41 protein-coding genes and 1 pseudogene are annotated in these 46485 nt (G+C 61.7%); 16 read left to right on the plus strand and 26 right to left on the minus strand.

Features of this window, described 5'->3' with window-relative positions:
- Positions 1–103 (plus strand): annotated as a pseudogene (locus ACM5SV_RS35485) (IS110 family transposase); the annotation flags it as partial.
- Positions 104–451: 348 nt separating this feature from the next.
- Here ACM5SV_RS35485 and ACM5SV_RS35490 read toward each other — a convergent pair.
- From ACM5SV_RS35490 to ACM5SV_RS35505, 4 genes are all read right to left on the minus strand, one after another.
- Positions 452–1999 (minus strand): putative bifunctional diguanylate cyclase/phosphodiesterase, encoded by a 1548-nt coding sequence (locus ACM5SV_RS35490; protein ID WP_012755857.1) that lies wholly within the window; start codon positions 1997–1999, stop codon positions 452–454.
- A gap of 431 nt (positions 2000–2430) precedes the next feature.
- A complete protein-coding gene (locus ACM5SV_RS35495) occupies positions 2431–3105 on the minus strand; it encodes a hypothetical protein (protein ID WP_222018112.1) in 675 nt (224 codons plus the stop codon).
- Positions 3106–3357: 252 nt separating this feature from the next.
- Positions 3358–3834, minus strand: coding sequence for an RbsD/FucU family protein (locus ACM5SV_RS35500; protein WP_012755859.1), 477 nt, complete (start codon positions 3832–3834; stop codon positions 3358–3360).
- Positions 3818–5065, minus strand: coding sequence for an ROK family transcriptional regulator (locus tag ACM5SV_RS35505; RefSeq protein ID WP_221968215.1), 1248 nt, complete (start codon positions 5063–5065; stop codon positions 3818–3820). Before ACM5SV_RS35505 ends, ACM5SV_RS35500 begins: the two co-directional genes overlap by 17 nt.
- Before the next feature lie 228 nt (positions 5066–5293).
- Here ACM5SV_RS35505 and ACM5SV_RS35510 point away from each other — a divergent pair, with 228 nt between their 5' ends.
- The 7 genes from ACM5SV_RS35510 to ACM5SV_RS35540 all read left to right on the plus strand — a co-directional run bounded on the left by ACM5SV_RS35510 (position 5294) and on the right by ACM5SV_RS35540 (position 12184).
- Positions 5294–6313 carry a sugar ABC transporter substrate-binding protein gene (locus ACM5SV_RS35510; protein ID WP_003556143.1) on the plus strand — a complete coding sequence of 340 codons (1020 nt, stop codon included), beginning with the start codon at positions 5294–5296 and terminating at the stop codon, positions 6311–6313.
- A gap of 155 nt (positions 6314–6468) precedes the next feature.
- The gene (locus tag ACM5SV_RS35515) at positions 6469–7533 is read left to right on the plus strand and encodes an ABC transporter permease (protein WP_020487064.1); all 1065 of its coding nucleotides are present in this window, start codon (positions 6469–6471) and stop codon (positions 7531–7533) included.
- A gap of 2 nt (positions 7534–7535) precedes the next feature.
- The gene (locus tag ACM5SV_RS35520) at positions 7536–8318 is read left to right on the plus strand and encodes an ATP-binding cassette domain-containing protein (RefSeq protein WP_003556145.1); all 783 of its coding nucleotides are present in this window, start codon (positions 7536–7538) and stop codon (positions 8316–8318) included.
- Positions 8315–8947 (plus strand): nucleoside triphosphate hydrolase, encoded by a 633-nt coding sequence (locus tag ACM5SV_RS35525; protein WP_003556147.1) that lies wholly within the window; start codon positions 8315–8317, stop codon positions 8945–8947. The genes ACM5SV_RS35520 and ACM5SV_RS35525 overlap by 4 nt, the downstream gene beginning before the upstream one ends.
- Positions 8948–9058: 111 nt before the next feature.
- A complete protein-coding gene (gene pyrC, locus ACM5SV_RS35530) occupies positions 9059–10105 on the plus strand; it encodes a dihydroorotase (RefSeq protein ID WP_012755863.1) in 1047 nt (348 codons plus the stop codon).
- 173 nt (positions 10106–10278) lie between these two features.
- Complete coding sequence (locus ACM5SV_RS35535; RefSeq protein ID WP_222018110.1) at positions 10279–11457, plus strand: sensor domain-containing diguanylate cyclase; 1179 nt, start codon at positions 10279–10281, stop codon at positions 11455–11457.
- A 190-nt stretch (positions 11458–11647) separates the two neighbouring features.
- The gene (locus ACM5SV_RS35540; RefSeq protein ID WP_113547145.1) at positions 11648–12184 is read left to right on the plus strand and encodes a glyoxalase superfamily protein; all 537 of its coding nucleotides are present in this window, start codon (positions 11648–11650) and stop codon (positions 12182–12184) included.
- Positions 12185–12396: 212 nt separating this feature from the next.
- Here the strand turns inward: ACM5SV_RS35540 and ACM5SV_RS35545 are convergent, their stop codons facing one another.
- The 4 genes from ACM5SV_RS35545 to ACM5SV_RS35560 form a co-directional block, all read right to left on the minus strand.
- Entirely contained in the window at positions 12397–12957 is a 561-nt protein-coding gene (locus ACM5SV_RS35545) for a hypothetical protein (RefSeq protein ID WP_222018114.1), read from the minus strand.
- 527 nt (positions 12958–13484) lie between these two features.
- Positions 13485–14114 (minus strand): glutathione S-transferase family protein, encoded by a 630-nt coding sequence (locus ACM5SV_RS35550; protein ID WP_164568365.1) that lies wholly within the window; start codon positions 14112–14114, stop codon positions 13485–13487.
- A 97-nt stretch (positions 14115–14211) separates the two neighbouring features.
- The gene (locus ACM5SV_RS35555; protein ID WP_164568366.1) at positions 14212–14694 is read right to left on the minus strand and encodes a DUF1772 domain-containing protein; all 483 of its coding nucleotides are present in this window, start codon (positions 14692–14694) and stop codon (positions 14212–14214) included.
- Positions 14695–14696: 2 nt separating this feature from the next.
- A complete protein-coding gene (locus ACM5SV_RS35560) occupies positions 14697–15521 on the minus strand; it encodes an NmrA family NAD(P)-binding protein (RefSeq protein WP_222018108.1) in 825 nt (274 codons plus the stop codon).
- A 101-nt stretch (positions 15522–15622) separates the two neighbouring features.
- Here ACM5SV_RS35560 and ACM5SV_RS35565 point away from each other — a divergent pair, with 101 nt between their 5' ends.
- The 3 genes from ACM5SV_RS35565 (at position 15623) to ACM5SV_RS35575 (ending at position 18026) form a co-directional block, all read left to right on the plus strand.
- Positions 15623–16276, plus strand: a complete 654-nt coding sequence (locus tag ACM5SV_RS35565; RefSeq protein ID WP_222018106.1) for a TetR/AcrR family transcriptional regulator — start codon at positions 15623–15625, stop codon at positions 16274–16276.
- Positions 16277–16348: 72 nt separating this feature from the next.
- Entirely contained in the window at positions 16349–17038 is a 690-nt protein-coding gene (locus tag ACM5SV_RS35570) for an orotate phosphoribosyltransferase (RefSeq protein WP_222018104.1), read from the plus strand.
- Between the two features lie 61 nt (positions 17039–17099).
- Positions 17100–18026, plus strand: a complete 927-nt coding sequence (locus ACM5SV_RS35575; protein WP_222018102.1) for a carbohydrate kinase family protein — start codon at positions 17100–17102, stop codon at positions 18024–18026.
- Positions 18027–18197: 171 nt separating this feature from the next.
- On the opposite strand, the gene ACM5SV_RS35580 is transcribed toward ACM5SV_RS35575, so the two are convergent.
- A complete protein-coding gene (locus ACM5SV_RS35580; protein WP_041935453.1) occupies positions 18198–18578 on the minus strand; it encodes a metalloregulator ArsR/SmtB family transcription factor in 381 nt (126 codons plus the stop codon).
- A gap of 169 nt (positions 18579–18747) precedes the next feature.
- On the opposite strand from ACM5SV_RS35580, the gene ACM5SV_RS35585 reads away from it, so the two are divergent.
- Positions 18748–19710 carry an acyl-CoA desaturase gene (locus ACM5SV_RS35585; protein WP_221968207.1) on the plus strand — a complete coding sequence of 321 codons (963 nt, stop codon included), beginning with the start codon at positions 18748–18750 and terminating at the stop codon, positions 19708–19710.
- Positions 19711–19785: 75 nt separating this feature from the next.
- Here the strand turns inward: ACM5SV_RS35585 and otsA are convergent, their stop codons facing one another.
- From otsA to ACM5SV_RS35600, 3 genes are all read right to left on the minus strand, one after another.
- A complete protein-coding gene (otsA, locus tag ACM5SV_RS35590) occupies positions 19786–21201 on the minus strand; it encodes an alpha,alpha-trehalose-phosphate synthase (UDP-forming) (RefSeq protein ID WP_012755875.1) in 1416 nt (471 codons plus the stop codon).
- Positions 21202–21778: 577 nt separating this feature from the next.
- Positions 21779–23404: a glucose-6-phosphate isomerase gene (gene pgi / locus ACM5SV_RS35595; protein WP_113547151.1), complete on the minus strand. Its 1626-nt coding sequence runs from the start codon at positions 23402–23404 to the stop codon at positions 21779–21781.
- Between the two features lie 151 nt (positions 23405–23555).
- Positions 23556–25256, minus strand: a complete 1701-nt coding sequence (locus ACM5SV_RS35600; RefSeq protein WP_113547152.1) for a long-chain fatty acid--CoA ligase — start codon at positions 25254–25256, stop codon at positions 23556–23558.
- 247 nt (positions 25257–25503) lie between these two features.
- On the opposite strand from ACM5SV_RS35600, the gene ACM5SV_RS35605 reads away from it, so the two are divergent.
- Entirely contained in the window at positions 25504–25896 is a 393-nt protein-coding gene (locus ACM5SV_RS35605) for a PRC-barrel domain-containing protein (protein ID WP_222018098.1), read from the plus strand.
- A 226-nt stretch (positions 25897–26122) separates the two neighbouring features.
- Here the strand turns inward: ACM5SV_RS35605 and ACM5SV_RS35610 are convergent, their stop codons facing one another.
- From ACM5SV_RS35610 to ACM5SV_RS35640, 7 genes are all read right to left on the minus strand, one after another.
- On the minus strand, positions 26123–27094 hold the full coding sequence (locus ACM5SV_RS35610) for an IS110 family transposase (RefSeq protein ID WP_222018096.1): 972 nt from the start codon (positions 27092–27094) through the stop codon (positions 26123–26125).
- A gap of 181 nt (positions 27095–27275) precedes the next feature.
- Entirely contained in the window at positions 27276–29729 is a 2454-nt protein-coding gene (locus tag ACM5SV_RS35615) for a glycoside hydrolase family 2 protein (RefSeq protein WP_222018094.1), read from the minus strand.
- Positions 29730–29810: 81 nt separating this feature from the next.
- Positions 29811–30206: a VOC family protein gene (locus tag ACM5SV_RS35620; protein WP_011650298.1), complete on the minus strand. Its 396-nt coding sequence runs from the start codon at positions 30204–30206 to the stop codon at positions 29811–29813.
- Between the two features lie 48 nt (positions 30207–30254).
- Positions 30255–31004 carry an ABC transporter permease gene (locus tag ACM5SV_RS35625; RefSeq protein ID WP_222018092.1) on the minus strand — a complete coding sequence of 250 codons (750 nt, stop codon included), beginning with the start codon at positions 31002–31004 and terminating at the stop codon, positions 30255–30257.
- The gene (locus ACM5SV_RS35630) at positions 31001–31945 is read right to left on the minus strand and encodes an ABC transporter ATP-binding protein (protein ID WP_222018090.1); all 945 of its coding nucleotides are present in this window, start codon (positions 31943–31945) and stop codon (positions 31001–31003) included. Before ACM5SV_RS35630 ends, ACM5SV_RS35625 begins: the two co-directional genes overlap by 4 nt.
- Positions 31942–33108, minus strand: a complete 1167-nt coding sequence (locus ACM5SV_RS35635; RefSeq protein ID WP_113547155.1) for an ABC transporter permease — start codon at positions 33106–33108, stop codon at positions 31942–31944. The genes ACM5SV_RS35630 and ACM5SV_RS35635 overlap by 4 nt, the downstream gene beginning before the upstream one ends.
- A 59-nt stretch (positions 33109–33167) precedes the next feature.
- Positions 33168–34076, minus strand: a complete 909-nt coding sequence (locus tag ACM5SV_RS35640; RefSeq protein ID WP_222018088.1) for an ABC transporter substrate-binding protein — start codon at positions 34074–34076, stop codon at positions 33168–33170.
- A 521-nt stretch (positions 34077–34597) separates the two neighbouring features.
- Between ACM5SV_RS35640 and ACM5SV_RS35645 the strand changes: the two genes are divergently transcribed.
- Complete coding sequence (locus tag ACM5SV_RS35645) at positions 34598–35815, plus strand: LysR family transcriptional regulator (protein WP_222018086.1); 1218 nt, start codon at positions 34598–34600, stop codon at positions 35813–35815.
- Between the two features lie 28 nt (positions 35816–35843).
- Positions 35844–36569, plus strand: coding sequence for a copper homeostasis protein CutC (locus tag ACM5SV_RS35650; protein ID WP_222018084.1), 726 nt, complete (start codon positions 35844–35846; stop codon positions 36567–36569).
- A 240-nt stretch (positions 36570–36809) separates the two neighbouring features.
- Here ACM5SV_RS35650 and ACM5SV_RS35655 read toward each other — a convergent pair whose 3' ends face one another.
- The 7 genes from ACM5SV_RS35655 to ACM5SV_RS35685 form a co-directional block, all read right to left on the minus strand.
- The gene (locus tag ACM5SV_RS35655; protein ID WP_017995931.1) at positions 36810–37829 is read right to left on the minus strand and encodes a zinc-binding alcohol dehydrogenase family protein; all 1020 of its coding nucleotides are present in this window, start codon (positions 37827–37829) and stop codon (positions 36810–36812) included.
- A gap of 232 nt (positions 37830–38061) precedes the next feature.
- Entirely contained in the window at positions 38062–39036 is a 975-nt protein-coding gene (locus ACM5SV_RS35660) for an ABC transporter permease (RefSeq protein ID WP_003545129.1), read from the minus strand.
- 27 nt (positions 39037–39063) lie between these two features.
- On the minus strand, positions 39064–40617 hold the full coding sequence (locus ACM5SV_RS35665) for a sugar ABC transporter ATP-binding protein (protein ID WP_012755887.1): 1554 nt from the start codon (positions 40615–40617) through the stop codon (positions 39064–39066).
- Between the two features lie 108 nt (positions 40618–40725).
- Positions 40726–41715 carry an ABC transporter substrate-binding protein gene (locus ACM5SV_RS35670; RefSeq protein ID WP_012755888.1) on the minus strand — a complete coding sequence of 330 codons (990 nt, stop codon included), beginning with the start codon at positions 41713–41715 and terminating at the stop codon, positions 40726–40728.
- Positions 41716–41923: 208 nt separating this feature from the next.
- Entirely contained in the window at positions 41924–42370 is a 447-nt protein-coding gene (locus ACM5SV_RS35675) for an RbsD/FucU family protein (protein ID WP_012755889.1), read from the minus strand.
- A gap of 9 nt (positions 42371–42379) precedes the next feature.
- Positions 42380–43399: an aldo/keto reductase gene (locus ACM5SV_RS35680; protein ID WP_012755890.1), complete on the minus strand. Its 1020-nt coding sequence runs from the start codon at positions 43397–43399 to the stop codon at positions 42380–42382.
- Positions 43400–43544: 145 nt separating this feature from the next.
- On the minus strand, positions 43545–45047 hold the full coding sequence (locus tag ACM5SV_RS35685) for a UxaA family hydrolase (protein ID WP_012755891.1): 1503 nt from the start codon (positions 45045–45047) through the stop codon (positions 43545–43547).
- A gap of 224 nt (positions 45048–45271) precedes the next feature.
- Between ACM5SV_RS35685 and ACM5SV_RS35690 the strand changes: the two genes are divergently transcribed.
- A complete protein-coding gene (locus ACM5SV_RS35690) occupies positions 45272–46171 on the plus strand; it encodes a GntR family transcriptional regulator (RefSeq protein ID WP_012755892.1) in 900 nt (299 codons plus the stop codon).
- Positions 46172–46485 lie beyond the last annotated feature (314 nt).

Consider the following 46485-nt stretch of genomic DNA (forward strand, 5'->3'; position numbering starts at 1 on the left):
CAAGGTCGCCATCGTCGCCGCCATGCGAAAGCTCATCATCATGATCAACACTATTCTTAAAAGACGAACCCCATGGAACCAGCCCCAACAACACGGTTGCTGAGGTGCCCCGCAGGGGCCTCGAAGGACACGCCGCAACGCCGCTCCTTGCATGATCCGGCGCCGCAATACCCGCCTCGTCCTTCGAGGCCCCTGCGGGGCACCTCAGGATGAGGCTCTCTTAAACGCCGCCGCTCCGGGCGCTGGCGAGGTGTCAGCGTCCGCACGATGCTTCGTTGGATGCGCCGCTTGACCCGAGGATGTCACGGAGGCGACGACGGCCGGCGTGCTTCTCTCTTAAGCTTTAAGATGATGTTTCGGAGAGCATGGACGGCCGGTCGGCCAGGTGGACAGCGCTTGTTCGACGACAGCCTCGAGCATCTCGCGGCTGAATCCGACACGCCGCGGCCCATCAACCGCGTTGCAAAATTCTGGTGCTGACGTGATCTGTGGCAAGCTCCGCTGCCGGCGCTGGCCTACCAAGCAGATATCCTTGGCCGATGTCGCAACCCAGATCCTGAAGCCGCTGAAGCTGGCTCTCTTCTTCGATACCCTCGGCGGTTATCGTCACGCCAAGTCCCGCACCGAGAGCGATGATGGCCTTGATCACCTTGTCCTGCTTATCGTTGGTTTCGAATGAAGAGACGAAACTCCTGTCGATCTTTATCTTATCGAACCGGTAGTTGGATAGTTGTGAGAGGCTGGAATAACCTGTTCCAAAGTCGTCGAGAGCAATCCTGACCCCCGCGTTCACCAGATCGTCGAGGACGATTCGCGCAGTGACGGCGTCTTGGATGATGGCGCTCTCCGTCACCTCAAGCTCGACCCTGTGCGCCGGCAGACCGACATCGCCCAATATCTTGAGAATTCTAAGCCCCAGCAGTCGGTCGCTCAGTTGAATCGGAGAAAGGTTGAATGACAGGACGAGCTCATTTGGCCAGGAAAGCGCATCGGCGCAGGCGTGGCGAAGCAACTGGTCTGTCAATTCGACGATCAGACCGGCTTCCTCTGCCACCGGAATGAATTCGTTCGGTGGGATGAATTCGCCGGAGGCCGTCTTCCAGCGTGCCAAGGCCTCGAAGCCGATAATCCTATTCGTTTTCAGGTCCACGAGCGGCTGATAGTAGGGAACGATCTCTGCCTTCTTGATGGCTGCTCTCAGATCAGCTTCCAGCCGGACCCGCTTCGCCAACTCGTCCTGCATCGAAGGCACGAAGGGCTTCACCAGATTGCGCCCCTGCTTTTTGGCGACATACATCGCACAGTCGGAATGTCGAATGACCTGACCGAGGTCATCGCCGTTCTCCGGAAAAAGCGCGAAGCCGACACTGGCGCCGAGGTCGACGGCGACACCATTGAATGTGAACGGCTTGCCGATCACGGTCACGATGCGGTTCCCCAACGCAACAAGATCGGGATTTCCAGTGCGCCGCGCCAGAACAACGAACTCGTCTCCCCCAAGGCGGAAAACGCGCTCACGGGGAAAGAGGGAAGAGAGCCGCTGAGCAACAGTCTTCAGCACCGCATCACCGTGATCATGCCCCAGGAGATCATTGACCTTCTTGAAGCCGTCGAGATCGATGCTGAACACGGCATAGGTCTCTTGTGCCCTCTGATCGCTCATCGCCTGCGCGCATATAGAATCCAGAAATCTGCGGTTAGGCAGTTCGGTCAGCGTGTCGTGACAGGCAATCCAGTCTACGTTCTTTTCGGCCTGCAGCCTGCGATGAACCTCCCTCGAAAGATCCCGGATCCTCAGCGCGGAATAGATGAGCCCGAGAAACCCGGAGATATTCAGGGCGAGGAGCGCGTGGTCCAGCGGATAGTCATGATGCTTCTCGATAAACTCATCCAGCCCTTCATGCCATTGGAAGAGCCAAGATAGGCAGAAGAGAAGCAGGAAGATCGCGAGCCAGGCAACGATCTCGATCTGCGGTCTGGTTGGTTGGCTGCGAGGCATATGAACAGGCTCCTGTTGTGTGAAGAGCCGTCATGGCCAGTTTGGTACGCTCGTATCACCGAATGCCGATGACGGATGGCGCAACTTCACGGCATCGGCGGTCCTACGCCGTGATCGAAGACCGCCTCAATTCATTCGGGCGGAATTAAGAGGGCCGGTATCGCAGTGGCTGATGAAGCCGCGCAGCACCGACAAATCCCAAAGATCGTCTATGCGCCTGGTAGGTTAATGGTGGATTGCCTTTGCGAAGGCACGGGAGTTTCGCTGCGCACAATGGATATCTTTGCCGCAAATTGGATGAGGATTCGGTTCCGGTCCATCGGTCGCCGCACACAGCCATTCTTTCGATCGGCTGAAGAATCCGCCGGAGGATCGGCATCGAACCGACCGCCGTCAGACCCCGGATGGGTGCCGGGCGCATCCCGGAGCGATCAATCTGCCAGCATGGTATCCGCCAGGCTGTAGCAGTGGCTCGCCTGATAGGCGTTCCGACCTCGGTTCATGTGCGTCACATTGAAAGTCCGAATGGCGCGCAAGATGCGGCGCTCCGCGAGGAATTTGCGGATCGAGGCCGAGCCCCGCACAGTGATGCCGAAAATGTCCTCGCCGCGCGGAAAAAAATAACCGACGTCTTCGGGCGTCGTGACGCAGTGCTCGAGAAAAGGCTCGTCGACATCGCCCTGCGCGGGTGAATGGTCCGTAGTGAAATGCGAAAGATGCACCAGGAATCGTGCACGCAGGTCCTCGCCGTCGGCATAGAGCGTGAAAAGCTCCATCCAGCTCGCATTGACGCGGATGAGCGGCTTGTCTGAGGTCGAGGGCAGACAAGAAACCGACCAGTAGTGACGCTCGGTCTTGCGAGGGATGGGGATGCAGGTTTGCCCATATACCCTGAGAATTTCCAGAACGTCTTGCGCCTGCGGGCGACGAAGCAGCTTCTCGTACCGGGCGACGTATTTGAACCGCTGTTCCAGGGACTCCGAGCGCTCTTCGGCGTCGATCAAATCCGCCTCGCCTTCTACCCAATCGCGCTGCTGCTCAGGATCCAGAAACTTGCGCAGACCAGTGGTGCTGCGACGAGGGACCGTGCGCATGTCTGGTGCCATGTGAGACCCGTCTCCTCATCGCTTCACCGGCCTGATCCCGCACGTGTCCATAGAGCCGCGCGACGTTCGCTCCTGGTGGTGAGGCGCCGTTCGCAGCATTTGGCTTGCCGAGCGGTTTGCCGGCGCGGCGGACCAACGCAACCACCGCACCATAACATCCATCGAACGAATGGCGAAAGACTGACCTTCAGCAGGACCGAAAGCCAAAGCTTACCGACGACCAAACCGCTGTGCACTTTTGCCGGAATTATTCTAATAGACGAACGGATCGACTCCGGCCGCGGCATGGGTGCCCGGCTCTTTCGGATAGATCACGCCCTTGCGCAGGATGATGTTTGCATAGAGCCTGGGCTCGCCAGTCTGGATCAACGCATGGGCGGTCTTCACCCTTCCGTAGAAATCCTGGCCGATCAGCGGCACCACCTGCCGGTGCGGCTCGTGGCGGGCGCAGCAGTCGATCATCTCCTCATGCACGGGGTCGAGCTTGTCGCGCTCGGCCTTGACGGTCGAGCGGAAGATCGCTTCCGCCACGAAGTCGTCGATCGGCAGCACGCTGAGCACGGCATTGAGGACCGGGATGAGGTGGTGGCCGTCGAGCCGGATCAGCCGGCGGGCATGTTCGACGCCCGGATAATTGCCGTCGACGATGGCGATCTCGTCGCCGTGACCCATGGCGCGAAGCGTCAAAAGCAGCTCCGGGCTCAGCAGCGGGTCAAGTCCTTTCAGCATGGTCTACCTCCTTGAAGAGTACGTTCTGGTCGGTGAGGTAACGCGCAAAGATCGGCAGGCTGGCGCCGCCGATGGCGCGCGCCTGCGCGCCGACCGCGCCCTCGATGATTTCGGGCATGACGACGCCCTGCAGGTCGAGCTTGGCGGCTTCGTCGATCGTGGCCTGCACCACCCGGCTGCGCACCCAATCGGGAAAGCCGCCGTCGATCACAGCCGCGCTGAAATCGACGATCGAGGCGGCGGCAACGATCGCCTGCGCCAGCGCCTTGGCGCTGTCCTGGATCCAGGCTTCCATCGGCTCGCCGAAATCCACCCAGCCGTCGGCCGAATACCAGAGCGGCTCGGGATCGATGCCGCGCTCGCGCAGCATGTTTTCGAGCACGAAGATCGAGGCGATTTCGAGCAGCTGCATCGTCTCGCCGTTCTTGCCGCGCACCGGCAGCGGCCCGATCGCGCCCGCCGTGCCGGTGCGGCCGGAAAAGATCGCCGAATTGAGCACGATGCCGCCGCCGATGAAGGAGCCGATGAAGAAATAGACGAAATCTGGGTAGGACGGTCCGACGCCGAAGACCAGTTCGGCGCCGCAGGCGCTGGTCGCATCGTTCTGCATGAAGACCGGATGGGAGACGCGGGCGGCGATGTCGGCCTGCAGGTCGACGTCGCGCCAGACCTCCATGGCGCCCGGCGGGGCGCCCACCTCTTCGGCCCAGTTCCAAAGCTCGAAAGGGGCGGCGATGCCGAGGCCGGCGATGCGGCTACGTTGCTTGTCGTCGAGCCGGTCTTCCAGCTCCCGGATGCCCGAGGTGACGAAGGCGAGGATTTCATCCGGCAGCGGATAGGCATAGGTCCGGTGCAGCTGCATGCGGATGCGGCCGACGAAATCCATCAGCACCAGATCGGCGCTGCGCCGGCCCATCTTCAGGCCGAAGGAATAGACGGCATCGGGATTGATATGCATCGGGATCGACGGCTGGCCGACACGGCCGCGCACCGGTTCCCCGCGCGACAGCAGCCCTTCCTTTTCCAGCACCCGCATGATGACGGAGACAGTCTGCGCCGACAGCCCGCTGCGGCGTGCGATATCGGCCTTCGACAGTGCGCCGTAGAGACGCACCAGCGACAGCACGAGCCGTTCGTTATAGGCTCGCACCCTGACCTGGTTCGCACCTCCGGCCGGATTCAGAATTGGTGGCGGGACCGGCGTGTGTTCCGGTCCATCCAAGGTCGACATGGCCGCTCCTCCCGATCGTTGGCCTATGCCCGAATTCGATGGAGCATGCCACATCGAATTAATAATTCAATTGGATTTATTTATTGACAAGCCGATTTCTTTTCGCTCTTAATTGCCGTCGTCAAGGGCACGGGACCGCTGGGAGGCATTAGCGATCCACGGCGAAGTGTCATATCTTAAGCTTCCGGCCCCGCAGGGGCGGCGCCGGCAAACTCTGGGAGGAGTTCCATGAAGAAATCTGTTCTCGCTTTCGGCGCGCTCGCGCTTGGTGTCACCTTTTCCGCTCCTGTCATGGCGGCTGACGTTGCTGCCTGCCTGATCACCAAGACCGACACCAACCCCTTCTTCGTCAAGATGAAGGAAGGTGCGACCGCCAAGGCCAAGGAACTCGGCGTCTCGCTGAAGTCCTATGCCGGCAAGGTCGACGGTGACAGCGAAAGCCAGGTGGCCGCGATCGAAAGCTGCATTGCCGACGGCGCAAAGGGCATCTTGATTGCTGCTTCCGACACCAAGGGCATCGTGTCTTCGGTCAAGAAGGCCCGTGATGCCGGCCTGCTGGTCATCGCGCTCGACACGCCGCTCGAGCCGGCCGATGCCGCCGACGCCACCTTCGCCACCGACAACCTGCTTGCCGGCAAGCTGATCGGCCAGTGGGCCAAGGAAACGATGGGCGACAAGGCCAAGGATGCCAAGGTCGGCTTCCTCGACCTGACCCCGTCGCAGCCGACGGTCGACGTTCTGCGCGACCAGGGCTTCATGATGGGCTTCGGCATCGATCCGAAGGACCCGAACAAGATCGGCGACGAGGACGATGCTCGTATCGTCGGTCATGACGTGACCAACGGCAATGAAGAAGGCGGCCGCAAGGCCATGGAAAACCTTCTGCAGAAGGATCCGAGCATCAACGTCATCCACACGATCAACGAGCCGGCCGCTGTCGGCGCCTATCAGGCGCTGAAGGCCGTCGGCATGGAAAAGAACGTGCTGATCGTGTCGGTCGACGGCGGTTGCCCGGGCGTGAAGTCGGTCAAGGAAGGCGTCATCGGCGCCACCTCGCAGCAATATCCGCTGATGATGGCAGCCCTTGGCGTCGAAGCGATCAAGAAGTTCGCCGACAGCGGTGAAAAGCCGAAGCCGACCGAAGGCAAGTCCTTCTACGACACCGGCGTCTCGCTCGTCACCGACAAGCCGGTTTCCGGCGTCAAGTCGATCGACACCAAGGAAGGCACGGACAAGTGCTGGGGCTGAGCCCTGATTGCTGAAAGCAGACCGGCCGGGGCTTGATCCCCGGCCGTTTTCGACGGACGATGTGCCGTCGCCTCACGAACCGGCTAATCAAAGACCGGATGGATATCGGTGACGGCCCCCGCGCGAGTTCGGCGCGCGGATGCGGAGGAGGAACCATGACCGGAACACAGGAATTCGAACGTGTCCTCGACGGCAGCGACAAGAGCGTTGCCTCCTTCGAGCACGAGAAAGTCTCGCTGATCAAGCGCGCGCAGCATTTTCTGCACTCGACGCCGGCCGCCGTGCCGCTGATCGTGCTGGTGCTGGCGATCGTCATCTTCGGGATCACCATCGGCGGACGGTTCTTCTCGTCCTATACGCTGACGCTCATCCTGCAGCAGATCGCCATCGTCGGTATTCTCGGCGCCGCCCAGACGCTGGTCATCCTGACCGCCGGCATCGATCTTTCGATCGGCGTCATCATGGTGATCTCGGCGGTCATCATGGGCAATGTCGCCATCACCTACGGCATACCGACGCCGATCGCGGTCGCAGCCGGCATGCTTGTCGGCGGCCTTTGCGGATTGCTGAACGGCTTCCTCGTCGCCTACATGAAGCTGCCGCCCTTCATCGTCACGCTCGGCACCTGGAACATCGTCATGGCGACGAATTTCATCTATTCCGCCAATGAGACGATCCGCGACACCGACGTCGACGAAAAGGCGCCGCTGCTTCATCTTTTCGCCGTGAGCTTCAAGCTCGGCAGCGCCGTGCTGACCCTTGGCGTCATCGCCATGGTGCTGCTCGTCGTGGTGCTCTGGTATGTCCTCAATCACACCGCCTGGGGCCGGCATGTCTATGCCGTCGGCGACGATCCGGAGGCGGCCAAGCTCTCCGGCATTCAGACCAAAAAGGTGCTGCTGACCGTTTACGCCATATCAGGCGTCATTGCCGGCTTGGCCGCCTGGGTCTCGATCGGCCGCAACGGCTCGATCTCGCCGTCCTCGGCCGTCACCGATTTTAACCTTCAGGCAATCACCGCGACTGTGATCGGCGGCATCTCGCTGTTCGGCGGCCGCGGCTCCATTCTCGGCACGCTCTTCGGTGCGATGATCGTCGGCGTCGTGTCGATGGGCCTCAACATGCTCGGCGCCGACCCGCAATGGAAAGTCCTTTTGACAGGCGTGCTGATCATCGCCGCCGTCGCCATCGATCAGTGGATCAGAAAGGTTTCGGTGTAATCATGGCTCGCGAACCCCTTCTCACCGCCCGCGGTCTCGTCAAGCGTTATGGACGCGTGACCGCGCTCGACAATGCCGATTTCGACCTCTATCCGGGTGAAATCCTCGCCGTCATCGGCGATAACGGCGCCGGCAAATCCTCGCTCATCAAGGCAATATCGGGCGCGGTTACCCCGGACGAGGGGGTGATTACCCTCGAAGGCCGGCAGGTGCAGTTCCGCTCGCCGATGGAGGCGCGCGACGCCGGCATCGAGACCGTCTATCAGAATCTTGCTTTGTCGCCGGCGCTGTCGATCGCCGACAACATGTTCCTCGGCCGCGAGATCCGCAAACCGGGCGTGCTCGGCTCGATGTTCCGCATGCTCGACCGGCCGGCCATGGAAAAGCTGGCGCGCAACAAGCTGTCCGAACTCGGCCTGATGACCATCCAGAACATCAACCAGGCAGTGGAAACGCTCTCCGGCGGTCAGCGCCAGGGTGTTGCGGTCGCCCGTGCCGCCGCCTTCGGCTCGAAGGTCATCATCATGGATGAACCGACGGCCGCGCTTGGCGTCAAGGAAAGCCGCCGCGTGCTGGAGCTGATCCTCGACGTGCGCGCCCGCGGCCTGCCGATCGTGCTGATCTCCCACAACATGCCGCATGTCTTCGAGGTGGCCGACCGGATCCATATCCACCGTCTCGGCCGGCGGCTGACGGTGATCGATCCGAAGGAATACACCATGTCCGACGCCGTCGCCTTCATGACCGGCGCCAAGGCGGTGCCGACGGAGCCCGTCGCCGCATGAATGCACGCATCGATGAAATCGCCGGCGCAGTTCTTGACCGCGCCGGCCATTCCAAGCGTTTCCTGGTCGCCATCGCCGGACCGCCGGGTGCCGGCAAATCGACCATGGCCGACAATCTGGCGGAAGCGCTGAAGGCCAAGGGCGAAAGTGCCGAAGTCCTGCCGATGGATGGCTTCCACATGGACAACGCCATCCTGATCGAACGCGGCCTGCTGGCGCGCAAGGGGATTCCCGAGACCTTCGATGTCCGCGGTTTCCTCGATATCATTCGCGCCGTCAGGCTGGCCGATCAGGAGGTTCTGGTGCCGGTCTTCGACCGCTCGCGTGAACTCGCCATCGCCTCGGCCCGCCCTGTTTCCCCGGATCACCGCTTCATCATCGTCGAGGGCAATTATCTGCTCTTTTCGCTGGGCAAATGGGCCGAACTCGAAGGCGTCTTCGACTTTTCGATCATGCTGGCGCCGCCGATCGAGGTGCTCGAGGAGCGGCTCTGGGCGCGCTGGCGCGGTTACAACCTGACCGAGGAGGCCGCCAACGCCAAGGTCTACGGCAACGACCTGCCGAACGGCCGGTTGATCCTCGAAAACCGCCGCCCGGCCGATGTGACGCTGGAGATCGCGCTGGCGTAATGCCGCGCGACACGCATGAAAAAAGAGCTAAAGCGCGTCGCATGATTCAATTTCAATGCGGCGCGCTTTAGTGTTATCGAGACGGCAGACGCATCGCTTCGGAGGCCTGCCATGCAATCGATCACCATCCGCCGTCCTGATGACTGGCACCTGCATCTGCGCGACGGCGCCATGCTGGAGGGCGTGATCGCCGATACGAGCCGCACCTTCGCCCGCGCCATCATCATGCCCAATCTCGTGCCGCCGGTCGTCACGTCAGCTGACGCCAAGGCCTATCGCGAACGTATCCTCAAGGCCTTGCCTGATGGCCATCGCTTCCAGCCGCTGATGACGCTTTATCTGACCGAACATACCAGCCCCGATGACGTCGAGGAGGGGAAGAACAGCGGCCTCATCACCGCCGTCAAGCTTTATCCCGCCGGCGCCACGACCAATTCGCATGGCGGCGTCCGCGATATGGAAAAGGCGATGCCGGTGTTGGAGCGCATGGCAAAGATCGGCCTGCCGCTCTGCGTCCATGGCGAGGTGACGACGCCGGAGGTCGATATCTTCGATCGCGAGGCCGTCTTCATCGAAACCGTGCTCGATCCGCTGCGCCAGCGCCTGCCGGAGCTGAAGGTGACGATGGAGCATGTGACGACATCCGATGGCGTCGATTACATCAAGACGGCCAAGGGCAATCTCGCCGGTTCGATCACCACCCACCATCTGATCATCAACCGCAACGCCATCCTCGTCGGCGGCATCCGCCCGCACTATTACTGCCTGCCCGTCGCCAAGCGCGAAAACCACCGGCTGGCCTTGCGTGCGGCGGCCGTCAGCGGTGATGCCCGCTTCTTCCTCGGCACGGATTCCGCCCCGCATGTCGATCCGCTGAAGGAATGCGCCTGCGGCTGCGCCGGCATCTATACCTCGGTCAATACGATGAGCTGCCTCGCCCATGTCTTCGAGCAGGAGGGCGCTCTGGAGCGGCTCGAAGCCTTCGTGTCGCTGAACGGGCCGGCCTGGTACGGGCTTCAGCCGAACGAGGAGCGCATCACCCTGGCGAGGCAGGCCGACCCGGTCGTCTTTCCCGCGAGGATTGAAACCGGCGCCGGTCCCGTGACGGTGTTCGATCCGATGTTTCCCCTGCATTGGCAGGTGGTACAGCAGGCGTAAGCTTTCGGATTTCAATTTTAAATAGAATATTCATCTTAAACTTCGGCGCGACGTTAAACGCGTAACATTTGTATTGTGCGGTGCATCATTTGTTAACGGATGCATAAGACATTCCTCCTCGCGGACCCATAAGCTGCCATTCGAAGCGACAATAGCTGCGGAGACTGAAAAGCATGATGCTTGACTATAACTCCCTCCTGTTGGCGCTCGGCGTCTCCGCGGCCTGCCTTGCGGTGACGCTGATGGGCAGCTGGCTTGTCCGTCGCTCGGAAACCGTGTTGCTCACCGCCACCGTCGGCCTTGTCCTCGTCGTCAGCGGCATTTTTGTCTATAGCGCCTATGTCGATACGCCGGAGACATGGCTCGGCGTCGCCAATTTCGTGCTGTTTCATGCCGGTTTTGCCACCATCTGGGGCGCCGGCAAACAATTCCTCACCGGCCGGGTGTCTCTCCCCGCCATCGCGATCCGCGCGCTTGCGGCGATGGTCTTCTCCGTCGTGCCGATGCTGTCAGGCTATGACGGCATGGCCTTCATCGCCGACAATCTCGCCATCGCCCTTTTGCTCTTTGCCACCGCCCGGCAATACTGGCTCGCCCGTGCCGAAGCACCGGCGCCGCTCCTCGGCATCACAGTGCTCTATACGTTGACGGCGATCTCCTTCGTTCTCTGCGCCGCGGTGCTGATTTCAGACGGCAAGCTGGTGCTCGGCAAAGCCCCCAGCAACTGGGCCGAAGACCTGAGCCTTGCCGTCTGCATCGCCGGCATGACCGGGATCGGCGCGCTGTCGCTGGCGCTGCATCAATGGCGGCTCGCTGCCCGCCATCGCCTCGATGCGATCACCGATCCGCTGACCGGCCTGCTCAACCGCCGGGCCCTCTTCGACCAATACGGCACGCGCCCGATGGGAACTACGACGGCCGTCATCGTCTTCGATATCGACCATTTCAAATCCGTCAACGATCGCTTCGGCCATGCCGCCGGCGACCGCGTGCTCAATGTCTTTTCCGGCGAACTTTCGGCGCATTGCCGCACCGGCGACACCGCTGCCCGGCTCGGCGGCGAGGAATTCGTGCTGGTGCTGAAGGAGATCATGCCCGGCCGGGCGGAACTCACGGCCGAGCGCATCCGCCGGGCGTTCGAGGTGCGCGAGATCCATATCGACGACGAGGTGCTGACATGCACGGTCAGCGTCGGCGTCGCCCCCGGCCGTTCGAAGAGCTTGGATTTCGACACCATGCTGAGTGCCGCCGACAAGGCGCTCTATGTCGCCAAGCGCGCCGGCCGCAACCGGGTCGAGCTTGCCAGCTACCTCAAGGCGGTTCCCGTCGAGGCAACACGCACCGCGTCTTGATTCCTGACCGACCCTCTCATATTATCGCCCTCGGCCGGATGCGGCCAGCCGCCCCGCGACGCTTCTGCGTTAAGGTGAATGCATCCAGACAACATCCTTCACATCCCTTGCCGTTTGGCGATCGATGGCGAACGGGTCAGCAGACGCGGGCACTGATCTTCCTGTTTGCCGCCAACGGAAGGATGACATCATGCGCGATTTTCGCGATGCCAAGCTCATGGCAAAGACATTGCGGCAGGCCCTTGCCGACCGCGACATTTCGCTCACCCACAGCGAGACGCTCGAAATCGTCGCCCGGCAGTTCGGGCTCGATCAGTGGAATATCCTCTCGGCAAAGATCGATGCGGCGGGGGCTAACCCCTCTGCCATCGGCATCGAGCCGCCGATGCCGATCTTCCGCATCTTCTCTGTCGAAAAGGCCATGGAGTTCTATTGCGGCTTTCTCGGCTTCCATCTCGATTGGGAGCACCGTTTCGGCGAAAACTTCCCACTCTATTGCCAGGTCTCGCGCGACGGCATGGCGCTGCACCTCAGCGAACATTCCGGCGACGCCAGCCCCGGCGCCAAGGCCTTCGTCCGCGTCGCCAATGTGCGGGCCTATCACGCCGAGCTCTCAGGCAAGGACTACCGCTACATGAAGCCCGGCGTCGAGCAAGCGCCGTGGGGGCTCGAGATGACCGTCATCGACCCCTTCAGCAACCGCATCGCCTTTTGCGAGCAGACATAGTCCAGGGCAGCTTGGCTTACAGGTGACAAAGAGGGGGCAGTTCGAAGGTTGGAAGCCGCGATCGTGTGCAGACCTGCCGCTAAAGAGCTTCAGTGCCCGGGGCGACCAAGACCGGCGTTGAACTCTGAGGCGTCCGCGCACGGCGTCTTGATCCCGGACTGTCGTCTCGTTGTACACCCCACGGCCAAGTGGTGTTGTGCAGTGGCGTTTCTTCAATCTATCCGGCGCAGACTTTCCACAAAGACACCCCAACTGGTGCCCCGGCCCGAAACGGCGATCCGGTGTAGCGGTCCAAGTTCTCGCCTGATGTCATCAGGGACACGGCAAATTTCGTCGAATAACATCGGAACCCCTTCGACCTGAACCGGTGTCCGACATTTTGAGTCTCCCCATTCATGTGCGTCGACGACGGTGAAGGAAAGCTCTACCTGATGGCCAGCGATCACGGCGAATAGCATCGGCACAGCGATGACGACGAGATGCTTTCCGAGGAAATAACCAGCAACCGGAGCGATTAGCAGGCCGAAACCTTTCTTCACGCCGTCGGTGTCGTGCCTGCTCCTCAAAATAAGCCAGAACGGCAATGCCGCAGAGACCACGCCGACGGCGAGAGCAGGAAGGGCCGCCTTGGAAATCCACTCGTTTGACGGCAGAAAGTTAAAGCCGGATATCTGGACGAAAATGGCAAGTACAGTCGGCAAAAACAGCATGGTCAGAAGGATCCCGCCCGGTTTACCGAGCGGCCATTCGACACTCTCTTCCTTCGACCCCATGGACAACGTACCGCTCTTTACATCGCAACATGTCAATCACTCTGTGACACATTTCGGCTGGCGGCTTCAAGGGGCACGATCAGGCAGCAAAAACCATTTTGGCTGCGTCTAAGAGGTCGCGGAACCCCCTTATACACCAACGACAAACTACAAGGATGGCGCTCCCTTGGATGTCGGCGCTTGCATCTCCGTCCTTGGAACCTACAGTCACACCATCGACGTTGTTTCAATGGAAATGAGTCCTGGTCGGCAGGGTGGGAACCAGATGAAATGTGTTTCGGTCCTGATTTTAGCGTTCCTGTCGATTTTTTTCGGATGGTTATTCTATGAAAGGTACTGGAAGTTCCGAGATTGCATATCGCAGGCCCTATCCAGTTGCCTCACTCCCGACGGTGACAATCTAACGCAAGGCGGCTCTCTGTGGGCTGGTTTGGCAGGGCTGTTCTTGTTGCTCGCTGTGATCTCAGCCTGGCGCGCGTTCCGCACCCGGGATGCTGGCAAATAGCCGGAACGAGTAGGACTTTGTCTTAGCCGGCCGAATGTGGGTCCATACTATAGGGATAGACCGGATGATCGGCGCCGATGGCATCCCGAACGCGACCGGACCAGGCGGCGAAGGCGGAATAGGCTGCGAGAGAAAAGCCGCAATCCTCGGCCCGGTGGCTATAGGCGTAAACCGCGATATCCGCGATCGTCAGCTGCTGGCCGACAAGAAATAGGCTGTCGCTGAGGCTGCGATCGATGGCGGCAAGCGCGCGGGCTGCGGCTTCGCGCTTGCCCGCGACCATGCTCTGGTTACGCTCCAGCCGTCCCGTCAACGTCCAGAAGCGCAGCGAGCCGATGACCGGCTCGACATGATACTGTTCGAAAAACAGCCATTGCATGACCTTGGCGCGCAGATAGTGATCTGACGGCAGGAAGCGCGTGCCCTCGGCAAGATAGGTGAGGATCGCATTGGATTCGGCGATCGCACGGCCATCGTCGAGTTCGAGAACTGGGATGGCGCCCACCGGATTGAGTTCCAGGAACGCCTCGGTGCGGCTCTCGCCCTCGAAGATCGAGACGATACGGCTGTGATAGGGCATGTCGAGCAGGCCGAGCAAAACCCGGACCTTCCAGCCATTTTGCGACGGCAGATAATCGTGAAGCGTAAACATAACGGTCCTTTCGCGGCGATTGCCCAACATCGCATGCCCGCCCGGGGCCAACCACCCGATTCCTGAAAGGCGCGTCGGATCGCCGGGAAGCAACCATTCAGACGATCATCAACGCCCGCACGAAGGCGACGGAGGCAAGCAGCGAGGCGATCGTCCGCACATGGTTCCACCACGTCCAGTCCCTGACATAGGTGGCCCAGAGCTGAACCGCTTCCGGCCCATTGCCGCCGACCTTTGCCAGCGCATCGTTCATCGGCACGTTGAAGATGATGGTCGAGAGGAAGGAGGCGATGATGTAGAGAGCTGCACCCGCCAGCATCAGAAAGGATGCCCCGCCGCGCCAGTCGATCAGGGCGAGCACGGCGATGACGAGGCAGAGGATCGCCGTCGGCACGAAGAGGCCCATGAAGGGCGAGCGGACGATCGTCACGTTGATCGAGTTCATCGCCGCAATGCCTTGCTCTGCCGGGATCCGCGAGAAGGCGGTCATGATGAAGGTCGAGAAGGCGAAGAAGATGCCGGCGACGAGGCCGCTGCCGATCGCCGCGGCCACGAGGAAGAGGGTGAGAAAGATCTGCATGGTCAGGCGCTCCATAGTCCGGTTGCCGCGGTCCGGCGGGCATATTCGCTGAAATCGGTGGCGGGACGGCCGAGAATTTCGGCGACACCGCCCATGGTGCCGGAATTGCGCCCATCGAGCACCTGGCTGAAAAGCTCCTCCAGAAGATCGATCAGGCCCTGCGGCAGGCCGGCATCCGCAAGCCCGCCGGTGAAATCCGCCATCGACACCTGCTCATATTCGATCGGCCGCCCGGCGGCCTGGGCGATCTCGGCGACCGCCTGACGGAATGTCAGCGCCCGCGGGCCGGTCAGTTCGTAAGTCTTGTTGCGATGGCCGGGATCGGTCAAGGCGGCGACGGCGGCATCGGCGATGTCGTCGGCATCGATGAAAGGTTCGCTGATCTCGCCTGCCGGCAATTGCAGCCGGCCGCCAATGATCTGCTCGACAAAGGCGCCCTCGCTGAAGTTCTGGCAGAACCAGGAGGCGCGCAGGATGGTGGTGTTTATGCCGGAAGCTTTCAGCGCCGCTTCGCTTCGCTGCGCGCCCTCTTCGCCGCGGCCGGAAAGCAGCACGATATGCTCAAGGCCGCATTCCACAGCGACCCTGGCGAGCGCTTCGATCGCTTCCGCCGCCCAGGCGACGGAAAGATCCGGCTGGAAGGCGACATAGGCGCTCGATGCGCCGTCAAGCGCGCCGCGCCAGGTCGACCTGTCCTCCCAGTCGAAGGGCCGTGCGCTGGAGCGCGACGCCGCACGAACGGTGAGGCCGCGCTCTTCCAGACGCTTGATGATGCGGCTGCCGGTCTTTCCCGATCCACCAACGAGGACGATTTCGGAAGTCTGCATGTCAAAACTCCTCCCAAACTTTCAAACAAGAGAAATTCTCTCATTTGCAAAATGAGATAATCTCTCTTATTTTGTTTGTCAACGTGGAAAAAGGAAAGAGCATGTCGGAACAGCCGGTCGCAACGCGCAGGCGCCAGCAGGAGTCTACCGGCCAGCTGCGCCGCATCCCCAGCCAGCAGCGTGGCCGCGAGCGCTTCGAAAAGATCCTCACCGTGGCCGCCGAGCTGATCGAAAGCCATGGCAGCGACGGCCTGAAGATGAGCGAGATCGTCGAAAAGGCCGGCCTTTCCTTCGGCGCCCTCTACCAATATTTCCCCGACAAGACCTCGATCATCCGCACATTGGCCGAGCGCTTCAACGAAGAGGGCAGGCGGTGTGTCGAAGAGGAGCTGGCGAAGGTGACCGACGCTGCGGCCCTGCAGGGCGCGCTCGCTAATATCGTCGACGAATATTACGCCTTCTTCCGCCGCGAGCCTGTCATGCGCGACATCTGGCATGCGACCCATACCGACAAGCTGCTGCAACAGGTCGATGCCGAGGACATGGAATTTCATGCCCAGGCATTTCTCGCCGTGCTTATCCGTCTATGGCCGGATCGCGACCGCAGGGAGTTGCTCGTGATCGCCCGGCTGACGATGCAGTTGCTTGCCGCCGCCGTGCGTTATGCCGTTTCGCTGGATGCGGAGGAGGGCGCCCAGGCGATCGCCCTGTTCAAGAAGATGCAGATCGTTGATATCGGCAGTCTGCTGCAATAGCCCCGCCTTTCGTCTGGAAACGTCGGGCTCTTGCTGCTATTCCCGCAAGGATCCAAGCCGAAGGAGAGCCGCATGATCCAGACCACATTTCCCGACCGCGCCGTGATGGCTGAATTGCTGGCCAAGATGCTCTGGGAAATCAAGGCGGTGCATTTCAATGCCGCCCAGCCCTATAAACTCTCCTCCGGCATGGCGAGCCCTGTTTATATCGATTGCCGCAAGCTGCTCTCCTTCCCGCGCATCCGCTCGACGGTGATGGATTTCGCCGCCAGCACCCTGCTGCGCGATGGCGGCTTCGAGCAGTTCGATTGCATCGCCGGCGGTGAGACCGCCGGCATCCCCTTCGCCGCCCTGCTTGCCGATCGTCTCGGCCTGCCGATGATCTATGTCCGCAAGCAGCCGAAGGGCCATGGCCGCAATGCCCAGATCGAAGGCAATATGCCGGAAGGGTCGCGCGTGCTCGTCATCGAAGACCTGACGACAGCAGGCGGCAGCATGTTCAAGTTCATCGATGCGGTCCGTGCCGCCGGCGGTATCGTCGATCACGGCATCGCGCTGTTCTTCTACGGCATTTTTGGCGAACAGCGCTTTGCCGACGGCAAGGTCAGGCTGCATCACATCGCCACCTGGCGTAATGTTCTGGCCGTTGCCAAGGCGCAGAAGCTCTTCGACGACAAGACGCTTTCGGAAGTCGAGGCCTTCCTCGATGCGCCGCTCGCTTGGTCGGGAAGGAATGGCGGGGTGAGTGAGCTTTCGCTCTAGCCAGTTGACAAAAGCTCGCTTAATCGGTTGATGAACGTATAAGTGCTGTTGGAGGAATACGATGATTTTGTGCTGCGGCGAAGCCTTGATCGACATGCTGCCGAGGGACACGACGCTCGGCGAAAAGGGCTTTGCGCCCTATGCCGGCGGCGCAATCTTCAACACCGCCATCGCGCTCGGCCGCCTCGGCATCCCGACCGCCTTCTTCACCGGCATCGCCGATGACATGATGGGCGAAATCCTGCTTGAGACGCTGAAGGCGAGCAATGTCGATTACAGCCCATGCGCCATCACGTCGCGTCCCTCGACGATCGCCTTCGTCAAGCTGGTGAACGGCCAGGCGACCTATGCCTTCTACGACGAGGGCACGGCCGGCCGGATGATCACCACGGCCGACCTGCCCGATCTCGGCGACGATTGCGAGGCGCTGCATTTCGGCGCAATCAGCCTGATTCCGAGCCCCTGCGGCGAAACCTACGAAGCCTTGCTCGACCGCGAAGCCGCAAGCCGCGTCATCTCGCTCGATCCGAATATCCGTCCCGGTTTCATCAAGGACAAGCCGTCGCATATGGCCCGCATCAAGCGCATGGCCGGCAAAGCCGACATCGTCAAATTCTCCGATGAGGATCTCGAATGGTTCGGCCTGCAGGGCGACCATGATGCGCTCGCCGCCCATTGGCTGAACCACGGCGCCAAGCTCGTCGTCATCACCAAGGGCGCGGAAGGCGCTTCCGGTTATACCAAGGAGCGCAAGGTAACAGTGCCGAGCGAGCGCGTCACCGTCGTCGACACGGTCGGCGCCGGCGATACCTTCGATGCCGGCATCCTGGCGTCGCTGAAGATGGATAATCTGCTGACCAAGCGCCAAGTCTCCTCGCTGGATGAGCAGGCGCTGCGCAACGCCCTGACCCTCGGCGCCAAAGCCGCCGCCGTCACCGTCTCCCGCGCCGGCGCCAATCCGCCCTGGGCGCGCGAGATCGGTCTTTAAGGCTCGAGCAAGCCTCCGCCTCTCATCCTCTTGTCGGCACCTTTCTCCGTAAACACGGGGCGAAGGGGATGTGCCGCGGCCTCTCCGTTCCCCTTGACGTCCGGTATGGCACGTCCCCTCTCCCCGTTCTTCGCGGGGAGAGGGTTAGGGTGAGGGGCAAATCTCGAACGCTTATTTCGCGGGCTTCGCCGGCACCAATCCGCCCCGGGTGCGCGCCTGACTTTCCTTCTTGATCGGCCGACCGACCGGGCAGACCTCCTGCACGAAGCCGTTGAGCGTGTTGACGAGATTGTTCTCGATCAGGGAATAGTGGACGAACTGGCCCTGTTTCTCTCGTCTGATCAGACCCGCAGCTTCGAGGATGGAAAGATGCTGCGAAACGGCTGGCTTGGACATGCTGAAGCGGTCAGCGATCTCGCCAGCGGTCAGACCCGATGCCGAGAGATAGGCGAGGATCTTCCGGCGCGGCGCACTGGAAAGCGCGTGGAATACCCGCTGGGCGGCGCTGACGGAGCGGCCTTCTACAGCGTCATCGAAAGTCTCTTCGTCCAAGTCCGGTCTCCGTGCCTGCGGCATCATCGCATCGATCCGTTAATCAATTAAGAAGTTAATGCATTGCTTAATTGTTTTCGTTCGTGCAAAGTAATTAGGTAATTTCTTAAATAATGAATTGGTAGGCGATGTTCAAGTAGAGAATGCGCCCGATGGGAAGGAGTTTGTCATGAGCAGTATTTCCACTGGACGAATGATTGACAACAGCAGCGATGCGGTGAAGGGCAGAGTGGTCTGGATGCCCGCAAAGTCGATCTGGATCACCGCCATGACCTTGATTGCCGTCATTGGTGGTCCACTGACCTTCACCTGGAGCGCCTTTGCCGTCTTTATCCTCTTGACCGCCATCACGATCTGCCTTGGTCATTCGGTCGGCATGCACCGGCTGCTGATCCATCGCTCATTCAGCACTCATACCTGGATCGAGCACTTTCTCATCTATCTCGGTACGGTGGTCGGCATGGCCGGCCCCTTCGGTATGATCTACGCGCACGACATTCGCGACTGGGCGCAACGGCAGCGAGACTGCCATGACCTCTATGCCCATCGGCGGTCTTTCTTCATCGATGCCTTCTGGCAGATGCATTGCATCGTGGCGCTGGACCATCCGCCGCGTTTCGTCCTCGAGGAGCGCGAGCGGCGCGACCGCTTCTATCGTTTTCTGGAGGCGACATGGATGGCGCAGCAGATTCCCTTGGGACTCGCGCTCTTTGCGCTCGGCGGACTGCCATGGGTGGTCTGGGGTATTGCCGTGCGGATATCGGTGTCGCTGACCGGACACTGGCTGGTCGGCCATTTCGCGCATCGAGACGGCCATCAGGGCTGGAGTGTCGATGATGTCGCGGTACAGGGCTATAACCTCCCGCGTTTCGGGCTGGTGACTTTCGGCGAGAGCTTCCACGGCAATCATCACGCCTTTCCGGATTCGGCGCGGCTCGGCATCGAGCCGGGGCAGCTGGATCTCGGTTGGTATTTCATCGGGCTGCTGGCAAGGCTCGGTCTGGCTTCGGCGATCAAGCTGCCACATACGATCGTGCCAAGGCGAGGGTTGAGACGCGTCAACGCAACTGAAACGGCGGGCGACAGTCATCCGCCACATCACGCAGCAGGTCACGCGGAATCTCGCCCGTAAGTGCCTCCTCCTTGCCGCTACGTCTCGATTCCCTCTTCTTCCCTCGGGTCCGAAGGACGGGTCGACGTCGATCGATCAGGAGCCTATCCGGGAGTCACGCTCCGGTCGAAGCTCGGGAGCAAGCACGAGATCCCCCAAGAAGTTTTCGCACCAAAGCGAGACGTCGTGGGTTAGCAGATGCTCCATCATCATGCTCCAGCGGTCGCGGCGCTCCTCCAGCGACATGGCAAGGCCCTTGGCGATGGCATTGGCAGTGCCTTCGACATCGTAAGGATTGACCAGCAGTGCGCCCTTCAACTCGCGAGCCGCACCGGCGAAGCGCGATAGCACCAATACGCCCGGGCGATCCGGGTCCTGGGCGGCGACATATTCCTTGGCGACGAGGTTCATGCCGTCGCGCAACGGCGTGACCAGCCCGATCGTCGCCAGCCGGTAGAGGCCGGCAAGCACGTTGCGGCTGATCGATCGGTTGACATAGCGGATCGGCACCCAGTCGACCGTTCCGATGGCGCCGTTGACACGGCCGGCCTGTTCGGCGACCATCCCCTGCATATGCTCGTATTCGGGAACTTCCGATCGCGATTTTGGCGTGACCTGCAGATAGGTGACCTTGTTCTGGTAGGCAGGATTGCTGGTGAGGAAGGTTTCGAACGCTTCCAGCCGCTGAATGATGCCCTTCGAATAATCGAGGCGGTCGACCCCGATGATCATGTCCCGGCCTTCAACGCTGCGCCGGGTCTTCTGTACCATGATATTGTTTGCGGCTCTCTCGGCGAATTCGGCGAAGGCAGCAGTTTCGATCCCGATCGGATAGGCGCCGGCCTTGAATATCCGCCCATGGGAATCGAACAATCCATTTCCGAGGTCGTCGCCAATTCCCTCCCTTCTGAGATACCCGGCAAAGTTCTGGAGGTCGTAGTCGGTCTGGAAGCCGACGAGATCGTAATGCGAGAGCCCGCGCATGATTTCCTCATGGACGGGCATCGTGACGAGAATGTCGGCCGGCGGCCAGGGAATGTGCAGGAAGAAGCCGATCCGGTTTTTCAGCCCCATTTGGCGCAGTTCGGCCGCCAGCGGAATGAGGTGGTAATCATGAACCCAGATGATGTCGTCCGGCTCGATCATCGGCGCCAACCTGTGGGCGAAGAAGCGGTTGACGCGGAAATAGCCGGCCATTTCCTTCCGGCCATATTCGGCGAGGTCCAGGCGGTAGTGGCAGATGGGCCAGAGAACCCGGTTTGCGAAGCCGCGATAATATTCCTCGACGTCGGTGTCGGTGAGATCGGTCAGCGCATAGGTGATGTTGCCCTTCTGCAGCTGTGACAGCGGGCCAGGTTCCCTGTCCCCGCTCGATTCTCCCGACCATCCCATCCAGATGCCGCCCCGCTCCTGCAGGGCTGCCTGCAGCGCGACGGCCAGGCCGCCGGCAGCGGCGCTCCCATCTTTGGCCGGCATGGGAACACGATTGGAAACGACGACAAGACGGCTCATGAGCTTCCTTTGGTGAAGATAGGCCATGAAAACGCTGGGTGACGAGCGTCTTGAGGCATCTCCTGAACTTGGGCAGGGACCATGCAGTGAAGGCGCCGACATCGACAGAGCCGACCCGGACGCGAGCGCCGGGTGCAGATGCCAACAAGAACAACGAACGGCGCATTTTCCGCACAGATTTTGCTTGAATCTAGGGCGATTCCAACGAATTGAAAGAATTCATTCTATAATTTTTTGATTAGGAGAACGTTCATCCGGTTTCGCACCGTGGGCCCCATCAAAAGGGATGTGCCAGGCCGACCGCTATCAGTTCGCCATTGCGGCGGCAATGTCGATGTTGGCGCCAATCCGCCCCGGCGCGTGAGATTGATTTGTAAGGTTGGAGCCAGCGTCAGCGCGCCTGCCGGCGCCCTCTCCCCGTTCTGACGGGGAGAAGGAAATATGCCGTGACCTCTCCGTTCCTCACTCGCCTTTCGCAGGGCACGTCCCTCTTCCCGTCAGAACGGGGGTCCGGAGGACGGGTCGAGACGAGTGGCTTGACCCCGGCAAGGTTAGGGTGAGGGGCAATCTCGATCGCTTACTTCGCCAGCTTCGCCAGTGCCGCAACCAGGCCCTGCGTCGAAGAGTCATGCGATGCCGCACTTTCCTTGCCTTCGACGACAGGCAGCAGACCCGTTGCCAGTTCCTTGCCGAGCTCGACGCCCCACTGGTCGAAGGAGTTGATGCGGAAGAGCACGCCTTCGACGAAGACGCGGTGTTCGTAAAGCGCGATCAGCCGGCCGAGCGCATAAGGGGTCAGCTTGTCGTAGACGAAGGTGATCGACGGCCGGTTGCCGTTAAAGACACGGTGCGGCGCGATGAAATCGGCCTTTTTGTCGTCCATGCCCTTGTCGGTCAGCTGCTTTTTGGCCTCTGCGAAGGTGCGCCCTTTCATCAGCGCTTCCGACTGGGCGAGAACGTTGGAGATCAAGAGCTGGTGCTGGTGGCGCAGCTCCGGCTCGAAGGCGTTGGCAGCGATCATGAACTCCGCGGGGATGATGCTCGTGCCCTGATGGATGAGCTGGTAGAAGGCGTGCTGGCCGTTGGTGCCGGGCTCGCCCCAGACGACGGGGCCGGAATTGCCTTCGACCGGCGTGCCGTCGATGGTGACGCCCTTGCCGTTCGATTCCATGTCGAGCTGCTGCAGATAGGCCGGGAAACGCGACAGGCGCTGGTCGTAGGGCAGGATGGCGCGGGTGGGGTAGCCCAGCACATTGCGATGGTAGAAGCCGATCAGGCCGAGCAGCACAGGCAGGTTTTCGGTAATCGGCGCCTTACGGAAATGATTGTCGACGGCGTGGGCTCCGTCGAGGAACTTGCCGAAATTCTCAGGGCCGACTGCGATCATCAGCGGCAGGCCGATCGCCGACCAGATCGAGTAACGGCCGCCGACCCAGTCCCAGAAGCCGAAGACGCGGGCGCTGTCGATGCCGAAGGCGGCGACCTTGTCGAGCGCCGTCGAGACGGCGGCGAAGTGGTGCTGCACGGCCGCTTCGCCGAGCGCCTTGGCGATGAAATTGCGCGCCGTCTGCGCATTGGTCATCGTCTCGACGGTGGTGAAGGTCTTCGAGGCGACGATGAACAGCGTCGTTTCCGGCTGCACCAGCTTCAGGATATCGGCGATATGGGCGCCGTCGATATTGGAGACGAAATGCGCGCGCGGACCGTCATGGAAGGGGGCAAGCGCCAGCGTCGCCATCACAGGGCCGAGATCCGAGCCGCCGATGCCGATATTGACGACATCGGTGATCGCCTTGCCGGTCGCACCCTTCAGCGTGCCGGAGCGGACGTCGTCGGCAAACTTGCCCATGGCGGCAAGCACCGCATTGACGTCGGGCATGACATCCTTGCCGTCGACCAGCACCGGCGTGTTGGAGCGGTTGCGCAGCGCGGTGTGCAGAACGGCGCGATCCTCGGTGAAATTGATCGTCTTGCCGGAGAACATTTCCTCGCGCTTCGTCTCGACGCCGCCGTCTTCGGCGAGCTTCACCAAGAGCTTGAGGATGTCGTCATTCACCGCCGTCTTGGAAAAATCCATCAGCAGGTCGTCAAGCGCGACGGAAAAGCGCGAAAAGCGCTGCGAATCGGTGGCGAAGGCGGCACGGATATCGGTTGCCTTGGTGGCATCAGCGGTGCTTTTCAGCTGTTCGACGATGGCGTTCATGGGAGGCTCCTTTGGAGGCGGAAAGGTTGCGGAAACTATTCGCTTTCTCACCCGCAAATCAAGTTCAGCCACCTGTCGAAATGGAAAAAAGCCACCCGCGGCAAGCGGATGGCACCTTCAGGAAAGCCTCTAATTCATCAAATCGTCGAATTCAGCCGCGCAGGTCCTTGCGCAGGATCTTACCAACAGGCGACTTCGGCAGCTCGGTGCGGAACTCGATGAAGCGCGGCCGCTTGTAGTTGGTGAGGTTGGCGATGCAATGGGCTTTCACCTCGGCTTCCGTCAGGTTCGGATCCTTCCTGACGACGAAGAGTTTGACCGCCTCGCCGGAATGTCCGTCCGGCACGCCGATGGCTGCGGCCTCGAGGATGCCGGCATGCATGGCGGCGACTTCCTCGATCTCGTTCGGATAGACGTTGAAGCCGGAGACGAGGATCATGTCCTTCTTGCGGTCGACGATCTTGGTATAGCCGCGGTCGTCCATGAAGCCCATGTCGCCCGAGCGGAAATAGCCGTCATCGGTCATCACCCGCGCCGTCTCCTCCGGCTTCTGCCAGTAGCCGGCCATCACCTGCGGCCCGCGGATGCAGATCTCGCCGACGTCGCCGAGCGGTAGCGAATTGCCAGCTTCGTCGCGGATGTCGAGTTCGGTGGAGGGAAGCGGCAGCCCGATCGTGCCGGTGAACTCGGGCGAATCGAAGCGGTTGGCGGTGGCAACGGGCGATGTCTCGGAAAGGCCGTACCCCTCTGTCACTGCCGTGCCTGTCATCTTCAGCCAGCGGTCGGCGACCGGGCGCTGCACAGCCATGCCGCCGCCGAGCGACATGATCAGCGAGGAGAAGTCGAGCTTGGCGAAATCGGCATTGTTCATCAGCGCATTGAACAGCGTGTTGAGGCCGGGGAAGATATGCACCTTCGACTTTTCGAATTCCTTGACGAGACCGGGAATGTCGCGTGGATTGGCGATCAGGATATTGTGGGCGCCGAGCGACATGCCCATCAGCGAATTCACCGTCAGCGCAAAGATGTGGTAGAGCGGCAGGGCGCAGAGGAAATTCAGCACCTCCGGCTCTTTCTTGCGCTCGAAGGCCGATCGAAGCCAGAGCGACAGCTGCGCCTTGTTGGCAAGCAGGTTCTGATGCGTCAGCACCGCGCCCTTGGCAACGCCCGTCGTGCCGCCGGTATATTGCAGGAAAGCGATATCGCTGCCCGTCAGCGTCACCGGCTGGAGCTTTTTTCCCGCACCTTCACGGAGCACCTGGCCGAAGCTCTTGTGCTGAGGGATCGACCAGGAGGGAACGAGCTTCTTCACCTTGCGCACGACGAAATTGACGATCAGCCCCTTCGGCCCCAGCATTTCCCCGAGCGAGGTGACAACGACGTGGCGAAGGTCCGTCTTGTTGAGAACCTGCTCGACCGTGCGTGCGAAATTTTCCAGCACGAAGATCGCCTTGGCGCCGGAATCCTTCAACTGGTGTTCGAGTTCGCGCGGCGTATAGAGCGGGTTGACGTTCACCACCACGAGGCCGGCGCGCAGGATGGCATAGGTGGCAATCGGGTTCTGCAGCACGTTCGGCATCATCACAGCGACGCGGTCGCCCTTCTGAAGGCCGGTGCTCTGCAGCCAGGCGGCGAGTTTGCGCGTCTGGCTCTCCAGTTCGCGGTAGCGCATCCCCTTGCCCATGCTGGAAAAGGCGGTCCGGTCGGCATAACGGGCGCAGGATTTTTCCAGCAGTTCGGCAAGCGAGGCATATTCCAGCGGCGGAATCTCTGCCGGAACGATATCGGGGTAGGCGGCAAGCCAGGGCTTGTCCGGCCTGGCGCCGTTTGGATGGACGGAAATGCTGTTCATCTGTCTCTCTCCCCTGCGGCCGCCGCGCCGACATCATTCGGCAGATAACCAGAAAGATCCTCCATCTTCCAGTCCGGCAGCTTATGCCATTGCCTGAATGGTTCAAGCCGAATGAAGCTATACTAACCTTGACGTAAACGTCAACATTCTGCCAGCACACGATCATGGAGAGGATGGGGAACTTTGAGTCCGCCGTGACGTTGATCTTGCATACTCACCATGAGGAAACACCAAAAGGAGGTGCACAATGTTGAACCAGGATACTGACGCCACCCGCCGTGACCCGAATGTCAAGGTCACGCACTCGCTGATCGCCAGCGACCGCGTCGAGGGCACCCGTGTCTATGGGGCCGATGGCAAGCATATCGGCTCGATCGAACGCCTGATCATCGGAAAGCTCGACGGCCGTGTTGCCTATGCCGTGCTGAGCTTCGGCGGCTTCCTGGGCATCGGTCATGATCACTATCCGCTTCCCTGGGAAAAGCTGAACTACGACACCCAGCTGGATGGCTATCGCATCGACCTGACCAAGGAGCAGATCGAAGGCGCCCCGAGCTATTCGGACGATGACGACACCTGGTACAACGACAATGGCCGCCGGGTCTATGATTACTACGGCGTGCCGCCCTACTGGATGTAACGTCGTCCGATAGGCCGAGCTGGAAGGGCCCCGCGGATGCGGGGCCTTTTTAGTGTTTGGCTCGTGCCGACCGCCGCCCCTCACCCTAACCCTCTCCCCGTAAAAACGGGGAGAGGGGACGTGCCCTGCGAGAGGCTGGCGGGGAACCGAGAGGCCGCGGCATATCCCCTTCGCCCCGCGAGCGGGGAGAAGGTGGCGGCAGCCGGATGAGAATCTGTGTTGGTTGTCAAGGGGGATTTGGGGTCCAGAGGCGATCCTGAGATAGAAGGCAGTTTGCCAGAACGAGCAATTTACGCATGACGGCGACCAAGATGACCTTCGCTGGTTTTCCTGCGGCTTTGAGTGTGTCTGCGAAACGAGCAAGGGTGGGATTGTATCGACGGGCCGACAAGGCGGCCATGTAGAGCGCGCGCCGGGGTGCGGGCCTGCCGGCGCGGATGGAACGACGTCCGGTTCGGGCACCGCTGTCGTTAGCGATTGGGGCAAGCCCTGCCAGCATGGCGGCCTGCTTGCCCGAACAACTGCCCAACTCGTCCATGCCGGCCATCAATGCCAGGGCCGTGACGCGGCCGATGCCGGGAATGGAGGTGAGGATCTCGGCCTTGCGGTAGAGCTGCGGATCCTCGCCGACACGTCGCTCGATCTCTTTGTCGAGACGTTCGACATGCTGTTCCAGCCGACGCACGAGACGGTTGAGTTCGCCGCGCAGAAGGGCGGTGGTGGCAGTCTTGCTGCGGTTCTGCAGGGCGGTGATGTCGCATTTGGCTGCCGATCGTGCATTGACCAGCTCCTGCAAGGCCTCAACGTGAGGACTTGGTGGCGTGTCGGCCGGCGGGCGCAGGCTCTCGGCCAGGAGCGCCAGGAAACGGGCATCGAGACGGTCGGTCTTGGCGAGATAGCCGCAGGCACGGGCAAACATGCGGGCGCGCAGCGGATCGACCACGGCGACGGCAAAGCCATCGAGCCAAAGCGAGCGATGGGCGGGGCGATGGAACTTGCCGGTTGCCTCCATCACGATGTTTTTGGGCCGATGCCTGGCCAGCAGCCGTTTCAGCTGGCGGATGCCGGTCTTGTCATTGCTAAACCGCCGGCTTTCGCCCAGCGGATGCAGATGAATATCGAGCCACTCTTTACTCACGTCCACACCGGCATAAACTACCGGCATCGCGTCTTCTTGGAACGAAACCTTGCCTTGCATGCGGGACTTGCTCCCCATCATCTGTTCAGGACAAACGCGAGGACGGCCGGACCAATCCCATCCCCGGTTCAAGCCAAGGGGCCTGCGGTCCCGGCCGTCCGCACTCCGGCGGATGGCCATCCGCCGGAGTGCGCACCAATCATCCAACAATCAGTGCAAATTGAACATGCAAGGGGCTTTCCTAGCGCCCGGCGGTGAGATCGTTGGCCGACCGTAGAACGGTGCCGAAGACAATGCCGTCTGCCCCGATCGCCTTTGTCGTCTTGACCACAAACACATGGCTCTCGCCCGGCAGCAGCGTCACCAGCATCGAATCGACAACGGCATCCGGATCCAGTCGATCGGCCATCAGGCAGAGATCCTTGAGGAAGTTTTGCGCCGTCACCTTGACCTCATACCCGCCGTCGATCCCGACGACATCGACCGTCAGCCGCGGCGCCGGCAAGGCAAGCTCGATATCCTCGACGAAATAGTGGAAGGCCCGTCTGTCCAGCATCTGCACGACGATGAGCTCGTTCTTCGGTAAGTCGGGGGTGACGATCTCCTCGGGCAGCGGAAATTCCTTTGCTTCGAAACGGTCGCAGAGCAAGCGCCAGAATTCGAATTCGGCAAGCACGGTGCCGTCGAGCGTCATGCGTTTGCCGCTTATCTTCGCCCGCCAGAACAGCGTTCGTTCATTGACCGCAACCGCCGAAAGCCCGCCGCCGCGCGGCTGGATCGTCAGCAGGCGCGGATCATAGGCCGCCTTCAGCGCATACCAGAGCGGCTTGCGGCGTCCGGCCGAATCGAGGGCGGCCCAGGAGGTCACCGGCCAGCAATCGTTGAACTGCCAGACCACCGCACCCTTGCAGATATCCCGATGCGAGCGCATGTGCTCGACGCCGAAGCGGATGGCGCGCGCCTGGTTGAGTTGGGTGGCGAAGTGCCAGTCGTCCATCGTCTTGGGCTCCGGCAGATGGCCGGACAGGCCGCGGATCAGCTTGTCATTGCCCTCCGTTGCCTTCTGATGGTGGAAGACGCCGTTCGATTGCGGCGTCAGCGGCGCATCATGCACGCTTTCTTCGATCGTCGCCCAGGCAGCCGGTGCCTGCCAGCCGAATTCGGAGCAGAAGCGCGGGATATAATTGCGGTAGACCTCGTAGCCGACATCGTTCCACACGTCCCAGACATGTTTGCAGCCATGGCCGTCGGCATTCGGTTCGATCTCCATCGAGCCGGAATAGGGGCTGCCGGGATAATAGGGCCGGTCCGGATCGAGTTCGGCGCAGAGTTTCGGCAACAGGTCGAGATAGTAGCCGAGCCCCCAGCTTTCGCCCGCCTTGATGATCGGCCGCCAGCCCCATTCGTCGAAGCCCCAGATGTTCTCGTTGTTGCCGTTCCAGAGGACGAGCGAGGCATGCGGCATCAGCCGCACGACATTGTCGCGCACCTCCGCCTCGACCTCGCTTCTGAGCGGCTCTTCCTCCGGATAGGCGGCGCAGGCAAAGAGGAAATCCTGCCAGACCAGCATGCCCTTGCGGTCGCAGGCCTCATAGAACTCGTCGGCCTCGAAGATGCCGCCGCCCCAGACGCGCAGCATATGAATATTGGCGGCCTTTGCTTCCTCGATCCGCGCGGCATAACGCTCGGCCGTCAACCGCGGGGGAAAACAATCGTCCGGAATCCAGTTTGCCCCGCAGATGAAGAGCGGCACGTCGTTGATGATGAAGGTAAAGGCCGAGCCATGGTCGTCGGCTGCGGTATCGAGCCGCAGCGAGCGGAAACCGAGTTCACGCTGATAGCTGTCGAGCAGATCGTCGCTGGCCTCGTCGAACAGCCTCAGCGTCATTGGATAGAGCGGCTGCGCGCCGAGATGGTGCGGCCACCAGAGCTGCGGCGAGGGGAGGGCAAGCTCGAAGGAAACCGCGTCTTCATCAGGCGCAATCGCCACCGTCTTGCTCACGCCGCCGATTTCGGCAACGAGCCTCAACGGCGTCTTATCTCCATGCCGCGCCAGCCGGGCATGGACCTTCACTAGGCCGTCGCCGCCGGAAAGTATTGCCGATACCCGTGTTTCGGCAAGCCGCGCCCGATCCCAACTTTCCAGCCGGACCGGCTTCCAGAGGCCTGCCGTCACCAGCGTCGGCCCCCAGTCCCAGCCGAAATTACAGGCCATCTTGCGCATCAGATTGCCCGGTCCCGGGTAGTTGTTGGGACGGTAGCCGTAATGTTTTTCCATCTCCGCGCCATAGGCGTAGGCGGAGCGGAAGGTGACGGTGAGTTCGTTCTGGCCAGCCTTCAGAAGCCGGGAAACATCGAAACGATAGGTACGGTGCATGTTGAAGGTGCAGCCGATCTCTTCGCCGTTGAGGGATATCACCGCGACCGTATCGAGCCCGTCGAAGACCAGTTCCTGCACCCTGGCATCGTCATGCATCGCCTCGAAACTGCAGCGATAGGTCCAGTCGGTCTTGCCGATCCAGTCATTGGTGATCTCGTTGACGTCGATATAGGGATCGGGGATCAGCCGGTTGGCGAGAAGGTCGAGATGCACGCAGCCCGGCACCGTCGCGGGTATTGCAGCCGGCAGGCCGAGCCTTACTGTATCGTTACAGGAGAGCGTCCAGCCGGAATTGAGCGCAGTCTTTTCGATCATGGCGGGCTCCTGATGCATGCCGCTTGAAGCTGTGGGATTATCTATGGATTGGAACGTGCCGGTGGTTCGGCATGAGATGCCTCAGAGAAACCGGCCGTGGCGCTGCAGCACCTCGATCTTGTAGCCATCCGGATCGCTGATGAAGAAAAACAGGCCGAAGAGCTTGCCGTCGCGGTTGAGCTCTACCAATTCACCCGGCTTGAGCCCGAGCTTCGACAGCCGCTCGCGCTCGACCGCCACCTCTTCGACGGAGACGGCGAGATGGCCATAGGCATTGCCGAGGTCATAGGGCGCGGTCCGGCCCTTGTTGACCGTCAGTTCCAGCTCGAAGCCGGTCTCGGCATTGCTCATATAAATCAGCGTGAAGGTCTCGAAATCGACGCGGTCGGCGACCGAAAGGCCGAAGGCCCTCTCGTAGAATTCGACGGAGCGCGCCTCATCGAGAACGCGGATCATGGAGTGGATCATCTTCGCCAATTCTGCCTCCCTTTGTCATCCATCACGGCGGTCTTGGTACCCGTCCTCCTACGCCGCGCGCAAGCCGATTCTTCGCGTAATCGCTCCTTCGATCAAGCCCATGGCGTCATAGATCAGCACCGCCATCAGGCCGACGATCAGGCCGCCCTGCAGGATGAAGGCGGTATTGTCGGAGATCAGCCCGGCGATAATGACCTCGCCGAGGCCCTTTGCGGCAACCGTCGAGCCGATCGTCGCCGTGCCGATATTGATCACGGTCGCAACCTTCAGTCCTTCGAGGATCAGCGGCAGGGCAAGCGGCAACTCGACCCGCAGCAGCCGCTGCGTGCCGTTCATTCCCATGCCGTCGGCGGCATCGAGAACCTGCGGCGAAACCTGCTTCAAGCCGGCAACAGTGTTTTCGAAGATCGGCAGCAGCCCGTAGAGAAAGAGCGCGATCAGCGTCGGCATGGCGCCGAAGCCGGTCGCGGGAACGGCGAGCGCCAGCACGGCGACCGGCGGAAAAGTCTGCCCCGCATTGGCGATGGCGCGCGACAGCGGCAGGAAGTCAGCCCCGCTTTCCCGTGTCACGAAGATGCCGCCGACAACGGCGAGCACGGCGCTGCAGACGATCGATCCGATCACCAGCTGCAGATGGCCGGCGGCCAGCGAAGCAAGGCTGTTCTGCCTATAGACGGCAGGCGCATTGTTGCTGGTCAGCGGCGCCAGCATGAAGGAAAGCCACTCCGTCCTGAACAGCAGGATGAGCAGCAAAGCCAGCGCCGCCAGGCGGAAGAGATTGGCGACGACGAGCTTCATGCCTTACGGCCCAGTTCGAGCAGCCGCGTCATCGAGATCGATCCCACCGGCGCCTTTTGCGCATCCTGCACCGCCGCCTCGTCGACCCCCTGCCAGATCATCTCGGCCAGCGCATCACGCAGGCTGAGCGATTGCGGCAGGGCATAGGCGAGACCGTTCTTTGCCGGCTCCATGCTTTCCTTCAGCGGCAGCAACGACATCAGCTTCAGCGCCCGGTCGGAGGTGCCGGTCAATTGCTGCACGAAGGGATCGGCGGGTTCGGTGAGGATCTTTTCCGGCGTCGAGCATTGCAGCAATCTACCCTCGCTCATCACCGCGATCTGGTTGCCGAGATGGAAGGCCTCGTCCATGTCGTGGGTGACGAGGATGACAGTCGTGCCGAACTGTTTCTGGATCGCCAGCAGGTCGTCCTGCGCCTTGCCGCGGATGACGGGATCGAGCGCGCCGAAGGGCTCGTCCATCAACAGCAGCTCCGGTTCGGCCGCCAGCGCCCGGGCGACACCGACGCGCTGCTGCTGGCCGCCGGAGAGCTGATGCGGATATTTATCGGCAAATGTTGCCGGATCGAGGTTGAAGAGCCCGAGCAGTTCCTCGACCCGCTTGGCGATGCGGGCGGAATCCCAATCGAGAAGCTGCGGCACGGTGGCGATATTCTGCGCCACGGTCCGGTGCGGAAAGAGGCCGTGCCCCTGGATCGCATAGCCGATCTTGCGGCGAAGCTCGGTCACCGGAACGTCCATCACATTCTGTCCGCCGACGAAGATCTCGCCTTCGGTGATCGGCACCAGCCGGTTGATCATCCGCATCAGCGTCGATTTGCCGGAGCCAGACGTGCCGACGATGACAGTGATCTCGCCCTTCTCGACGCTCATCGAGACGTCGTCGACGACGGTGGCCGTGCCGTAGCGCTTGGTGACGTTCCTGATCTCGATCATGGTCATGCGGCAGATCCCCGGATGCTTTCGATGACCGCATCGAGGATGACGGCCGATGAGAAGGCGAAGAAGACGGTCGGCACGGCGCCGAGCAGGACGAGGTCCATGGCCGTCTGGCCGAGCCCCTGGAAGATGAAGATGCCGAAGCCGCCGCCGCCGATCAGTGCGGCAATCGTCACCATACCGATCGCCTGCACCAGCACGATGCGGATACCGGTGAGGATAACCGGGAAGGCGAGCGGCATGTCGATTCCAACAAGGATCTGCAAGCGTGTCAGCCCCATGCCGGCCGCAGCATCCCGCACCGAGGGATCGACGCCCTGCAGGCCGACAACGGTGTTGGCGACGATCGGCAGCAGCGAATAGAGCACCAGTGCAATCAAGGCAGGCGCCGTGCCGATGCCGCGGATGCCGATCGCGGCGGCGAGCGGCACATGGGTGGCGAGATAGCCGAGCGGCAGCATCAACAGGCCGAAGAGTGCCAGACTCGGGATCGTCTGAATGAGGCTGAGGCCTTGCAGCACGATGGCTCGCAGCTTCGGCACCCAGAAGCAGAGAATGCCGAGCGGCAGGCCGAGAACAATGGCGATGGCAAGCGAGCCGAACGCCAGCAGCAGATGCGAGATCGCTTCGGTTTCGAACTGCGGAGCCCGTGTCGAAAATTCCTTCATGATCGAAAGGCTGTCGAGCAGGCCGGAGGAGAGCGAAATGAAGAGCAGCGCCGTATAGGCGGCCAGGGCTGCGACCCGCATCCACGGCGCCAACCGGACCTTCACCAGCGCATCGGATATGACGAGGCCGATCACGGCAAACAGCACCCAGAAGCCGCCGCCGGGCGTCATCCGCGCCACCGTGCTGCCGGGTGGCGTTGCCGCTGTCGAGACGAGGCCGATCGCAACGATCAGCGCCGCAAGGCAGAGTGTGGCGATGACAAGCCGCGCGATCGCATTGGTGAGGAACAGCGTGGCGAAGGCGGTGAGAAGGAGAAGCACGGTCAGGATGACGACGGAAGGCTGGGGAAGAAGCTGCATCAGCAGCATCGGCTTGCCGGCGGCGATGCGGTTTGCCTTCACGTAGATGAAGGGCAGCAGTGCTGTTGCCGCGATGCCGCCGGCCACCAGAACCACGCCGAGCCGGTCCAGCCTGCGGACCGCTAAGGTTTCTGCCATGAATCCCAATCCTGTCAGGAAAGAAAGCTCCGCCCGTAATCGGGCGGAGCGGGCAATGACTACTTCAGGAAGCCTTTTTCCTTGAGATAGGCTTCGGCGACCGACTTTGCCGGCTCGCCGTCGACCTGGATCTTGGCGTTGAGCTTGCGCAACTCGTCGGCGGTCAGGCTCTTGAAGATCGGCGAGAGCACTTCATCGATCTTCGGATTGGCCTTCAACACCTCTTCGCGGATGATCGGCGTCGGGGCATAGACCTGCTGCACGTTCTTGTCGTCTTCGAGAACGGTAAGTTCGGCCGCTTCGATGGCGCCGTCGGTGCCGTAGACCATGGCGGTGTTGACGCCGTTCGTCTGGTCGGCGGCTGCCTTGATCGTTGCCGCTGTGTCACCGCCGGAGAGAACGACCATCTGGTCGGGCTTCAGCTGGAAACCGTAGGTCGTCTGGAAGGCGGGAAGCGCGCCGGCCGAATTGACGAATTCGGCGGAGGCGGCAAGCTTGGCGGCACCGCCGCCGGCAACCCATTTGCCGAAGTCCGTGAGGCTCTTCAGCTTGTTCGGGCCGGCAACATCGCTGCGCACGGCGAGCGCCCAGGTGTTGTTGGCAGGCGAGGGCGTCAGCCAGACGATCTTGTTGGCATCGTAATCGAGCTTCTTCGCCAGCTCATAGCCCTGGTCGATGTTCTTCCAGGCGGCGTCATCGGCCTTGTTGAAGAAGAAGCCGGCATTGCCGGTATATTCGGGATAGATGTCGATTTCGCCGGCGGTGATCGCCTTGCGCACGACCGGTGTCGCGCCAAGCGCAATGCGGTCCTGCGTCTTGATGCCGTTCGCTTCGAGAGCGAGCGCAATGACGTTGCCGAGCAGCGTGCCTTCCGTGTCGATCTTCGACGAGACGACGACGTCTGCAGCATGGGCCGCACCCGCTGCAAAGGCGGAGAGCGAAACGGCAAGTGCGAGTTTCTTCAGCATGGAAAGTCCCCTTTTTCAAAAACCGTTGACCTACAGCGCCGCACGTCTTTCAGACGTGCAAAGGACGTTGTAGCACTTTGAATTGCTGCATAATTTTATCTCAAATCGATACCGATTTAAGGAATTATGCAGTGGCCCAAGCCCCGCCGGGAGGCTTGCGCATAGGAAATCCGCCGGCGAAGGCGACCAAGTCGCCATCATGCCGGAATTGCGTGCGTGATGGAAATAGCGTGCATGCCCGAAAAATCGATGCAAGCCCCCTCCAGTATTTGCGGTCGCTGCACGATTATGGCGGCGAATGCACCTCCGCGCGCGGAAACGCATTCCCTTTTCCAAGGCCGGCGCGATTTGTTTTTGTCCCCTTGCGTGTTTCCACGATATTCCCAGGCTCTGTTGCGGATTCCCGCCGCCCGGATTTTTCTATGATCGAACGATAGCCCGCCTCTTCGGAGGCAGGGATATCTTTTTTCCTGAACACATCATATCTTCCGGTTTTTCCAGCGCTTTCCGGAGGTGGCCGTTTGCATCTTGGTGCCTTGTTCATCGCAAGCCATGTCCTGACCTCCGGTTCGGTCCGCGAGACCGCGCGGCGGTTCCAGCTGTCGCCCTCCACCGTCTCGACGGCAATTCATAATCTCGAGACCGAACTGGCGATGAAGCTGACCGAACGCGCCTCCGGCGAGCTGGCGACGCTGATTGCGAGCGGCAGGGTGCTGGAAGGCCTGAAGCCGATCATGGCTGTGATCGCCGAGCTCGGCCAATGGGCCGGTCACGACCCCGCGGCCGGGATCGACGAGGCCTGGCCGTCCCGCATTCCCGTCAAGATCGTCACGATGGAGCGTTTTCTCGAAGTTGCCGACCAGGGTAGCATCAACCGGGCCGCCCGCCGTCTTCGCCTCGGTCAGCCGCAGCTTTCGCTTCAGCTTGCCAATCTTGAGAAATTTTTAGGCCATCGCCTGTTCGAGCGGCAGGCGCAGGGCTCGGTGCTGACGGAGGAGGGCAGGCGCGCCTACCAGGTATTCATGGCGATCAGCCAGGCGTGGAACGATCTCAAATCGTCGGCCGACGAGCGTTATCGGCGCACCGCCCGGTCGCTGCGCATCGGCTCGATCATTCCGACCGGATCGGAAAGCTGGGTGGCACGCTGTCTGGGATCGCTGGTCTCCGAATGGAATGCGCGCCGCAACAACAATGCGATCTCGCTGGTGTCGATGACCGCCGACGATCTGCGCGAGGCGCTGAAGAACGGCCGCATCGATGTCGCAATCCTGGATTCGGTCTTCGGCCTCGAAAACTTCCGCCATCGCGAATTGCTGCAGACCGATATGGTAGTGATCGCGCCGCCTGACAGTACCGAGACCAGTATCAGCGATCTCGTCGCCGGCCACCCGATCTGCATGCCGAGCCCGCGCACCGGCCTCGGCCATGCAGCCATGGCCTTCAGCTATGAACGCGCGCCCAACCGGCGCCGGCGCGGCCAGGATATCACCGCGGCAGATTCGCTGCCTGTCATCGTCGATCTCGTCGCCAATCACGGTTACGTCTCTTTCCTCGGCCGGGTCAGCGCCATGCCGATCGCCGACAAGGTGCGCATCGTCGATCTCGACGAGCATCTGCCGATGTCCTATCACGTCGCCTTCAACCATCGCAAAGCCGCCGCCGATGCCTGCACTGTCATCATCGAAGCGGCGGCGAGAATTACCTCTGAAGCGGTCGTGCGAACCGCAGCCGTGGCTTAAGCCACGGCGGAGCTAGGGAGACCGCAACATGACGATCTTGCTTGAGGTATGCGTGGACAGCGCCGAGGGCCTTGCCGCCGCGATCGAGGGTGGTGCCGGGCGCATCGAGCTCTGCTCGGCGCTGGAGCTCGGCGGCCTGACGCCGCTGCCGAGCCTGATGCGGATTGCCGCCCGTGCGCCCATTCCGGTCTATGCGATGATCCGCCCTCACGCCGGGCCCTTCATTTTCGACGGGGCGGATGCGGAAGCGATGATGATCGATATCGATGCCGTGCGCACATCAGGCCTTGCCGGCGTCGTCATCGGCGCCAACCGGCCGGATGGTACGCTCGACATGCCGTTGATCCACCGTTTGAAGACGTATGCCGCCGGCCTCGGCTCGACGCTGCATCGCGCTTTTGATCTGGTGCCGGATGCCGACCAGGCGCTGGAGCAGGCGGTCGAGCTCGGCTGCGAACGCATCCTGACATCAGGCTGCGCGCTGAAGGCGGTAGACGGCCTCGACACGCTGAAGCGCATTTCGGCAAAGGCCGCCGGCCGCATCGCCATCATGCCCGGCAGCGGCATCCGCCCCACCAATGTCGGCGAGATATTGAAGGCGACCGGCGCCCGCGAGGTCCACGGCTCCTGCAGTTCACCGGTCGAAAGCGCCGATCCGCGCGCGGTCGCTTTTGGTTTCGAGGCGAGAAGCACAAACAAGACGGATGTCGCCGTCGTCAGGCAGATGCGCAGGGCGATCGAGGCGGGAGTTTAGCGACCGCGGCTTGCCCTCATCCGGCTGCCGCCACCTTCTCCCCGCTTGCGGGGCGAAGGGGATATGCCGCGACCTCTCCGTCCCCCGCCCAGCTCTCGCAGGGCACGTCCCCTCGCCCCGTTTTACGGGGGTCCGCAGGACGGGTCGAGACCAGTGGCTCGACCCCGGCAAGGTTAGGGTGAGGGGCAGCCGCCGGCGCGAAGCGGACGGAAACCACGTCACGCGTTCGCTGGAAACGCCCTAACCACCAATACTGATCACAGCCTTGATCAGCCCATTCTTCTCATGCGCCCAGCGCGCGAGATCGCGCGGCGCATCGGCAAGCGTCGTGCGGTGGGTGATCAGTTTGTCCACCGGCACCAGCCCTTTGGCGATCGAATCCGCGACATGCTCGAAATCGACGCGGGTGGCGTTGCGGCTGCCGATCACCATCATCTCGCGCTTGTGGAATTCGGGATCGGAGAAGCGGATATCGTCCTTGACGACGCTGACCAGCACCAGCGCGCCGCCATGGGCGACGAAGGAGAAGGCCTTTTCCATCGAAGGGCCGTAACCCGTCGCATCGAAGACCACGTCGAAACCGTCGCCATTGGTCTTTTCCTGTACGGCCTCCGCTGTCGCCTCGTTGGCAACGATGCCGGAGGTGAAGCCGAAACGCTCCGACGCCATCTGCAGCCGCTCGGTGCTGGTATCGAGCAGCGTCACCTCATGGCCTGCGATGCGCGAGAAGATCGCCGCCCCGAGGCCGATCGGCCCGGCGCCGATGACGAGCGCCCGGGCTCCGGCACCGGTCATCGAACGGCGCACCGCATGAGCGCCGATCGCCAGGAACTCGGTCGTCGCCGCCGCTTCGAGGCTTACACCCTTGGCGGCGTAGAGGTTCTCGGCCGGGACTGAAATCTCCTCGCAGAAGGCGCCGTCGGTATGGACGCCGAGCACCTTGATATTGGTGCAGCAATTCGGCTTGCCCTGCCGGCAGGCGATACATTGCCCGCAGGAGAGATAGGGATTGACGATGACAGGCGTGCCGACCGCGATAGTCACACCATCGCCGGCTTCCAGCACCGTCGCGGAGATCTCGTGCCCCATCACCCGGGGATATTCGAGGAAGGGATGTTTGCCCTCGAAGATGTGGTAGTCGGTGCCGCAAATGCCGACATGGCTGACGGCAAGCCGCACCCAGCCGGCGGCGGGAGCCGCAGGCGAAGGACGCTCGACGATATCGAGCACGCCGGGCTCCCGGCAAAGAACTGCTTTCATGACGGGTCTCGCATTCCTGGTTCTTTACTCTGTGTCGTGCCACTGCTGTTCGGTTCGTGCGGATAGCTGCCCCTCACCCTAACCCTCTCCCCGTAAACGGGGCGAGGGGACGTGCCCTGCACGACGTCAATGGGGACGGAGAGGTTTGCGGCATATCCCCTTCTCCCCGTCAAAACGGGGAGAAGGTGCCGGCAGGCGGATGAGGGGCAGGCAGCGATCTCTTGCTCGCCTCTCAATTGCTCCGGCGGCGGCGCAGCTGGTCGAAGAACACGATCACGATGATCAGCAGACCGGTGATGATACGCTGCCAGAAGGAGTTGACGTTCAGAAGGTTCGCGCCGTTGTTGATGGTGGCGAGAATGAAGGCGCCGATCAGTGGGCCGTGCACCGAGCCGACCGCGCCGAACAGGCTGGTGCCGCCGATGACGGAGGAGGCGATCGCCTGCAGTTCCCAGCCGTCGGCCTGCGTCGCATTGCCGATCGCGATGCGCGAGGCGAGCAGCACGCCGACGAAGGCGGCGAAGGAGGCAGACAGGATATAGGCGAGGTAGATCATGCCCTTGACGTTGACGCCGGAAAGGCGCGCCGCCTCGGCGTTCGAACCGACCGCGAAGAGATACCGGCCCCAGCGGCTCAGATGCAGGAAGATGAAGGATGGGACCGCCACCAGGATGACCATCCAGAACAGGCTCGGAATACTGAGCAGATCGGCGCGGGCGAAATTGCTGAAGCCCTCATTGGTGATGTTGATCGTCGAGCCGTTGGTGATCAGCAGGCCGATGCCGCGCAGCGATGTCAGGGTTGCCAGCGTGATGATAAAGGGCGGCAGGCCCATATGCACGATGCCGAAGCCATGGAAGGCGCCGATCGCCACACCCATGAGCAGCGTCAGCGCGATCGCCCCCCAGACCGGCACGCCCGCCTGCAGCAGCCAGGCGATGATCACGGTGCAGAAGCCGACGATGGCGCCGACCGAAAGATCGATGCCGGCGGTGATGATGACGAAGGTCTGGCCGAGCGCCAGGATCGCCGTCATCGCACCCTGACGCAGCAGGTTGGAGATGTTGAGCGGCGTCCAGAAGCTCGGGGTGACGACGCCAAGCACGATCCAGAGGAAGATCAGCAGGCCGATCAGCGTCAGGCCGAACAGGATGTTCATTTTCCGGCGCGGCGGCGGTGCGACGATTTCGGTGGGGGTGGCAGTCATGAATTTTCTCCCTCTTATTCTTTTGGCTCAGACGCCGATCGCTTCGCTGAGCACTTCTTCATGCGTCGCCGCGTGATAATCATGGCTCGCGACGATTTTGCCGGCGCGGAAGACGTGCAGCCGGTCGGCCAGTTCGTAGACCTCGGGCAGATAGGAGGAGATCAGGATGATGCCCGCGCCGTCCTTCAGAAGCTTGGCGAACAGCCGGTAGATTTCCGCCTTGGTGCCGACGTCGACGCCGACGGTCGGCTCGTCGAAGATGAAAAGCCGGGCGCCATGGCTCAGCCACTTGCCGATGACGATCTTCTGCTGGTTGCCGCCCGACATGCTGGAGGCCGGAACGCGCCGGCTCGGCGTCTTGATGCTGAGATTGCGGATCTGCTGGTCGGCATTGGCCGATTCGCGCGTGTGATTGATCACCGGCCCGTGGCTCAGCCGCCCGAACACCGGCAGGTTGATGTTGAGGCCGATCGGCAGGTTGAGGCAAAGCCCCTGATCGCGCCGGCTTTCCGGCGCCAGCGCAATGCCGAGCTCCATCGCCGTGCGTTCGTTGCGGATGTCGACACGTTTGCCCATCCATTCGACATCGCCTGCTGTCGTCGGCTGGCGGCCGTAGAGCCCGAGGGCGAATTCGCTGCGCCCGGCGCCGATCAGGCCGTAGAGGCCGACGATCTGTCCCGCCTTGACGCTGAGCGACACATCTTCGAAGCCCGGGCCGGAGAGGCCGTTGACCGTGAGGATCGTCTCGCCGATCGCAATCTTTTCCTTGTGGTAGATCTGTTCGATCGAGCGGTTGATCATCAGCGAGATCAGTTCGGCATCGTTGGTCTCGCCGATCAGGCGCGTGCCGACATGCGTGCCGTCGCGCAGCACCGAGACACGGTCGGCAAGCTCGAAGACTTCCTCCATGCGGTGGCTGATATAGACGATGGTGACGCCTTCGCCCTGCAGCCGGCGGATCAGCTTGAAGAGCTGCGCCGATTCCTGGCGGGTGAGATAGGCAGTCGGTTCGTCGAAGATCAGGAATTGCGTGCCGCGCATCGCTGCGCGCGCCGTGGCCACCAGCTGCTGCTGGCCGATGGTCAGCGAGCTCAACAGCGCACCGGCCGGCAGGCCGAAGCCGAGATCGTCGAGCACGGCCTGCGCCATCTTCTCCATCTGCTTCTTGCGCATCAGGCCGAAGCGGTTGACTTCATCGCCGAGGAAGAGATTGGCGGCGACCGTCAGGTGCCGGCAGAGCACGACTTCCTGGTGCACGGCGTTGATGCCGCGGGCGATCGCCTCGTTCGGCGTCGCCAGCCCCACCGGCTGGCCGCACCACAGCACTTCGCCGGCGGTGCGGGTGATGACGCCGGTCAGCAATTTGATGAGGGTGGATTTGCCGGCGCCGTTTTCACCGACGATGGCGTGGATTTCGCCGGCGAGAAAGGTCAGCGTCGCTGGCTTCAGCGCCTGCACATGACCGTAATTCTTCTGCAGGCCCTTGAGTTCGAGGATAGGCGATCCGGCGGGAATTCGATTGGCTTCTTTCAGCGTCGCACTGTCATCATGGCGATGACTGACCTCTTCCAGTCCGATCATGGGACCTCTCCTCCTTGTGTCGCGTCTGCTCTCCATCCCCCGCAAAACATAGCACGGATGGAAAAAGCCGCGCCGGTTTTTGAAGCCGGCGCGGCTTGTCTGTCGTTATTACTTGATCTTCGGGTTCAGCAGCGCGTCGATCTTCGGGTCGGCCATATTCGCCTTGGTGACGAGGTTTGCACCGGTGTCGACATTCTCTTCGACCTTCTCGCCCTTGGAGACGGCAAGCGCGGTCTTCACGCCGTCATAACCCATGCGGTAGGGGTCCTGAACGACGAGGCCGGCAATCGCACCATCCTTGAGGAAGCCGACCGTCTTGTCGTCGCTGTCAAAGCCGATGACCTTGATCTTCTCGCCGAGCTTGTTTTCGGCGATCGCCTGGCCAACGCCCTGCGCCATGATCAGGTTCGAGGCGAAGATGCCGACGAGGTTCGGATTTGCCGTGATCAGGTCGGTCATCATGTTGAGGCCGGTCGTTGCCTGGCCGTCGCCGTACTTGTCGGCAATGACCTTCAGGCCGGGATACTTGGTCTTCACCTGATCCAGGAAGCCTTCGCGGCGCTGTTCCAGCGAGCCGACGCCCGGAAGGTTGGTGAGGATGACGATTTCGCCCTCTTCCTTGCCGGTGGCGCCCTTGATGGCGGCGGCCAGACCGTCAGCGGCGATGCGGCCGCCCTGAACGTTGTCGGTCGTCAGGAACGACTTGAACGCCTTGGAGTCGGCGCCCGAGTCGATGCCGATGATCGGAACCGACTTGGCCGCTTCATCGATCGGCTTGCCGAGCGCCTTGAATTCGGTCGGCGAAATGACGACGGCCGCCGGCTTGCCGGCAACGGCGTTCTCAAGAATGCTGATCTGGCCGTTGACGTCGGATTCGGCCTGAGCGCCGAGTTCCGGCACGTTGACGCCGAGATCCTTGCCGGCCTTGCGGGCGCCGGCCAGAACGATCTGCCAGTAGAAGGACGTCGTGTCCTTGACGATGATCGGGATCGTCACGTCGGCCGCAAACGACGGTGCCGGCATCGCCGAGGCGATAACTGCGGCGCCCGCAAGCGCGGTAAAGGCGCGGCGGGACAGAAGGGATTTCACGAAACTCATAAGGGTTCTCCTCTCAGGGTGCGTTCTCCTCCGAATAAATCGACCGCTGAACGCAGGCGGACGATTTTTATCGATAAAAAACATTTGCCAGGTGAAGCTAGCCGAGGCGCAATCAAATTGCAAGAGCGCCAAACAGGCTTTTTTTCTTCGGTAAACTCCCGCCAAGCAACTGATTTTATTCCAATACAACGATACACTAAAATAGGGATCAGGCTTGATCGACCTCGTGCGGATGGACGACGCCCTTTTTCAAAATCAGGTTGCCGTACAGCCGAAATTCCGTCGTCGCGACGATGTAGGTCGCCTTGCGGGCCATCGCGTAAAACGCAAAACGCTCCACCGGCACGATGCGGAAATCGCCGGCGTGCTTGGAAACGATCTGCTGGAATTCGGTGCAGACCTCCGGCATCGCATCGGGATCGCCGACCACCTCCATCCGCCACGCCGCTTCCGGCACGAAAGTGTCGAGCGGCATATGGGTCAGGATGGCCGCGGCCATGTCAGTGGCGCTGACGCCGTCGGCGCGAATGACCGGCGGGCCCATCGAGCCCGAGGGAAAATTGGCGTCCGATATGACGATATCGTCGCCATGTCCCATGGTCTTCAATGCATGGAGCAGGTCGGGGCCAAGCAGCGGATGAATACCCTTGAGCATAATCTCTCCTCAGACTCGCACAGCTTCGGCGCCGAGCGGCGGCGCGACCAGCGTATAGGGTTCGAATTCGGCGTAGATCGCGTCGGCAAGCCGCGGCTCGACGATCTCCATGTTGCGCGTCAGGCTCGACGGCTTCGCCGTGCCGATCAGCACCGATGCGACGATCGGTTCGCGCAGCGGAAACTGCAGGGCGGGCGCTGCCAGCGGCACGCCGTGGCGTTTGGCGATCGCCTCCATCGCGCCGACTTTGGCAAGCACATCGTCATCAGCCGGCATATAGTCGAAATGCGAACCCGGTACCGGACCGGTGGCGAGGATGCCGGAGTTGAAGACGCCGCCGACGACGAGCGACGTGCCCTTCTGCCGGCAAAGCGGCAGCAGTTCGGCGACGGCCGAGCGGTCGAGCAGCGTGTAGCGGCCAGCCATCAGGATGCAGTCGAGATCGGAATGGCGCATAACGTCGAGGCAGACCGGCACTTCGTTGACGCCGAGGCCGAAGGCGGAGATCGCGCCAGACGACTTGAGTTCCTCCAGCGCCTTCACGCCGGAATCGAGAAACTGCTTCTGGTGGACCGCATTCTTCGCCGCGCCATGCGTGTAGACGCCGAGATCGTGCACATAGAGAATATCGATGCGGTTGAGTCCGAGGCGCGCATAGCTGAATTCGACCGAGCGCATGATGCCGTCATAGGAATAGTCGTAATCGGCATCGAAGGAGAGCGGATCGACATAGCTGTAATCAGGCACGGTGCCGGTCGGCACCGGCCGAAGCAGCCGGCCGACCTTGGTAGAAAGCACGTAACTGCCATCCGGCTGGTCGCGCAAGAAATCGCCGACCCGCCGTTCGGCAAGGCCGAGCCCATACCAGGGCGCCACATCGAAATAGCGGATGCCGCTATCCCAGGCCGCCTGCAGCGTGTCCATCGCCACCTCGCGCGGGCATGCGCGGTAGAGACCGCCGAGAGCGGCCGCACCGAAGCTGATTTCGGTCACCTCCAGCTTGGTCTTGCCGATCTGTCTCGTCTTCATCATTCCTCCTCACGAAGAAGCTGAACTATCTGGAGCAATCCCAGGAAAAGTGTGAAGCGGTTTTCCGTCCGGGATTGCGTACTTCAAATCAATCCCAGGAAAAGTGTGAAGCGGTTTTCCGTCCGGGATTGCGTAAAAACAGAGATTACAGCGTCGCACCCAGATGCCACGGCACGAATTCATTGTCGCCGTAGCCGAAGAGCTCGCTCTTGGTCTTCTTGCCTGATGCCGTATCGACGATGAGGTCGAAGATCTCGCGGCCCTTGCCGCTGATCGTCGCGTCACCCGTGGCGATCGTGCCGCAATCGATGTCCATATCCTCTTCCATCGAGGCATAGAGCGCCGAATTGCTGGAAAGCTTCAGCGACGGCGCCGGCCGGCAACCGAAGCAGCTCCCGCGGCCAGTGGTAAAGGCGATCATGTTCGCCCCGCCGGCCACCTGGCCGGTCGCCGAGACCGGGTCGTAGCCGGGCGTGTCCATGAAGACGAGGCCGGGGGCCGTGACCCGCTCGGCATAACCATAGACCGCCGTCAGCGGCGAACGCCCGCCTTTGGCAACCGCGCCGAGCGACTTTTCGAGGATGGTTGTGAGGCCACCGCGCTTGTTGCCGGGCGAGGGGTTGTTGTCGAGCGAGGCGCCGTGCAGGGCGACGTAATCTTCCCACCAGGCGATCTTGTCGTCGAGCTTCTTTGCCACCTCGTCGCTGACGGCGCGGCTGCGCAGCAGATGTTCGGCACCATAGATTTCCGAGGTTTCCGACAGGATCGCCGTGCCGCCGGCCGCTGCCAGCAGATCGGCCGCGACACCGAGCGCCGGATTGGCGGTGATGCCGGAAAAGCCATCCGAGCCGCCGCATTGGAGGCCGATGATGATCTCGCCGATCGACATCGGCACGCGCTTTTCTTTGCCGACATCGGCGGCGATTTCGCGCAGCATGCCCATGGCGCGCTCGACCGCGCGGCGCGACCCGCCGGCATCCTGGATGTTGAAATGCCGCTTCGAGGCGCCGGCACCACTCTGGCCGTAGAGCGTCAGCTGGTTGACCTCGCAGCCGAGGCCGATCATCAACACGCCGCCGAAATTCACGTGCCTTGTATAGCCGGCGAGCGTCCGGTGCAGCACGTTCATGCCGTCGCCGGTCGAGCTCATGCCGCAGCCCTGGTCGTGCACGATCGGCACAAAACCGTCGATGCCTTCATAATGCGGCAGGATCGTCCGGTTCGCCTCGTCGGCGATTGCCCGGCAGACCGTGGTGGAACAGTTCACGCTGGCGATGATGCCGATATAGTTGCGCGTTGCCGCCCGCCCGTCGGCGCGGCGATAGCCCATGAAGGTGCGCCCGACGTCGTCGGCTGTCGCCGCTTCCGGCGCCGAATTGGCGGTTGCCGCCAGCCGGTCGTTTTCGAAATGCAGGTTGTGGCTGTGCACATGGTCGCCGGCCTTGACCTCGGCCGTCGTGCGGCCGATCGCCTGTCCGTATTTGACCACGGGTCCCCCGAGCGGAATATCCGCTATCGCCACCTTGTGGCCGGGGTCGATCTTCTCACGGGTCTGAATGCCGGCAACCGTCGAACCCGGCGCGATTGCCGCCGTTGCGACCGCGACATTGTCGCCGGCCGAAAGGATGATCCAAGGCAGTTTGTCCAATTTATTCTCCCTGGGAAAGGCTCGCTGCATCGGCGAAAGCGCATTGATTTTGTTTTTTATCTACAATAAACATTTTCAAGTCAACGGGAATATTGATCCTGTGGACGAGGGAGGCAATGAGCCGCAGGCGACCGGAAATAAGCTAAAGGTCGTTTGAACAAGCCCCGATTTTTCTGCCCTGCTGGAGAGCGGGCGGTGGATACGAGGGCGGAAAGCGGGGTCTGGTGGCAAGGCAGAATACGGTCTTCAAGGAAGCCTATAACAGGTATGCCGTAGCCCTGCGCACGGATACGGCGCTGCCGTCGGAACCGGAGATCGCCGCCCAACTCGGCGTCAGCCGCTCGACGGCGCGCGCCATCCTCACACGGCTCAGCGAAGAAGGCATCATCCGCTGGAACAAACGCCAGAAGATCGTGCTGCGCCAGCCGACTGACCATGATCTCTTTCCCTCCGAAGAAACCGACTCCCTGCATGATATCATCGAGCGCAGCTTCATGCAGCGCATCCTTGCCGATGATGCAGCACCCGGTATGCAGATCAACGAGTTGGAGCTTGCCCGCGAGATCGGCACCGGCACCACCAGCGTGCGCGAATTCCTGATCCGCTTCTCCCGCTTCGGCCTCATTGAGAAACGGCCGAACAGCCACTGGACGCTCAAAGGGTTCACCCGCGAATTCGCCCTCGAGCTTGCCGATGTGCGCGAAATGTTCGAGCTGCATTCCGCCGCCGAATTCGGCCGGCTTCCCAGGGATAATCAAAGCTGGGCCGATCTTGCCGCTATGCGCGACGAACATCACGCCATGCTTGCCGACATCAACCAGCGCTTCAAGGATTTCTCCGTCCTCGACGAACGCTTCCACTTGCTGATCCACCGCGCCTCGAAGAACCGCTTCATCGCCGATTTCTACGACGCGATCGCCATCGTCTTCCACTATCACTACCAGTGGAACAAGGCCGCCGCCCGCCAGCGCAACGAGCGCGCCATCCACGAACATCTGGATTATATCGCAGCGCTGGAATCCGGCGACCAACCAGCAATCGAAACCGCCTGCCGCGCCCATCTGCACTCCGCCCGCCAGACCCTGCTGCAATCCCTGCCGCAAGTCGCCACAGAGAACGCCTGAGCGGGGGACATCTCGGCCCAGAGATCGCCGATGCCAGCCCCCTCATCCGCCTGCCGGCACCAACCGGGGTCGAGCCACGGGTCTCGACGCGTCCTTCGGACCCCCGTTTGCGGGGCGAAGGGGATATGCCGCGACCTCTCCGTCCCTCTATCGCGTCTCGTATGGCACGTCCCCTCTCCCCGTCAGAACGGGGAGAGGGTTAGGGTCATATGCGCTAGGTTTAGCCCTGGACATAAGGAATCTGGTTGTGATTCAAGCTTTGGATGAAGATTCGTCCTGAGGTTTTGGATCATTGGCCGGAAGTGCGCGAGCGG

The organism is Rhizobium sp. CRRU65 (assembly GCF_048551595.1).
Classification (GTDB): Bacteria; Pseudomonadota; Alphaproteobacteria; order Rhizobiales; family Rhizobiaceae; genus Rhizobium; species Rhizobium leguminosarum_J.

Bases quoted from the DNA above. Each gene is read 5' to 3' on its own strand.
- ACM5SV_RS35585 (WP_221968207.1), top strand. From the start codon at position 18,748: ATGAGCAGTATTTCCACTGGACGAATGATTGACAACAGCAGCGATGCG.
- ACM5SV_RS35675 (WP_012755889.1), bottom strand. From the start codon at position 42,370: ATGCTCAAGGGTATTCATCCGCTGCTTGGCCCCGACCTGCTCCATGCA.
- ACM5SV_RS35505 (WP_221968215.1), bottom strand. From the start codon at position 5,065: ATGTCGACCTTGGATGGACCGGAACACACGCCGGTCCCGCCACCAATT.
- ACM5SV_RS35655 (WP_017995931.1), bottom strand. From the start codon at position 37,829: ATGAAAGCAGTTCTTTGCCGGGAGCCCGGCGTGCTCGATATCGTCGAG.
- ACM5SV_RS35495 (WP_222018112.1), bottom strand. From the start codon at position 3,105: ATGGCACCAGACATGCGCACGGTCCCTCGTCGCAGCACCACTGGTCTG.
- ACM5SV_RS35560 (WP_222018108.1), bottom strand. From the start codon at position 15,521: ATGCAGACTTCCGAAATCGTCCTCGTTGGTGGATCGGGAAAGACCGGC.
- otsA (WP_012755875.1), bottom strand. From the start codon at position 21,201: ATGAGCCGTCTTGTCGTCGTTTCCAATCGTGTTCCCATGCCGGCCAAA.
- ACM5SV_RS35570 (WP_222018104.1), top strand. From the start codon at position 16,349: ATGATCCAGACCACATTTCCCGACCGCGCCGTGATGGCTGAATTGCTG.
- ACM5SV_RS35565 (WP_222018106.1), top strand. From the start codon at position 15,623: ATGTCGGAACAGCCGGTCGCAACGCGCAGGCGCCAGCAGGAGTCTACC.
- pyrC (WP_012755863.1), top strand. From the start codon at position 9,059: ATGCAATCGATCACCATCCGCCGTCCTGATGACTGGCACCTGCATCTG.
- ACM5SV_RS35660 (WP_003545129.1), bottom strand. From the start codon at position 39,036: ATGACTGCCACCCCCACCGAAATCGTCGCACCGCCGCCGCGCCGGAAA.
- ACM5SV_RS35555 (WP_164568366.1), bottom strand. From the start codon at position 14,694: ATGCAGATCTTTCTCACCCTCTTCCTCGTGGCCGCGGCGATCGGCAGC.
- ACM5SV_RS35665 (WP_012755887.1), bottom strand. From the start codon at position 40,617: ATGATCGGACTGGAAGAGGTCAGTCATCGCCATGATGACAGTGCGACG.
- ACM5SV_RS35525 (WP_003556147.1), top strand. From the start codon at position 8,315: ATGAATGCACGCATCGATGAAATCGCCGGCGCAGTTCTTGACCGCGCC.
- ACM5SV_RS35540 (WP_113547145.1), top strand. From the start codon at position 11,648: ATGCGCGATTTTCGCGATGCCAAGCTCATGGCAAAGACATTGCGGCAG.
- ACM5SV_RS35635 (WP_113547155.1), bottom strand. From the start codon at position 33,108: ATGGCAGAAACCTTAGCGGTCCGCAGGCTGGACCGGCTCGGCGTGGTT.
- ACM5SV_RS35680 (WP_012755890.1), bottom strand. From the start codon at position 43,399: ATGAAGACGAGACAGATCGGCAAGACCAAGCTGGAGGTGACCGAAATC.
- ACM5SV_RS35600 (WP_113547152.1), bottom strand. From the start codon at position 25,256: ATGAACAGCATTTCCGTCCATCCAAACGGCGCCAGGCCGGACAAGCCC.
- ACM5SV_RS35550 (WP_164568365.1), bottom strand. From the start codon at position 14,114: ATGTTTACGCTTCACGATTATCTGCCGTCGCAAAATGGCTGGAAGGTC.
- ACM5SV_RS35605 (WP_222018098.1), top strand. From the start codon at position 25,504: ATGTTGAACCAGGATACTGACGCCACCCGCCGTGACCCGAATGTCAAG.
- ACM5SV_RS35515 (WP_020487064.1), top strand. From the start codon at position 6,469: ATGACCGGAACACAGGAATTCGAACGTGTCCTCGACGGCAGCGACAAG.
- ACM5SV_RS35575 (WP_222018102.1), top strand. From the start codon at position 17,100: ATGATTTTGTGCTGCGGCGAAGCCTTGATCGACATGCTGCCGAGGGAC.
- ACM5SV_RS35625 (WP_222018092.1), bottom strand. From the start codon at position 31,004: ATGAAGCTCGTCGTCGCCAATCTCTTCCGCCTGGCGGCGCTGGCTTTG.
- ACM5SV_RS35615 (WP_222018094.1), bottom strand. From the start codon at position 29,729: ATGATCGAAAAGACTGCGCTCAATTCCGGCTGGACGCTCTCCTGTAAC.
- ACM5SV_RS35520 (WP_003556145.1), top strand. From the start codon at position 7,536: ATGGCTCGCGAACCCCTTCTCACCGCCCGCGGTCTCGTCAAGCGTTAT.
- ACM5SV_RS35650 (WP_222018084.1), top strand. From the start codon at position 35,844: ATGACGATCTTGCTTGAGGTATGCGTGGACAGCGCCGAGGGCCTTGCC.
- ACM5SV_RS35545 (WP_222018114.1), bottom strand. From the start codon at position 12,957: ATGGGGTCGAAGGAAGAGAGTGTCGAATGGCCGCTCGGTAAACCGGGC.
- ACM5SV_RS35500 (WP_012755859.1), bottom strand. From the start codon at position 3,834: ATGCTGAAAGGACTTGACCCGCTGCTGAGCCCGGAGCTGCTTTTGACG.
- ACM5SV_RS35610 (WP_222018096.1), bottom strand. From the start codon at position 27,094: ATGCAAGGCAAGGTTTCGTTCCAAGAAGACGCGATGCCGGTAGTTTAT.
- ACM5SV_RS35510 (WP_003556143.1), top strand. From the start codon at position 5,294: ATGAAGAAATCTGTTCTCGCTTTCGGCGCGCTCGCGCTTGGTGTCACC.
- ACM5SV_RS35490 (WP_012755857.1), bottom strand. From the start codon at position 1,999: ATGCCTCGCAGCCAACCAACCAGACCGCAGATCGAGATCGTTGCCTGG.
- ACM5SV_RS35630 (WP_222018090.1), bottom strand. From the start codon at position 31,945: ATGACCATGATCGAGATCAGGAACGTCACCAAGCGCTACGGCACGGCC.
- pgi (WP_113547151.1), bottom strand. From the start codon at position 23,404: ATGAACGCCATCGTCGAACAGCTGAAAAGCACCGCTGATGCCACCAAG.
- ACM5SV_RS35670 (WP_012755888.1), bottom strand. From the start codon at position 41,715: ATGAGTTTCGTGAAATCCCTTCTGTCCCGCCGCGCCTTTACCGCGCTT.
- ACM5SV_RS35535 (WP_222018110.1), top strand. From the start codon at position 10,279: ATGATGCTTGACTATAACTCCCTCCTGTTGGCGCTCGGCGTCTCCGCG.
- ACM5SV_RS35640 (WP_222018088.1), bottom strand. From the start codon at position 34,076: ATGCTGAAGAAACTCGCACTTGCCGTTTCGCTCTCCGCCTTTGCAGCG.